Here is a 57,671-nt window from a genome sequence, read left to right as displayed (position 1 = left end):
CAGCAATAACAGACCAGATGAATCATTTTGAACATGTTATTGCAGCAAATACAACACATCCCCAACTTGTTGAGTTGGCAGAAGAGCTTGCAAAAATTACAAAAAAACAACATGTTTTCTTTGCCAGTGATGGCTCTAGTGCAGTTGAGATAGCAATGAAATTGGCAATTCATGCAAGTCAAATTAAAGGCTTTACAGAGAAGAATCAATTTATCGCTCTTAAAAATGGATATCATGGAGAAACATTAGGTGCAATGAGTATTAGTGATTTAGGGCTTTATAAATCACCCTATACTTCATTTGGTCTAACGTGTCATTTTATTCAAAATATTCCTTATATTTCTGGCAAAGAAGATCTTTTATGGAATAATAGTGATTCGTATTGGCCTGCCGTAGAAAAGGAATTGGAAGCGGTTAGCGACAAAGTCTGCGCCATTATTGTTGAACCGTTGATTCAAGGCGCAGGAGGAATGTTGTGTTATAGCCCCGACTTCCTTAAAAAACTCTCATCCTGGGCTAAAAGCAAAGATATTTATCTTATTGCTGATGAAATAATGACAGGGATGGGCCGTACAGGCGAATGGCTGGCCTCAAACCATGCAGGTGTAGAACCGGATCTGATTTGTCTATCCAAGGGATTAACTTCGGGATCCATTCCTTTAAGCTGTATCATGATTGACAGCTCTATTTTTGAGCTTTTTTACGCTGATTATGCCAGTGGTAAATCCTTTCTTCATTCACACACCTATAGCGGCAACGCACTCGCCGTAAGCGCAGCATTGGCAACCATTCGGGTAATGCATGAAGAAAAAATACTGATGCATGCGCAAAACCTTGGGGAATACATGTTAACTACTTTGACTGAAATAGCGCAAATTTCAGGCAAATTAAGCAATATACGTGGAGTTGGGGCAGTTGTCGCAGCGGATCTTGAAGAAATAGGACATGATCGTATAGGGAATAAAGTTTACCAACAGGCATTAAATCATGGTGCATTAATAAGACCAATTGGCAACACGCTTTACTGGCTACCTCCATTAAATACAAGTCATGAAGTAATTGGGAAATTAGCAGAAATCACACTACACTCTATAAAGGGAGCCTATGTAATACCATAATTATGCGAAAAGTATGCAGAAACCTGACATTTTTTGTCTACAAACGATTCAAATTATTCTGGATATTTTTCACCATTTTTTTGCTTGCAGTCTTTTCATATGTCAATTGGCATAATAACGTCACCAATTCTCTTACCTTAGTTACAGAAGAAAGCAATAAACTATCACAAAAGGTCGATCACTTTATAAATGATATATTTCAAAGCTCATATCAAATTCCATCTGATCAAAAGAATAAGCTATTGTGTTCAGTCGATTTTATTCCTTATTTACAACACATCGTTATCAATCATCCACAAATCTCTGGATTAGCCATACGTAATCTAAAACATCAAATTATATGCTCCACCTTACCTTACAATCAGACCTTTCTCCTAAGTCGTAATCTACATCAGATGATTATTGGGCCATTAACAACACCTATGTTTAATCATCCAATTTATGCAATACAAAAAAAGATTGGTGATTATCAGGTAGAAGTAGTTATTATGTCCTCGATGCTGGAAAATATATTGAAAACGCCAGATAGTGTTTCACGCACTGTAACCCTCTATGATGTCAATACGAAAAAAGAACTGATTCAAGTAGGAAAAGTAAACAACGCATCGTGGATAAGTCATTTATCATCTGACTCATCTTTCGCATCAGAAAGAGTATTTGCCACAGCCAAATTATCAAGTCTTAATGGAGTTTTACTCATAGTATCTGAACCCAAGCAAGTAATGATGAATAGTCTATGGTTTAATCAAATCTTGCTCGCTCTCGATGTTTTGGTATTTTCAATTTTTTTATACTTTGTCATTAAGAATATTTTTACTCAACATTATTCTTTGCATGGAGCAATAAAACAAGCGCTTCGCGGCAAACAATTTTACCCTGTTTACCAACCATTATTTGATGCAGAATGCGGAACCTATTCAGGAGCTGAAGTCCTATTAAGATGGCAGGATAATTATGATGAAATTATAATGCCTGATCTGTTCATAGAAGAAGCTGAACATTCAGGGTTAATTGTCCCGATAACATTACAAATTATTGAAATAGCATTTAAAGAAGCTAAAAACATCTTAAAAAATCAACCTACGTTCTATTTATCTTTTAATATTTGTGCCCTACATTTTACTGATAGTCATTTTTTTCCCAAGTTTTATAAACTTGTACAGCACTATTCTATTTCACCCAAACAAATATTATTGGAAATAACAGAGCGTTATTTACTTGATATGAATAATAAAATTTACATCAACAGGATGCATGAGCTTAGAAAAACCGGTTATTCATTGGCTATAGACGATTATGGAACAGGACATTCAAGCATCAGCTATCTACAATATTATCCTTTTAATTATCTTAAAATCGACAAATTATTTATACATGCTATTGGTACTAAGGCCATCGCAGAAACATTAAACGATGCAATAATTCATTTAGCAAAAAAAATTAATTTAATTATTATTGCAGAAGGTGTAGAAACCAAAGAGCAACACGACTATTTATTACAAAACGACGTTCGATTCCTTCAAGGTTGGTTTTTTTCAAAGGCCTTGCATGTGGAACAATTAATTGAACTGCTTCAGGGGGAGAAAAATGAATAAGAACATAGGATGGTATTTTTTGCTGCTTTTAGGAATCTCAGTATCAAGTTTTGCTGAACCATTAGATACAGAAGGTAATTATTGGCAATGTTTCGCTCATGATGCGACTCATGCCAAATGGTCTTCACAAAGTCCTTATCAAAAAATTGCTTTAAATCTTTCTTATGCTGAATGTAAAAAAAACAGCAAGGCGCCAGCTACCTGTAGAACAACTAAGATGAGCTGTATACGATTCATTAACGGTATCAATGTCATGCCCATGTGGCGATGTACCGCTTTTGACCGGGAAGCATTATCATGGCGAAGTAATCTTTATCCAAATCGCGAAGATGCTGCATTGGCTGCTCTAGCATTCTGCAAACATAGAAGTCCAGTGCCTTATACTTGTTATATGAATGTAGTAACATGTATTAATCACAATGAGATATAAAATATGGTTTATTGTGTTGGAATAACAGGTGATATAGCGAGTGGGAAAACTACTGTTGCTGAACTTTTTTCGAAATTCGGTATGGAAGTAATTTATGCTGATAAAATTTCGAGAGAACTAACCCAAAAGAACAAAGACGCATACACAAAAATTCTTGAGCATTATGGTCGTAATATTCTTAAAGAAGATGACGAATTGGATCGTAGTAAATTAAGAGAAATCATTTTTTCTAACCATAAAGAGCGGTATTGGCTTGAACAACTATTACATCCTCTCATACGACAAGAAATTAAAAAGCGGGTTGATGAGTGCACCACACCTTATTGTCTCATAGAAATCCCCCTGCTTATCACAAAACAAACTTATCCTTATATTAAGCGAACGTTGCTTGTTTGTGCGCCCAAAGAAACACAAATATCACGGCTAATGCGACGAGATCAATCCAGTAAAGAACAAGCTCAGGCTATTTTATCAACTCAACCCGATTCGGATAAACGTTTGGAAAATGCAGATGATATTATTATTAATAATATAGGGTTCGAAGAGTTAACTAAAAGAGTACACGATTTACATTATAAATATCTTCAGGAATCTAAAAAGGAACAATAAATATTTTACCGTCGCATACGAGTTAATGAGAAGTCTAAACGAGTCTCAATCGCTGAGGTAAAATATATAGAGTATAACGAATGCAAGGGACTCAATGCTCAATGAAATTAATTACTTTAAATTTATGGGGTGGACACATAAGAAACCCCCTTTTAAAATTTATCAATGAACATCGTGATGTTGATATATTTTGCCTACAAGAAGTGTATTACAACGCTCACCGCAAAATAACTGAGGAAGATAGAGAACTTAGTTTAAATATTTTTGCCGATCTACAACGACTTCTTCCTAATCATTTTGCTATTTTTAAGCCTGCTGTTGAAAATGTATATGGCGTTGCGATGTTATTAAAAAATAATATTGATATTCTAGGAGAGGGAGATATCAATATTCATCAAAAACAACATTATCCTGGAATAGGATTAAACCATCCTAGAAACTTGCAATGGGTTGAATGCGAAATCAATAAAAAAATTTATTCCATTCTTAATGTACATGGTCTCTGGAATGGGCAAGGAAAAAAGGATACTCCTGAGCGAATCAATCAGTCATACCGCATCCGTCATTTTATGGATACCATCAATACGCCTAAAATTTTATGTGGCGATTTTAACTTAAGACCAGACACTGAAAGCATGCACATAATTGAGCAAGGAATGAGCAACCTGATTACGATGAACAATATTAAATCGACAAGAACTCGTTATTATAAAAAGGCCGAGAAATATGCGGACTACATTCTGACCTCACCAGACATTGTAGTGAATCAGTTCATTGTCATGAATGATGAAGTTTCTGATCATGCTCCATTGTTTCTTGATTTTAATTAAGATTAGTTGCTTTATATGCCGGAGTTACTCCTCACCAAGATTACAGATAACGAGGGGTAAATAGACTTGTTATGAAAATAAAAGAATAGTCTACCCCTTGCTTATACCTTCAAATATAAAGCTATTTTATAAGCCATAAGTACTTTATTTTTCCTTAACTGCTTAAGCTATACTTTAAAAAATACTTTATAGTCTTTGAGAGTATGAAATGAAAATTTCAGTAATTTTCGCTAATGTTGAATATACTGACCTACCTTTTAGTCACTTATATCAACTGGATAGGGTTGGTATTTCAAATATCATCATTTTACTTAATGAAGATGAGTTTGAGAAAGCACATACAACCCGATTCAGGGTATTTGATCATACACTGCCGCAAACAGTTATAGAGCATTATCAATCTCAAAGCGATCGGCTACAAATCGACATTATAAACACTGGGAGGGCTACTACAGAGGAAGAAAAATTAGATTTTTATTTGAAGCATGCAGAAGGCCAATATAAGCTCAATCTTTTTCTTTGTAAGGGCGCGATCTATGCTGTAAATGAAGAAATAAGCGCTAAACCACTAATAAGAGAAACTACTGAATATATACATATTCCTTTTTTTAAAAGTACGAAACGAAAAAAAGTCCCATTGTTTCAAAGTCCTTGCTCCTCAGATCAAACGATTGAACTATTGCAACACGAATTAAACACTTGCTTTTGTTATCAAATGTCACCTTTTGATGTGATGCATTATCAATGGCTATTCAATATTTTTGTTGAATTAATCAATCTTAAAATTAAATTACATGAGGGAAATAATGCTGAATTCTTATCTCAGTTAAATAAAATCATTAATAATTTTAATAAAACAATACTCCATTTCGAAAAAGCAGAAACGGCATTCGAGAAAACTAATAAAAAAGCATATAATACATTCGATAAACCCGATCTCATCCTTCGATTACGACATGAGAAACATGTGAAAAGGAAAGAAAGCCTCGAGGACAACTTTCCTAAACTAGTAACTAAACTAGTCAAGCTCTATGAAAAGTTAGCATCGCTAGAAAATCTCAATCTATTAAAAGAGAAAGATGAAATTATTGGTGAAGATTTTATTCAGCCTATCGAAACCAAACAATTTACTAAGTAACTTGTATCACCCAATAGTTCTATTAAAATCCAGTACCTAATCTATTTTTTGCTTTATGCTCAAGATCTGGAGAACTAGGTCAATAAGTAATTTTTTACCATGGCAATTACTGCATGATTCGCTTCAGGGAAATGTTCAGGATTTAATTCGTCCTGGTAAACCCATTTCATAGCCAACTGCCCTTCCAAACATGAAGGCATTCCAGAAAATTGATTAACAATAAATATAATTAATTTTACCGTTTTATCAGGATATTGATGGTGAACTTCACCGAGTAACTGGTATTGATTAACCTCTAAGCCTACTTCTTCTTTTACTTCTCGGATTAATGCGGATGATGATAACTCATCTGCTTCTAACTTACCGCCGGGAAACTCCCAACATCCTCCATGAGGTACATGAAAAGGACGTTGGGTTATTAGAATTCGTTGCTGCTCATCAATAATGACCGCTACGGCAACGGTGATGCTCACGCCAGACTTCCATGGCAAGATTTATATTTTTTACCTGAACCACATGGGCAAGGATCATTTCGACCCACTTTCTTTTCTTGTCGCTTGTATGTTTGCGGCTGAGCTTCATCTTCATTTTCATCGGCATAATTGCCATGTTGTAAGCTCATCTTACTGACCTGTTCAGCACGTCGTTGTTCTTCAACCGCATTAACGTCTTCTTCAGTTTGAATTTCAACTGAAGAAATTAAACGAACTACATCATACTTTAAATTATCAAGCATGGTTGTAAACAGAGTGAATGCTTCTTTTTTATACTCTTGTTTTGGATCTTTTTGCGCATAACCACGTAAATGAATACCTTGACGCAATTGATCCATTACGGCCAAATGTTCACGCCATTGATTATCCAAGGTTTGTAAAATCACAGACTTTTCAAACTGTGACATCGTTGCTCTTCCAGCTTGTTTTACTTTTTCATCGTATTTACGTGTAGCCAGCTCAAGAATTTTTTCTCTAATTTGTTCTGGTTGGATATGATGATCTTCTTCAATCCACTCAAGTACTGGTGCTTTGAGCTTAAATTCATCCATTAGGACATCACTTAAAGCTTTGGGTTCCCATTGATCTTCCAAGCTTTGTGGAGGAATATAAGTATCGACAAGATTAGAGATAACTTCCTCTCTCATCGTGTTGATCATCTCTTCAGTATCCGTCATTTCCATGATTGAGGCACGTTGCGTATAAATGACTTGTCTTTGATCATTAGCCACATTGTCATAATCTAACAGTTGCTTTCTGACATCAAAATGGTGTCCTTCTAGCTTACGTTGAGCATTCTCAATTGCTTTGGTAACCAAGCTATGCTCAATAGGTTCACCCGGTTTCATGCCTAAACGACGCATCATCGATGCAACACGCTCTGAAGCAAATATACGCATCAAATTGTCTTCCAGTGACAGGTAGAAACGGCTACTTCCGACATCACCCTGACGTCCTGAACGACCTCGCAACTGATTATCAATCCGTCGCGACTCATGACGCTCTGAACCTATAATTCTTAGTCCGCCTGCTGCAAGTACTTCATCATGGCGCTTTTGCCACTCTTTTTTTACAGCATCTATTTCTTCGGGACTTGCCGTTTCAGGTAATTGCGCCAAATCAGCAGATAAACTTCCACCCAGCACAATATCTGTTCCCCGACCAGCCATATTGGTAGCAATAGTTACGGCACCAGGTCGCCCCGCTTCGGCAATAATTTGTGCTTCTTTTTCATGGAACTTAGCATTAAGTACTTGATGCTTAATATTTTCTTTTTTAAGGAGCTGACTTAAAAATTCTGAAGCTTCTATCGAAACAGTACCGACAAGAACAGGTTGTTTGCGCACGATACACCCACGAATATCTTCTATAACAGCCTGAAATTTATCTTTTTGAGTTAAATAAACCAAATCAGACTCATCTTTACGTACCATAGGTTTATTTGTTGGAATGACAACCACATCAAGATTATAAATTTGCTGTAATTCATATGCTTCGGTATCTGCTGTTCCAGTCATTCCTGATAATTTATTATACATACGGAAAAAATTCTGGAATGTAATTGATGCCAGGGTTTGATTTTCATTTTGAATAGAGGCCCCCTCTTTAGCCTCAACAGCCTGATGCAATCCCTCAGACCATCTTCGACCAGGCATAGTTCGACCAGTATGCTCATCAACTATAATCACCTGTCCGTCTTTAACGATATAATCCACATCACGATGAAACATAGCATGGGCTTTTAATGCTGCATTGACATGGTGCATTAACATAATGTTACTGGCATGATATAGGCTCTCACCATGATCCAAAAGTTTTGCTTTAACCAGTAACTCTTCTATATGTTGATGGCCTGCGTCAGTAAGATGTGCCTGTTTTTGTTTTTCATCAACAGTATAATCTCCTTCTCCACCCTCTTCTTCTTGTTTTTTCAAATGGGGGATCAAGGTATTAATTTTGATATAAAGTTCTGAACTGTCTTCAGCCGCCCCTGAAATAATCAACGGGGTACGCGCTTCATCGATGAGAATTGAATCCACCTCATCCACTATGGCAAAATTTAGTTCTCTTTGTACTTTGTCTTCTAGACTAAAAGCCATATTATCGCGCAAATAGTCAAAGCCATACTCATTGTTTGTTCCATATACAATATCACAACGATAAGCTTCTTGTTTCGCAGGATGTGGCATATCAGGGAAAATCACACCTACAGTTAATCCCAAAAACTCGAATATAGGCTTCATCCATTGACTATCCCGTTTAGCAAGATAATCATTCACAGTAACAACATGGACACCGCGCCCAGTAATTGCATTTAAATATGCAGGCAAAGTTGCAACTAATGTTTTACCTTCCCCTGTTCGCATTTCAGCAATATTACCTTCATGCAGCACCATGCCACCGATTAACTGCACATCAAAATGACGTAAGCCTAAAGTGCGTACGGATACCTCTCTTACTGTAGCAAAAGCCTCTGCTAACATCTCATCAAGGCTTTCTCCCTCTGCAAAACGTGCTTTAAAATGCTGGGTTTTTGCGGCTAATTCAGCATCAGTGAGTGCTTGCATTTGTGGCTCAAATGCATTAATTGCCATTACTGCCTTTTCCATTCGCCGCAATGTACGCTCATTTCGGCTTCCAAACATTTTCTTAATCAACGTATTCAGCATGGCCTAAATAATCCTCTGGAGATATCAAATAACAAATTGGTTAATGTACTAAAATTTGGGGAAAAATACTATGAATACCTTCTAATTTAAGTGAATCTTCATGGTTTAACTCAGTGAAAGGAAGAGTTGCTGACAAAACAGACAACTAAAATATTATTTTCCGCAATTTTCTCTCATAGTATACAATATTTTAGTCTCTAAATGACGCATAGATTCAGAATATATCCTACCGTGAAAATCACAGTACCAGAAAAAAGCACTCTAAGCGTCAGATACCATAACAATCACACAAACTAAACAATTAAAAAAACATAACCATATCTTCTGCAAATAAAAATAACAATTTGTTTTTATTAATAATTATGATAAAAGCCTGACTTTGAATTTAACAGGAGATAATAATGGTACAAATAGTTTTTTTTACTGACCCAGGAAAAGATGGGGATGACTTGCTTGCTACAGTCCATGTAATCATGCAAGCTAAAGTTGCAGGTATTATAGATCCTCTTACACCAATTAAACTAATCACTACCGACGAAATTCCTTGCAATAAATACGGGGTGCAGGATCCCCAGGGCAAATACGGTTTGCGTGCTTTATATTTACAAATGCACATTGAACAATTGCAGAAACAACTCAACTTCCCCAAAGGTTATTTACCCGAAGTAATTGCTGGTCCAGTTACAAGTTATTACAGTTATAACGAACAACTAAAAAAATATTATCATGAGCCATCACAAAGCGATGCCTTCTATCCTACTGATGAAGTAATTAAGTATTATGCACAATCTGAAGTATTTCCACACATAAACTCCCTTTTAAGCACTGCCGAACAACCCGATGCGTGGTTACAACAAATTGGGCAAGCAAGTCCTGAAGACACAACTTTAGTTAATATCGCATCATTTAATGCAGTTAGCGATTTTCTAGCACAAATGGCACCAGAAGAGCAGAAAAAGTATACCCTTATCAATTTGGGTTATAATAAACCTTACTCTCAAAATGATTATCAAACTTCGGATCTTCCCTACAATGCACGTAGCACTGACACGAACAAGGCTGCTCTTGCAGTAGCAGCACTAACCCATGACAATGCATTTCATGTGGTTTCAAAAACAACTCGCGTACTCCCTAACTACAGTAAAATAACATCGATAAAAGGGACAGCAGACATTATGTCTCGCGCCTACCCTGTATTAACCGGACAATATGCCCCTACGCTACTCTCTGCGATGGGCGAGTTTATAAAAAGTTCTAAATACAAAGGATTTTGGCCTCATGATGTTGTGGCTTCACTTTTGGCATTAATTGGAATAATCAACTGGAAAGAGTCCATTGGAACTGAAGTGACTAAAGAAATGCTGTTTAAGGAGACAGCTCAAATACCTGCTCATGATCTCCGCCTACGCATGGTCAATAATACTGGAGTTTTAATTGATTCTACCGTTCCTGTAGACCCAGAGAAAAAAGATATTGCGATTGAAAGTGATGGAAACTTTATTTATGGTAAAGAAATAGATCCCATATTCTTTACTTCGCTATTGCATCTCATTGCTGTGGGCTGTGTCAAAGAAAAAGAACCCTTAGTTAATTGCTATAAAAAAATTATTGAATTAAAAGCTGATTTACATCACTTAAAACAACAAGGTAAAACAGATCCAGAAAAAGAGAAGCAAGTTAATTCGCTGTGGATAAAGGCGAACTTATTAGAACTGCAACAACAGCTCAAACTTCAGGCTCAGGCTAACCTAGATGAAGCAAATAAATATTTTCTTAGCGCTGAATCATTAGAAGCTGAGAATAAAAATGCATTAGGTGAAAATCTCCTGCAATGGGTTAGGGAAATCGAAGCATTCCTACAACTTATTGAAAATAATGATTTGCCAGAATCAATGATTCAAGAAATCAATAATGCATTCCAACAGCCTACAACAGAGAAAAAATATACAGCCTTAACAGGCCTCTTCGTTAATATGCTAAGACCCAGATTGATGCCAACTGAGAGTGCATGCAATTTACTGCAGCAAAATGGCAAATTGGGATTTGAATTTAAACGAACTGGTAATAGCGTTCTATACTTTTCTTTAGCCACCCGAAACCATTTGATCGCTGCTTTTCCAAACGGTATTTTGGGCATGTCTGCAAAATATAAAGAGCTACTGCGCCTAGAAGGTCATTCTGAAACTAATAAAACAGCGTTTTATTTGCATTTAGCACTTCATGATGCAGGAAAAGGCGATTACATAAAAAGTGCAGTTCATCGTGATAACAAAGGGAATTATTTAATTCGTCTCCCATCAGGAAACTATTTTAAGTGTACTGACAACCAACTCATTTCACCCGCTGATGCAGAACAATTCGAGCGAGCAAAAGAATATGTTGATCATGACATTGCTCTAGAACTTTATGGTTTTGCTGGTTCTCAAGAAAATAATTGTACTGCTACAGAATATTTATTATGGGGTGGTACCGCACCTAAAGAAGAACAAAAAAATAAAGAATCATTTATTCTCTGTGATGAATTATTCAATTTATGCAATGAAATGAACATAGCCCAAATTGTTCAGGGCGAAATTCCTTTTGCAGGAATTAAAAAAGGATTAGATTTATTTTTTGCTGCGTACAAAAAAAATCCAAAACTTGCTGAACTGGTTTTTGTACATCATTGTTATGACATTTTTGGCGCGAAACCCTCTGATACAATGGTTAGTGCTGCTGGAAGTTCGCCTGAAATTCATTTAAAAATCAATCTACTTTATAAAACATTAGTTAGCGTAGCTCAAAAACAAGAGCCAGGTAAAGATCCCGCTGAAGACGCCTATACTCTATATCGCAAAAAATTAGCGAAATCCATCCCTGATATTCTGAGATCAGAGCCTTCATTACACGATTTAGCAATAACACGTATTGCGCAAATGTTGCGTTGTCATTTATTTAAAACGGTACAAAATCCAAACAATAAAAAAATTACAATTCGTGACGCAGGACAATACGAAGCAAGGACTCGTTTATTTGTAGAAAGTATTGATGCTGCATTCCATCAGTTACCTAAAAGAGAACAACAAAAATTAGTACAACTTCTCAATAATACAGGAACTGGAAAGACTCCGGCGGTGATGGTCAAGTATGGTCCCAAACTTTTACTGACAGCAACTACTGGCGCTGAATATGCTAAAGCGGATCCAACCAATAAAACTCAAATTGCTCAATGTCTAACACCGATGTTGAAACTGTATTTGAGGCTGTACGAATACCAACAAACTCGCTCTAGCAGATATAGTGACATAGATGTCGATGATTTAGCAAAGATCATGGAACAAGTTTTTACCTGGTACAAAGATGCGAGCAAGAAAGAGAAAGATCATTTTGCCGATTTGCTTTTTGATTTACAAGTAAAAGGACAGGCCAATGCATTTTTAACTCAGCTCGGAGATATCAAATCTAAATCTGCTTTAGAACAAATGCAAAAGATTCAAGAATGTATCAAATCAATGGGTTATCGTTGGATTGAAACTGAAAATGAGCCTGCATTGTTAAACGATAGCTTTTTGGAGTATGAAACAAGACTGCGTACGACCCCCATTCATACTATCTATTCTGATTTGCAAAAATCTGATCTAGATAAAAATAAAAAAAATACCTTTAGGAAAGAATTTCTACTCTATCAATTAAATAACTTATCTCAAGTTTCGGAATGGCAGCTGAAAACAAAAAATGCCAATGGAACAATTGATAGCTTCAAGATTCATCACGACTCAATTTTTGCCCCAGAGTCGCCTAACGAGGCTGTGAATAAAGCATTATTAGAAGTACTTAAGTACCTCATAATAGATACACAGTGGGATATTGGTTATTTTGGTGGAGAAAAAGTTAAATCAACTATAGGTGCTCCCAATCTCATTCCTAAAGGTATGCATGCGGTCCTTAAAGAGATTGAAGATGCGCAAAAAGGATTGGTGACATTTTCAGAAACCGTAGAAAAAGTCGCTGGGATGATCGAGGTCTCTGCTAAAAAGAATAATCACGGCTTTTTCAATAAACGAGGAGAAACGACGCAAATTTTCTATGACAAAGCACAAAAGTTGCTAAGTGAAGATGCAGAGGAAAGTTTGCACCAAAAGTTTGTTAATCTGTAAACTCAAAAGGAGAAACGTCATCCCGAGCGTAGCGAAGGATCTCCAAATCAGGAGATCCTTCGTTGCATTACTGTGGCGTCAATAAACTCATAAATCTGTGTTTTGGTCTACCTTGAACCGGATTCATTTTTATATTATAGGAGCTGTCTTGCATCATAGTTCAAGAGAGCTGACGTTTTGCTCTTGTGAGAGGAGATAATTGTGTTCAAATCGTTCTATAGCTTGCAACGTGTTTTTTTCTAATAATTTAGCCGTTCTGATAATTTCCTGTTTTATATCTATTAATGAGCTGATACTTGTCTCATTTTCAATTTTTAAAAGAGATGATGAGAGGTGATTTAATTCACTTATGGGTGTGTGTAAGCTAATTCCCAAAATGCGTTTTTTTAGTTCGCGATACTCATTGTCTATTGTTCTAATCTCTTGTAACAAATGAAAATATTGTTCAAAAAATTTAAGCTTTAACATGCTGTGTTTGAGGAATAACATGTGGTCCTGATACATTTCTGGTGCGAAACGATGCATAGCATCTAATTTACCAGGTGCTACTGCAAATAGACCGTTATAAGTGCATCGGAATAAAAGTGTCATGTCGCATTCGAGTTCTTTAAAAACAGCCTGATATACCTGATCAATTGGCCCACAAAATGCGGGGTCATCAGAATTTAAAGAGATCATTTCATCTTTAAATAAAGTTTGAAATTGAGTATGAGATTTTAAATTGGGTATCGATTTTGGGAAAAATGCAACGTCACTTAAAGGGCATAGTTCAAGTGTCATGCCGTCAAATTTAAGTGCTTTTTCGAGTTCGGGATAATTGGCAACATTTCTTCCATGGGCAAATCGGTCAAGATATTGTTTTGCAATTTCCAAGGTATGTTTCTGTGCCTCAGGCTCGATATGGGCGGTGATAAAATACCAAGGATTACCCTTTTGCTGTCTATAACGATTGATCTCATCGAAAAAATTAAAAAAATCCTCTAGAGGGAACCCATCTTCTGCACCTGCAAGGCCTATTGTTGTCACCATCGGATTGGGATATTGTTGAATAGTACCCCATATGCTCTGAAAATCTTCTGGATCTATGTGTCGCTCTTGATAATAGCGTAATCTTAATGTGGTGACATCACCAAACTCTTTGATCCCTCGTGCGATGCCACGATTATAGGCCTGGTTAAATTCAACAAAAGTTATATGTTCTTTACATTGAATCCAGGATATTCCTGGCAAAGCGAAGATGACATGATGATCATAACAATATTTATAAAATGCATAAGTGAGATCTTCAATATCTTGTGGCGTTTTCAACAGATTCGAAATACGTCGAAAGTCTTTGATAAATTGATCGAGATCATCCGAACCCGTAAATTTCCATTGCTGGGTTTGTTCATCGATCAAATCATATGGAAAAGGGATATTATTACGCTCCGCTATAGTTTTAGCTAATTCAATATCAATCAAAAAGCCAGCCTCAGCGTGAACATGTAAATCTGTTTTAGGCATTTTTTGAATAAGCAAGGTATTTATATCAATATCTTCATCACATAAAGTCTGTAAATGGTGTAAATCTTCCAAACTCAGCGATGGGAGTGAAATTGAAAAGTCAGAGCTGGCTTCCTTAAAAAATCGATCTTGCATATAACCCTCTTTATAATATGATCCGACCTGCTTGTCAGGATATGCTACACAGTAACTTATTATTTTTACAAAATATAGGGGGCAGATCTTGATTTTTGCCTTTATCCATAAAGGACAGCCAGTCAGGGTAATAAACTCCTTAGCGTAACGAAACGGTTAACGATTAGAGAAATAAATTTCAATTCATCAAACCGCTGCAAGCAATTCAATATTCTGAAGATACTCGCCTAGCTCTTGAAACAAAGTTAAATTTTTATCCTGCAAAATCAGCATTAACTTTTTTTTCCACTGACTGGCGCCAGGTAAACCAAAAGCAAGGTTGAATATAGGTTTTATTAGTAAACTAAGTGATACACCTTTGCTGTATTGATCCAGCAAATAATCCAAATAATAGTTAAATACCTGACTGCGTGTTCTCACGGAAGTTTCAGGATAAAGCGTTTGATGAATTGTAGCTATTTGAAAAGGATTGTCACATGCTAAACGTCCAAGCATCACTCCTTCAACATGTTGAAGATGTTCTTTAATTTCCCCTATATTCAAAATATTGCCATTGATCACTATCGGAATTTCAGGAATTTCCTTTTTAAGGCGATAAACATACTCGTAATTAACCGGTGGAATTGTTCGATTTTGTTTTGGATTTAAACCGTTTAACCAAGCTTTACGTGCATGAACAATAATCTTTTGTGCCCCAGCCTCAACTAATTGATGTACAAAATCACTGAAAAATTCATAACTGTCTTGATGATCAATTCCTATTCTAGTTTTGGCTGTAACAGGAATACTCACCGCTTGTCGCATGGCATGAATACAATCAACAACCTGTTTTGGTTCTTTCATCAAACAGGCACCAAAACGTCCTGCTTGGACTTTATCACTAGGGCAACCAAGATTGATATTCACTTCATCATATCCTTCTTGCTCAGCACGTTGAGTGCATTGCGCTAACGCATCAGGCTCCGATCCACCAAGTTGAAGTGCGATGGGATGTTCTTTTGCACTAAATTGCAAAGAACGCACAGGATTGTTTTGTATCGCCCCAGTAGTTTGCATTTCAGTATACAAAAGCGCATGAGGAGCCAAAAAACGCATAAAAACTCGAAAATGACTGTAGGTCCAATCGATCATCGGAGCAATTGACAAAGGAGAAAGCAGAATATTCGTCACTATTATTGTTCGGTTAAAAAGTACTGATTATAACTGAAACTAAAATTTTTTGTGCAAAAAAATAACCGTATTGCTGCAGATGCCGAGGTAACACCCTCCCCTCCATCCCGAGCATAGTGGGGTGTTACGGGGAGATAAGCACTCATTCTATTTTTGATTTACCGCATTCATCGCTTGAATAAGTAATTGTAAGCGTGTACGTCCTTGGTAAAAATTAATATCGAGCTTATAAGCCGCATGGATGTATTTAACTCTGTGGTTTGGCCAAGATTTTAGATCAATGTTAAATGCGATCGCGTCCACCTGTTGATCACCTTGTGTTGTTGCCAAAGTCATTTTCAAATGATTTTTTCCCACCAGTCGTTGCTCAAGCACTTCAAAAACATTATCAAAAACAGGTTCAGCAAATTGCTGTCCCCAAGGACCCGCTTGCTGGATCAATTGAGCGATCTCAATATTAAACTCTTCAGGCTGCAATGGCCCATCAGTAAGCACTTCCCCTTCACATTGAGATAAATCAATATGCTTACTCACTTCAGAAATTAGTGCTTCACTAAATGGTTTAAACGAGTTTGGATGAATACTCAGACCTGCAGCCATAGCATGGCCACCAAATTTACTGATGAGCCCTGGATAATCCTTATCAATTGCTGCCAATACATCTCGGATATTTAAATCCGGAACGGACCGTGCAGATCCTTTTAATTCATTTTCACTGACTTCCGCAAAAGCAATAACAGGACGATGATATCGCTCTTTGACTCGTCCTGCTAAAATTCCAATAACCCCCTGGTGCCAGGTTTTATCAAAAAGACATAACGCAATGGGTAAATGATTACTTGTATATTCTGTACTTAAAGCAAGTTTTTCCAATGCAAGCATCGCTTGCTCTTTCATTTCAGTTTCAATTAACTTTCTTTCTTCATTTAACTCATCGAGTTGTTGACAATAGTTTCTAGCTTGTTGCTGATCTGTAGTAATTAAGCATTCTATGCCTAAAGCCATATCGTCCAATCTTCCTGCAGCATTGAGTCTTGGTGCAATAGCAAAACCTAAATCGGACTCTCTTAGTCGCGCGCACTCACGTCCAGACACTTCAATCAAAGCCCTAATTCCTACACGACATTGTCCTTGACGTATTCTGGAAAGACCTTGATTAACCATAATGCGGTTATTCTGATCCAGCCCAACTACGTCAGCTACAGTTCCTAATGCAACTAAATCCAAAAAACTGGCCATATTAGGTTCGGTGATATTCCTTTCATGGAACCAATTGGCATTCACCAAATGTCTACGCAAGGCCAGCATGACGTAAAAAATAACCCCTACGCCAGCAATCGATTTACTGGGAAATTTACAATCCGGCTGATTTGGGTTCACAATAGCACAGGCAGCAGGAAGAGTATCTGCAGGCAAATGATGATCGGTAATCAAAACATCGATACCTAACTGGTTTGCTTTTTCCACACCCTCAACACTAGCAATACCGTTATCTACGGTAATAATGAGATCAGGCTTCCATTTACTGGCAACCTCAACGATTTGAGGTGTTAAACCATAGCCAAACTCAAACCGATTAGGAACCAAATAATCAACAAATTGAGCCCCCATAGCGCGTAAAGCAGTAACAGCAAGTGCGGTTGAAGTTGCGCCATCGGCATCAAAATCACCAATGATTAAAATTCTATGCTGTTCACGTAATGCGCTCTCTAAACGTACACAAGCCTCATTTATTCCTTTAAAGCTGTCAAAAGGCAGTAATGTTTGGAGTTGTTTATCCAATTGGCAAGATTCTTTGATCCCCCTGTTTGCAAATATTCGCCTTAGCACATCAGGCACATTAGGCAAATCGAGTATATGTGATGGTCTGGGGCGTTGTTTAATTAGCATGAATTATTTTTCTCCATAAACGAGCATACCACCTGCCGCTACTCATCAAATAAGCAGTATTATTCCAATACAAATGAACCGGCATTTTGTTTAACTCTTCTTGATGTTGCTTACTTAGTATTGAAAACTCAGAGAGTAATAAAATTTGAAAGTCCTTGAGCTTTATTTCTGGGCTATAAACAGTAACCTGAGTACTACATAATGTCGCGAATGAAAAAAGATGCGTGTCAACACAAATATCAAGTGTTTTTTTCTCATTAAGCTTTGCATTCCCCCAAACCCATAATCCATTAATTAAAGACTGATTAGGTTTAGAGGCGAACAGCATTTGGCTTTCAGTGATGAATTTCTGCCAATGCATCGAGTTATCAAGTTGAATTAATTCCGGCATTAAGGATTGGTGCAATAAATGATGGGGAGGTTTTGCATTTAAAGAATATTTTTTATTCGTATTAAGCAACCATGTTTCCGCATCATGATAATAAAGTACGGTCTCGTCTTCTGCCAAATACTGTGAAAATAAGTCAAACCATGATCTCGACTCACTCTCTTCCAACTGTAAATCTCTAGCCGAGGCAACGATCATCGCGTCATTATGGGTTGCTTCCCAGTGAACTGGTGTCACTATGAACCACTCACCTTCTAAATTATGATATCGTCTTAATAAATCAGCATAAGGTGGATTAGTAGGTTCATAGCCAAGACTCAACAAAAAATTGAGTAACACATTCCCTTCTGAGTGTAGTGGACTCATTTTTTCTGGAATAGAATTACAGTCTGAATCAATTACAACATGCATGTTTCTTCGGCCTTAATCAATCCATCTCTACGAAACAATGCCTTTAAGTTTCGTAATGCTTGTCGCATACGATCTTTATTTTCTATTAAACCAAAACGAACATGATTATCACCTTGTTGGCCAAAGCCTATCCCTGGGGATACAGCGACATGAGCTTCTTTAAGTAAGTATTTACTGAATTCAAGTGAACCCATGTGCTGATAATGGGTTGGGATAGGTGCCCAGACGAACATAGTTGCTCTGGGTCGAGTCACTTCCCAGCCAATCTCATTTAAACCATCGCAAAGAATGTTACGTCGTTTTTCATATAGTGCCCTGATTTCATGCACACACTCATCAGGACCATCTAGTGCGGCAATAGCAGCAACTTGAATTGGTGTAAACGTACCGTAATCCAAATAAGATTTAATTCGAGTAAGCGCAGCAACGAGTTCCTCATTTCCACAAGCAAAACCAACGCGCCAACCTGGCATATTATATGACTTAGACATCGAATAAGTTTCGATGGCAACATCAGTAGCGCCGGGTACTTGAAGTATTGATGGAGCTTTATATCCATCAAATACAATGTCAGCATAAGCTAAATCATGAATCACCCAAATTTTATGCTTTTTTGCCAGATCAATTACTTGCTCAAAAAAAGGATAATCCACACAATGCGTACTTGGATTAGCAGGGAAATTAATGACTAACGCTTTAGGCTTGGGCAAGCTTCGATTAATTGTATCCTCTATTGACGCTAAAAACTGAGTTTCATTAATCAGAGGAATTTGTTTGACATTAGCACCAGCAATAATAAATCCATAAGTATGGATAGGATAAGCTGGATCAGGGACCAGTATGGTATCTCCAGGCCCACTTATCGCTAATGCCAAATGTGCTAACCCCTCTTTTGAACCAATAGTAGCTAATATTTGTGTTTCACTATTTAACTGTACATCATAGTTACGTTGATACCAGGAGGCCATAGCCCGTCTTAACCTTGGTATTCCTTTGGACATAGAATACCGATGAGTATCTGGCCTTTGTACTGCCTCAATCAACTTATTTACAATATGAGGAGGTGTGGGTTGATCTGGATTTCCCATACCGAAATCAATAATGTCTTCTCCACGCGCCCGCGCTTCAGTTTTTAATTGCGTTAACGTATTAAAAACATAGGGTGGCAAACGATTTATGCGCGGAAATTGACTCATAATAGTGACCTCTGTAGTATACTTGTAGCTATCTATAATTCATTTAAACATTCTAAACCATGAACATCAATTTAGAGTCAGCAGAACTACACGCAGTACAAGCTTATAGTGATAACAAAATTCAGATTAATTCCATTGTTTATGAACGCAGTTTAATAATTTCTAAAACAGAAATCATTAGTGATCTCTCAATTAAAACCATTGAAGAAATTGATGCACACTATATGAACTTATTAACGCAATTTAAACCGGAAATTATCATCATTGGTCATGAACATACCGGAAAACTCCTGCCTCTGTCAATTCTGAATCAACTGACCCAACAGCAAATAGGTATAGAATGCATGTCTGTGGGTGCAGCATGTCGTACTTATAATGTATTATTGAGTGAGCACCGTGCTGTTGTTGCAGGATTTATTTTTGAATAGAAATATAGATGTAGCCTGGGTGCAGTGCAGCAGTTATACGAAATTCCTCTCTCCCACTTGTGGGAGAGAGGTTGGGGTGAGGAGTTCCCTCATCCGCCCATACGGGTACCTTCTCCCCGAGGGGAGAAGGGAAACACAATGGCTGCGCTGCACCCAGGTTCCAGTTTATCAGGCAGCCACTTAAAGCTGTCTTCGTGCCTCAAGCACATTTGGGATTTGCTCTAATTTTGTTAATAGGCGAGACAGGCTGTTTAGACCATCAACATCTACAGTTAATGTAATATATGCCATGTTTTCTTGTTTGTTACTTTGAGTTTGTAACGCATAAACATGTGCTTTTTCATTGGCGAGTAATGATGTGACATCTTTTAAAAGCTCAGAACGATCAAATGCCTTGATTAAAATATCCACTACATAGTTTTCACGCGTAGCACTGCCCCAAGTAACTTGCAAGAAACGTTGCTTTTGGTGTTCACTCGCATGGATAATGTTAGGACAATCTGGTCTATGTACTGACACACCTCTTCCTACAGTGATGTAGCCAATAACTGGATCACCTGGCACGGGTTGGCAACATCGAGCCATAAAAGTTAATAAATTACCTACCCCTTCAATCCGAAGATCGCTCCCAGTAACTTCTGGTTTGGCCTGTGGTTTAACAAATCGCTCAAGATTGAGTTCTGAAGTAGCTGGTGGAGCAAGTTTACTAATGATTTGTCCTATCTTAATATCACCACGTCCAAGATTTGCATACAGATCATCAAGCTTTTTGAAATGCAGTGCCGCCGTCACTTCATTCAGTTTATCGGATTTTATTCCTAAAGATTTTAATTCTTTATCTAATAACTCACGTCCATCCTGGATGTTTCGATCATAATCTTGCATTTTAAACCAATGCAATACTTTGGCTTTAGCTCGAGATGTTTTGAGATAGTTTAAGTGTGGATTGATCCAATCACGAGATGGCTTGATTTCTTTTCCAGCCAAAACCTCTACCTTATCTCCTGTTTTCAGTTGATAAGTCAATGGAACGATATGGCCATTGATACGAGCCCCACGACAGCGATGTCCTAAATCACTGTGTACGTGGTATGCAAAATCTAAAGGAGTAACGCCTTGGGGTAGATCAAGAACATCACCATCAGGAGTAAAAACATAAACTCTATCTTCGAGAAACTCTGTGGTTGTACTCTCGGGAACCCCCTTATTACTTGCCATTTCTCGATGCCAGGCCAATACATCGCGTAACCATTCAATTTTACGTTCATGGCTTTGTTTCTGTTTAAAACCACCCTCTTTATATTTCCAATGTGCGGCAACACCCATTTCTGCCAAATCATGCATAAGAAATGTTCTTATTTGGACTTCAAAAACTCGACCTTCAGGTCCTTTAACTGCTGTATGCAACGATTGATAGCCATTTGCTTTAGGGTTAATAATATAATCATCGAACTCAGCAGGAATTTGCTTCCAAAGTGTATGCACCATACCTAAGACCTCATAACATTGAGGTTGGGTATCTACGAGGACACGTACCGCTGTAGCATCATAAATTTCATCAAGCGACACATTCTTGCGCGTCATTTTTTTATAAATACTATGGATATGTTTTGATCTACCGTAAACAGCAAAATGATCTATTCCGCTTGCTTTAATTTGTTCATTAAGCTGGGCAACAATAGTATTAACAAAGTTGTCGCGCTCCAGGCGTTTGGCTTTCAGACCCTTGGCAATCGCTTTATAATCCTCAGGATGTAAATGGCGAAAAGCCAAGTCTTCCATTTCCCATTTGATCGCCCCTATTCCCAGCCTGTTGGCTAAAGGTGCATAAATTTCCATTGCCTCGGTAGCTAATTGTTTGCGTAACTCTTCAGATAAATGAGTGGCGGTTCTTAAAACACACAAACGTTCAGCAAGCTTGATTAATACAGCCCGCACATCATCTACCATAGCCAATAACATTTTGCGAATGTTATCAATTTGTTGCTTATTTTGTGGGTATTTATTTAATCCTTGAAAACTGTGCATCGCGCTCATGCGCTCAATACCTTTCACCAGCTTCGCAATATTAGGACCCAACTGCTCAGACACGTCATCAATAGACAGATCAGCATAATGCACATTTTCAAAAATAATTGCAGCAGCCAGCGTTTCTGGATCAACTTCAAGATCAGCAAGCAAATCCGCCATAATCAATCCTTGTTGCAAACAAGAATGACCTGTTTCTGTAGCATGTTCTTGGCCTGCAAGCTGACTGAGAGTGCATGCGCTACGAATGAGTTCAAGATTTTCCAAATAGCCTTTTGCGCCTAATTGATGAAGCCATAAATCAACATCAATGCTTCCATCTTCGCACAATGGAACGGTATCTTTTACTCTAACCATGAGTTTTATCCTTTTTCAAATAACGCTATCGACTCGACATGGGCAGTATGAGGAAACATATCCATTACTCCTGCTGTTATCAGTGTATAGCCTTTTTGATTGACTAATATATCAGTATCTCGTGCTAATGTTACGGGATTACACGATACATAAACAATACGCTCTGGATTTAATGCATCAATTTGTTTCACAATTTCAAGCGCACCTGATCGAGGAGGGTCAATTAATACTTTACTGCAGGGCTGTTGAACCAGTTTCTTTACTTCATTAATATCATCCAAATTTGCAGCATAAAAATCTACATTTGGGATATGGTTTAATTTGGCATTCATATATGCTCTTTCAACCATAGTCTTACTGCCTTCAACACCGAGAACTTTGGCACAAAATTTAGCCATTGGAAGTGAAAAATTTCCCAACCCACAAAATAAGTCTAGCACTATATCTGTACTTTTTAAGTCCATAAGTTGTATTGCTTGCGATACCATGGAACGATTTAACGCAGAATTCACTTGCGTAAAATCTGTGGGGTGAAAGGAATAGGTAATATCATAGTCCGGTAATGTGTAAGTTAAATACTCACTGGATTTGGGTGGATAAAAACAATAAACGCTGTCGGGGCCACCAGGTTGAAGAAAAATTTTATATTGATAGTCTTCAGCAAATTTTTGAATTTTTAACTCATCTTCACAATTTAGAGTGGTTAAATTCCGAAAAATCAGCGCAACCTCCTCATCCCCCGCAGCAACTTCAATTTGCGCAATACAATTTTTATCTTGCATCGAATCGATCAATTGTCTTAACGGAATGATATCAGCATCAAGTTTGGCATTTAAAACGGGGCATTGGGTAATCTCTGTAATATACCGAGGATTATTACGTTCCCTAAACCCAACCATTGAAGTCTGTTTCTTCTCAACAAATCGTACACTTAATCGTGCTTTATTTCTGTAATTCCAATAATTTGACACTAGAGGTGATAACACAGTTTGCGGTTTAGTATGCCCGTATCGTAATAACAAATCCAATAATTGCTCTTGTTTAAAATGAATTTGTTCTTCTTCGCTCATATGTTGTAATGAACAACCTCCACACATTGAATAATGCGGGCACTTAGGTTCCACCCGTAAGGGAGAGGGTTTAAGAACCTTAAGTAAAAGGCCTTCATCAAAATCTTTTTTTATGCGTTTATACTGGAACTCAATGAATTCACCTGGCAATGCACCTTGAATAAAAGTTGCCTTACCTTGAATACGCGCAACGCCTTTTCCATCATGGCTTAAATTATCGATTTGAGCAGTTTGCGGGGTGGGATTCTGTTTGGGTTTTGCTCTTCTCATGAAAGTATTCTCAACATATAAATCTTTTAATTAACTGAAAAACCATGCAATTGTGAAAATAATTGCATGGTTTAAAACGGTAAAGAGTACCACATGCAATTTATATTTGTCATGGTTATTTGTTATGACAAAATCCATGATGTTCAAATAAATATCATTGCATGTCCAGCTTAAATTCAAGTAATACCTATTATATGAACCCTCTCATATTCTGCTTTAATTGCAATAGATAATGTTTACTATTTCACGATTGAGTTATTTTAGAACATCTTTAAAATGAGCTTATTTATCAAGTAATTCATAGTCCTATTCACAGTGTTATCCACAGTTTCTGTGGATAACAAGTACATCAATACATTTTTATAAAAATAACAATACCGCGGTACATAAAGGGTTTATGAATTTTTTTAGTAAAAGAATGAAATAAAAAGCAACTTTTTAAAAAAAGTTATTCACAGGAAGAGAAATTTAAGATTGTACTGAGTGGGTCGTACATAATAGCTAAATAAAAATTTAAAAAACAGTCTTGACAGTGAATTTTTATATGTTTTTTATTAGAATGTTAATTTTGAATGGTTAATATTTTTTTCAATACAATTGCATCTTCAATGTTATTATCTTCTATGTAATAGCCCGGTTTAATTTCTACTTGTTCAAAGCCCATACTCTGATAAAGAGATAACGCTGCTTTATTGCTAGGTCGCACTTCAAGAATGACATAATCAATATGCTGTGATTCAGTTAAAGAAAAAAGCACTTTTTGGAGAAATTGGCGTCCATAACCTTTTGATTGAAATGTTTTGGCAATACAAAAATTTAAAATATGACAGCATTTGTTACTGTGTCTAGAAATAATATAACCACCAATCAGCAGTTTACTTCCTTCATCAACTTCGCATAAGCGACAATCATATCCTACACGAACGCAATCCCTTAAAATCTCTCTACTCCAAGGAGCAATATGAGTATTTTTTTCAATTAAATAAACTGCATCAACATCTGATTCAGTCATGCGCCGAATGTTGAATGCCATCCCTGTTTGCTCCCAAATAATTTTTTGTCTGAAACTAAGGAGAAAACTCCCAATTACCTTACTGAATATTTGCTATTCCTGCAAAAGCCGAAAATTAACTACTACTTTGACAACAAAAAACTACGAAAACTGCCCCATCCCTGCACCTATTAATTTAATGCGAAACATCCCTTCTCCCATAGGGGAGAAGGTGCCCGTCAGGGCGGATGGGGGGAGTACAAGCATTTTCTGTCAAATATTATTCAGTACTTTTTTTCTTTTTTGGCAAATAAAGATCTGTTATCGTACCTTCAAATGCCTCTGCAGCTTGAGCAATAGTTTCCGAAAGTGTCGGATGTGGGTGTATTGTCAGGGCAATATCTTCAACATCACAACACATTTCAATAGCCAATGATGTTTCAGCGATTAAATCACCGGCATTAATTCCAACAATTCCTGCACCCAATATTCGGTTGGTATCAGGACAAAATAACAATTTCGTCATTCCTTCTTCACGTCCCATACTGAGAGCACGGCCACTGGCAGCCCAAGGGAAGGTAGCTTTTTCATAGCGAATCCCTTTTTCTTTTGCTTCTTTTTCAGTTAAACCTGTCCAAGCAATCTCGGGATCAGTATAGGCAACACTCGCAATACATTTGGGATCAAAATAATGTTTTTTTCCAGCGATAACTTCTGCAGCAACTTTACCTTCGGGAATAGCTTTGTGCGCAAGCATAGGTTGACCAACCACATCGCCGATAGCAAAAATATGCGACACATTGGTTCTTTGTTGATTGTCCACCTTGATAAAGCCTCGCTCGTCCACTTTTACCCCAGCTTTTTCTGCATCAATTGCACCACCGTTTGGTTTTCTTCCAACTGAAACAAGAACTTGTTGGAAGCATAGCGGTTTGTCTGTTGCATGCTCGCCTTCCATAGAAACATAAATACCATCCTTTTTGGCTTCAACTGCGGTTACTTTGGTTTTCAAAAGGAATTTGACGCCTTTCTTTTGCATACGTTTTTGCAAAACAGTAACGAGATCCAAATCAGCACCTGGAATAAGTTGATCCATAAATTCAACTACAGTTACATCAACTCCAAGGGATGAATAAACTGTGGCCATTTCCAGTCCAATAATTCCTCCACCTAAAACCAATAAATTGCCTTTAATATCAGCAAGTTCTAACGCACCTGTTGAACTAAAAATACGTTTGTCTTCAGGAATAAAAGGTAAATTAATGGATTCAGAACCTACAGCAATGATAGCGTTTTCAAACTCTACTTCGACAGAGCCATCTTTAGTAGCCACAGTGATTTGGTGGGAGCCCGAAAACTTCCCTACCCCAGTAATTACTTCCACTTTACGCTGTTTTGATAAGGCTTTTAGACCACCTGTCAATTTGGAAATAACAGAGTTTTTCCATGCAACAATTTTTTTATTATCCAGTTTGGGTTTGCCAAAGCTTACACCTTGCTCAGACATTTCATGAGCTTCATCAACAACTTTTGCAATGTGCAACAATGCTTTAGAAGGGATACAGCCCACATTTAAACAAACCCCACCTAGTGAATCATAACGTTCAACTAAAACTACTTTTTTTCCTAAGTCCGCTGCTCTAAATGCTGCTGTGTATCCACCAGGTCCACTTCCTAACACAACGACATCAGTTTTAATTTTATTAGCCATTACAAGCCTCTTTTAATTAGATATTATAAAAAACTACAGTAAAATTCGTCTTATATCACTTAAGCAATCACAAATAAAACGAGTAAAACGCGCTGCTTCAGCACCATCAATCACTCGATGATCGTACGATAAAGATAAAGGCAACATTAACCTTGGTTGAAATGTGCCATTTTCGTAGACAGGTTTTATTTCAGAACGAGACAACCCAAGGATCGCTACTTCGGGGCTATTCACTATTGGTGTAAAAGATGTACCACCGATACCGCCTAGGCTGGAAATAGTAAAGCAGCCGCCAGCCATATCTGCTGGCATCAATCCTTTATCTCGAGCCTTTGAGCTTAAACGCGTCATTTCAGTTGCAATATCAGCAACGCTCAACCTATCCACATTTTTAATTACCGGCACTACCAAACCATTTGGCGTCTCGACAGCAATTCCTATATTGCAATATTTTTTATAAACAAGATTAGCACCGGTAGCATCTAAAGATGCGTTAAATTGTGGGAACGCTTTTAAAGCTTTGCTCACTACGGCACAGACAAATGCAAGTAATGTAAGTTTATAACCCTTTTCTTTTGCATTCTCTGCTTCAGATTTTCTAAATGCTTCTACATCGGTAATGTCAGCTGAATCAAATTGTGTTACATGAGGTATTGTAATCCATGAGCGATGCACATTAACCCCAGTCAGTCTTTTAATTTTATTAAGTGGTTTCGTTTCAATTTCACCAAACTGACTAAAATCAATTACTGGATTAGATGGCATGCCTAAAGAACTCGAACTGGGTTGCTCACTGAGACGTGCTTTTACAAAAGCCTGGACGTCTTCTTTCGTAATACGCTCTTTACGACCAGTTCCTGCAACTTCAGATAAGTTTACCCCAAGCTCTCGAGCCATACGTCTTACAGCAGGACCGGCAGCGAGTATTCTTGTTGACTCTACGGTGCTGGCAGAAATAGGTTTTGATGAAACATCTTCTTGTTTATGATCCTCTGCGGCTGATTTCAAGGATTCAGAAGCACTTACTTGCACTGATTCGCTAGGGGTTGGTTCAGGTTTTTCTCCTTCAGAATCATTTTCTACAGTAGCTAAAAGAATCACATCTCCTTCAGATACTTTATCACCAACTTTTACACTGAGTTTCGTGATTTTCCCAGCCACTGGAGAAGGGATATCCATGCTGGCTTTATCTGACTCTAAGGTAATAAGTGGTGTATCAACTTCAATCTGATCCCCAACGTGCACCATAATCTCAATCACGTCAACTTGGGTTGCGCCACCAATATCGGGTATCTTGATTTCTTTTACACTTTCTGATTTTTTTTCCTGCACAATTTGAGGTTTATCCACCTCTTTATTTGGCGTTTCATTTTGCGGGGCTCGTGGTGCACTTTCTTTTTCAGTTTGTGATTTACTTTCAACTGTTGCCAAAAGAATCACGTCTCCTTCAGAGACCTTATCCCCCACTTTCATTTTCAGTTTAGTGATTTTTCCGGCAACCGGAGAAGGAATCTCCATGCTGGCTTTATCTGATTCCAAAGTAATAAGTGGTGTATCAACTTCGATCTGCTCACCAACCTGAACCATTATTTCAATCACATCAACTTGAGTAGCCCCACCAATATCAGGAATCTTAACTTCTATTTCGTTTGACATGTCTTTCCTCAAAGGTTGCCGATTAATTCAAGCAACGATCTTCAGGAAGCAGACCTAAAATAGTTATCCGCTTCCTTAATCTCAGGGCTTGAATTATCAAGGCCTCTATCTATTTCAATTCTAATGATTAACCGGATTCAATTTATCAGGATTAATGTTATAGCGCTTCATTGCATCAACTACTTTGGATTTATCAATGCTTCCTTCAGCAACTAAAGCGTTTAATGCTGCCAAAACTATAAATTTAGCATCCACTTCAAAGAAATGACGTAAACGTTGACGTGTATCACTTCTTCCATAACCATCTGTACCTAATGTTACAAAATAATTTGGAACAAAAGGTCTAATTTGATCCGCATAAAGTCTCATATAATCCGTTGCAGCAATCACTGGCCCGGTTCTACCTTCTAATTGTGTTGTAACATAGCTTTTTAATGCCTTTGCCTCAGGATGCATTGCATTATATCGCTCCGCAGCTAATCCATCTCTTCTTAACTCATTAAAGCTTGTCACGCTCCAAATATCTGAGGTCACAGAATAATCTTCTTTTAGCATCTTTGCAGCTTCAATTACTTCACGCAATATAGTGCCACTTCCCATTAGTTGCACATGCTGTTTGGATTTTTTCTTATTATCCTGAAGTAAATACATTCCTTTTATAATACCCTCTTCAACTCCTTCAGGCATGTCCGGATGCATATAGTTTTCATTCATCACTGTAATGTAATAAAAAACATTTTCTTGCTTTTCATACATACGGTGTAACCCGTTTTGAATGATCACAGCAAGCTCATAAGCAAAGGTAGGATCATAAGAAACACAATTAGGAATTGTTGATGCATATAAATGACTATGCCCGTCTTGATGTTGCAATCCCTCTCCCGCCAGAGTTGTTCTTCCAGCGGTTCCACCGAGCAGAAATCCTCTGGCTTGCATATCACCTGCAGCCCATGCTAAATCGCCAATGCGCTGAAATCCAAACATAGAATAATAGATATAAAATGGAATCATGGCCAATTTATTGGAACTGTATGAAGTTGCCGCAGCAATCCAAGAACAAAAAGCACCTGCCTCATTAATTCCTTCTTCTAGGATTTGTCCATCTTTAGCCTCACGATAAAACATTACCTGTTCGTGATCTACTGGGGTATAAAGTTGTCCAACTGGAGAATAAATACCAATTTGTCGAAACAACCCTTCCATACCAAACGTTCTGCACTCATCAGGAACAATTGGAACAATACGCGAACTTATCTCTTTATTTTTTAGTAATACAGAAAGTATTCGTACAAAAGCCATTGTTGTTGATATTTCTCTATCCCCTAATCCTTTTGTAACGGATGAAAAATCTTCTAAGGGAGGAGTTTTAAGTGGCTCTACTTCTGTAGAACGTGATGGCAAATACCCACCTAAAGCTTCCCGTTGCTTTTTGATGTATTTAATCTCTGGGCTATCATCCGCAGGTTTATAAAAAGGAATGTCAGCAATTTGCTCATCACTGATAGGAATACTGAATCGATCTCTAAACGCTTTTAATTGATCAACAGTCATCTTTTTTTGCTGGTGGGTGATATTTTGTCCTTCACCAGCAGCTCCCATTCCATAGCCTTTAATTGTCTTTGCTAAAATAACAGTTGGTGAACCTTTATGCTCCACAGCTTTGGCATAGGCCGCATAAACTTTTTGCGAATCATGTCCACCGCGATTTAATCTCCAAATTTCTTCATCCGTGTAATTTTCAACCATTTTCTTTAATTCAGGATATTGATTAAAGAAATGTTGTCTTACATAGGCCCCATCATTTGCCTTGTAGGCTTGGTAATCACCATCAACACATTCTTCCATGCGTTTTTGCAACCAGCCATCCTTATCACGCTCAAACAATGGATCCCAACGGCCACCCCAAATGACTTTAATGACATTCCAACCTGCTCCACGGAATAAACCCTCGAGTTCTTGGATAATTTTGCCATTGCCGCGCACAGGGCCATCAAGTCTCTGTAAGTTGCAATTCACAACAAAAATAAGATTATCAAGTTTTTCTCGAGCAGCAATGCTTAAAGCGCCTACTGACTCTACCTCATCCATTTCACCATCACCGAGGAAAGCCCACACCTTTCTGTCTTCAGTGTTAATGAGGCCTCTGTTCTCCAAATATTTTAAAAAGCGTGCTTGATAAATAGCTTGTAATGGCCCCAATCCCATAGAGACAGTAGGAAACTGCCAAAACTCGCTCATCAACCAAGGATGCGGATATGATGATAAACCATCAACTTCTACTTCTTGTCTGAAATTACTTAATTGCTCTTCTGTCAAACGTCCCTCAAGGAAGGCTCGTGCATAAATTCCAGGAGAAGAGTGTCCCTGAATATAAATTAAATCACCACCATGCTCGCCATTGGGTCCTTTAAAAAAATAATTAAATCCAGTTTCGTATAAAGTAGATGATGAAGCATAGGAGGCAATATGTCCTCCAAGCTCAGGAGCGTACTTTCCAGCACGTAAAACCATTGCCACAGCATTCCAGCGAATTAATGCACTAATGCGTTTGCCAATCCCTTCATCGGGAGGAATTTGCTTTTCTTCATAGGGTTTAATGGTATTTTTGTAGGGGGTATTAATTGAACTCGTTAAGTTAACCCCTTCTGAATTTGCTCTATTAAGAAGCTGCTTCAAAAGAAAAGCACCTCGTTCAGGGCCATCATTGACTAATACAGCTTGCAGGGCATCCAGCCATTCACGCGTTTCTATAGGATCCAAATCTAATTTAGTTTCATTTGCCATGAAAGTGTTCCCCGAAATCTATTAAACACAATAAGGTATAGCGTGTAATTTTTTTGGAATTACACCAGTGCAACCTTTCTTACACATTGCCAAATCAAATAAGCAATCGCATGTCACTTTGCGGCATTGTAGTGGATCGCGGTAAGAATTCAACTCGCGCATCACCTTTTTGCCTTCAACTTTTCGTTCATGCACGTATTTAGCAAAATTTTTCTCTGCCGTTCTTTCAGCCCTATAAGAACAAGTTGGGCAGTTATCAACACAATTTTGTCTGCAAAATTCAAAATGTTGCATGCACGTCATATTGCATCGTTGTTCTTCTTGGGCTTTAAGTGCGCTTTGTTTTAATCCCTGGCAACCCCCAAGTCCTAATATTATAGTGCAACAAACTAAACGCAAAAAAGAATTCATATAGAGAGCATCCGAATAAATAATCATGCAGGTTGAGCCATAAGCCCAACTCCAATCTCAATTTATAAATTAAAAAACTAAAGCCAAGGAATTAAGGTAAATAGCGCAATAAAAACCAACATGACTATAATTGCATGTTCCACTAAACCTTCGGCTTCAGGCATAGGAACTTCTTCGGCTTCATTTGTTCTTACTGCTAATAATCCACACTCACGTAGCATATTACTATTCAAATCAGGTTTGGCAAAAAAGTATTTGGTGAACGAGGAAAAACCGCGTTGAAAATTTCCCACAAGTAAAAAAAGCAAAGCGGTTAATCGCGCAGGAATCCATTCAAGCAAATCAGTAATTTCATTTGCTTGCTCACTAACAGAATTAAGATCACGGCATAATGTGATCAGACGGTAAGCCAAAGCACCTACAGGTCCGGCAATAATATACCAAAATACCAGAGAAAATAATTGCCGGTTAACTAAGATAAAATAGTCCCCCAAAATCTCTTGATTACTTTTAGTATCTGATTGAGTTACTGGGTAAAAGACATTCTGTGGGCCAAGGCAATAAAAGAAAATGAACAAACTTAAAAGAAGTCCCATCAATCCAAAAACAATATGGTGCAGTAACAAATATATGATTAATACAAGCAATACGACAGGTATTACTATTAAGGCTAACAATATCCAGGGATTAGTAAACATGCTGTGTTTGTCGGCAAATGTTTTTATTTTTTGATAATAGTCGGCAAACCAATAGAATCGTTGATAGGACATACTGTGAATTAAAAAACGTTCACTAAGTAAGCACAATAAGATAACAAGTAATTTCATTATTTAATCCTTACGCATTTTATCAGAGAATGCTATGGGGGTTGGGTATTTCAAAACAACAAAGTATGATGAAACAATAAAAGTTAAAATAGTAGTTGCTTGAATTAAATTTGATGCCTTATCCGAAATAAGGTTGGTGCTTAGAGCAATACTGGCGACAAGTAATGAAAACTCGCTCGCTTGCCCCAATCGGATACCAACTTCCTTCGCAACTTGTTTTTTTTCACCCGACTTACCAAGAAGTAAATAAAATAATATCGGTTTAAATAGTAAAACCAAACCTGATAAAATAAGTGCGGGAATAATGACTTGATGTGCCAGTCCAAAATTAAATGTTGCCCCGATTGAAAAGAAAAACATAACCAGGAAAAAGTCTCTTAAGGGTTTTAAACTCTCTGCAATATAAAGAGAAATAGGACTTGCTGCTAAAGCCACACCAGCAATAAATGCACCAATATCTTCTGAAAGACCTATTGCTTGCGCAAGAACAGACAAGCCAAGACACCATCCAATTGACAAAAGAAATACATATTCTTGAGTTCTATCGAAACGAGCCAGTAATCGGATCAAAACATACCGCTCAATGGCAAATGCAAACAGCCATAGTGCAGGTAAATCAATTCCTACTAGAATGATATCATCGATGGATAAACCGTTTGTTTGTTTCGCACCATTGATTAGGATCAGTACAATAATTGCGATAACGTCTTGCATTAATAATACACTGATCATGACCTCACCAGTATGCTGATGGTGTAAGATGGTTGTTGGTAATAATTTCAAGCCAATAATGGTACTTGAAAACATCATTGATCCACCTAAAATCCATGATTCATTTACAGTTAAACCGAAAAGCCTACCCACCCAATAACCCATTACTGCAAAAAGAATTGAACTAATTAGAGCAATCCATGTTACTTTCTTAAGCATGTGTATCAGGTTTTGTGGCTGCAAATGCAATCCAAGTAAAAATAATAGAAAAACAATTCCAACATCACCAATCTGCTTAACAATAGTTACATCGGATACCAGACTTAAGCCCCAAGGGCCAAACACGGCACCAAGAAGAATATAAGCAACCAACAGGGACTGTTTGGTATAAAGAACCAATGTTGATAGAAATGCAGCGCCTGCGAAGATTAAGAAAATTGTATAAAACACACTGCCATCATGCATTGATTGAATACCTCAATATTAAAAAATATCAACCTAAGAAAATTTTAGCTTGATGATGTCGCAAGAATAAGAAAATGAACACAAAAAACGAGTTAATACACGCTTCATCAATGCTACAATTTTGTTACCATAGCAATTCTAATGTCCTGAAAATTCGACGCCATAATTTTATCTATTAATCCGCGAATTAGCTATCAATAATTCAATCTTAATTAAATCAAAACAGAAAAAGATCCTGTAATACCATTAAGAACCAATTTATGCTTTAAACTATCCGCCATAATTTTTGACCCAAATGGCCCTACTCTAACAATATAATGCTGTTTAAAATGTTCAATATAAACGGGAGAAGGAGTAAGGTGGGATAATTTTTCTTTTAAACGCTTTGCCAAGATTTCGGTCGAAAAAGCACCTGCTTGCAGATAATAATGCGCTTGTCCTGCAGGTCCCATTAACGTTTCAATTTCAACTGGAGCTGTTCCTTTAGGAAATACCCCAAGTTTTAACGCTGCAGCGTATGACAAATCGATGATCCTATCTGAGTGAAAAGGACCTCGATCATTTACTTTAACAACAGCTTCTTTTCCATTATTTAAATTTTTAACTTTTACATAAGTAGGTAAAGGTAAGGTCTTATGGGCAGCAGACATGACGTACATATCGTAAGGCTCGCCGCTTGACGTTCTTTGCTTGTGAAACTTTGTTCCATACCAGGAAGCAATCCCTCGTGTTTTATAACCCGTAGAGCTTCTCATCACCTGGTATGAGCGTCCATCAACAGAATATTCAGTCGGGTTGCCGTATCGGCTCAGTGGTTCTTTGGTTGGCACGGGCTCCTTGAAAGTGACTGCTTTCTTTTTAGAGGGAGCCCCGTCTTTTAATTGGGTGTAACGATTTGTTTTATTTTTATAGCGATTATATATGGAATTATTCGTTTTTTTACTTGCTTGTCGTGTAGACTGTTTCGCCCCTGCTGAGGCAGAATCAAGAGACTGATTTGTAGTTTGACATCCTGTTAACAGAATGAGCACAGCAATAAGTATCTTTCGCATTTTTTCCATTATTTATTATTATTTTCTGGCTAATATACCGAAATATCACTTAATTTCGAAGACTTATTTTAATTTGAAAAAAATTTCATTATTTTTCATCTGTTATTTTGTTGCCATCAAAAGGCTGTGATAATATATTCTCATTTTTGTAATCGGACTCGTAAACAACATGACAAGAACCACGTCTATTCTATTAACCACATTGTTTATCATTACCTTATTTGTACAATCAACCAATTCAATTGCTGATGAAGGTTCATTACCTACAAAACCTACCGCTGATTTGGAAAGACCCTCTCCAACAGTGAATGATAAACCCTTAGTAACCCCTGCTCCTCCAATTCTTAATGCAAAAGCATACATATTGATTGATGTGAACAGCGGTAAAATCATTGCTGAAAAAAACAGCGAAGAGCGTTTACCTCCTGCAAGCCTAACAAAAATGATGACTTTATATGTCATTTCCAATGCATTGCATCATGACCAAATTCACCTCACTGACAGTGTGCGTGTAAGTCGTGATGCCTGGAAAATAGGTGGCTCTCGCATGTTCATCAAAGAAGGACAACAAGTCCCAGTGGAAGACTTGCTTAAGGGAATTATTGTTGACTCTGGTAATGATGCCTGCGTAGCAATGGCAGAACACGTGGGAGGAACTGAGAACTCATTCACTGATCTTATGAATCAGCAAGCTCAAAACCTTGGAATGAAAAACAGCCATTTCACTGACAGTACTGGTTTGCCCGATCCTAATTTGTATACAACAGCGAAGGATTTAGCGATTCTTGGTAGAGCATTGATTATCGATTTTCCACAATATTATGATTGGTATAAGCAAAAATGGTTTACCTACAATGGTATTCGTCAACCCAACAGAAATCGCTTATTATGGCGCGACAATCAAGTCGACGGTATTAAGACTGGTCATACGAATGATGCAGGGTTTTGTCTCGTCTCTTCTGCAAAACGTGACAACATGCGTTTATTGGCAGTAGTCCTTGGAGAACCAAGCGACTCTTCCCGTGCTGATGATAGTGAAAAATTACTAAATTATGGTTTTAGATTTTTTGAAACCCATCAACTTTACAAATCAGGACAATCAATAACCGAGCTTCCTCTTTATAAAGGAAAAGTAGATAAAGTTACTGTAGGATTAACTGAAGATCAATTTATCACCATTCCTACTGGCCAATATCAACGATTAAACATTTCAACTAAAGTTCCATCTTATCTTGAGGCTCCGATTAAAAAAGGTGATAAAATAGGTGACTTAGTGGTTCAATTTGATAATAACGTCGTCTCGACCCGACCTCTTTATGCTTTACAAGATGTTGAATCAGGCGGTTTTTATACTCGAACCAAAGACTCGATACGTTTAGCCTTCAAACGTTGGTTTGGCTCCTAGGATTTATAGGATTGAGGATGAAAAAAACGACTTTAATTGAATTTCCCTGTTATTTTCCTATAAAAATAATAGGGAATAATTCGCCCGTTTTTTTTGAGGAAATTAAACACATTACTATCACTCACTTTCCTAACATTGAAGATGAGGCATTGACTCATAAGATGAGCAAGGACTCCAATTACTTGGCAATAACAGTCACTGTTTATGCTGAAAATCAAGAGATGCTTGATGCGTTTTATAGAGCCGTTACCCAGCATCCCGAAGTAAAAATGGTTCTATAATGAAAATACGACAGCTAGGTATTAAAGATTACAATGATGTTTGGCTGCTAATGAAAGAATTTACTCAAAAACGTGAAGCAGAAACACACGATGAGCTTTGGCTCCTAGAGCATTTCCCTGTCTATACCCAAGGACAGGCAGGCAAACCCGAGCACATACTCAATCCTCAGTCCATACCCATAGTGCAGTCTGATCGAGGAGGACAGGTAACCTATCATGGACCTGGCCAGCTAGTTGCCTATGTACTAATGGATATCAGGAGAAAAAATTTAGGGATCAGATCATTAGTGAGTAAATTAGAACAAATTTTAATCTCTGTTCTGGCAAAATATCAAATAGAAGGCTCTATTCGTTGTGGTGCACCAGGAGTATATGTCAAAGAACAAAAAATTGCTTCAATAGGATTAAGAGTAAAAAATGGCTGTACCTATCATGGAATTGCGCTCAATGTTGATATGGATTTAAACCCTTTTTCAGGAATAAATCCTTGTGGATTTGCAAAAATGGAAATGACTCAAATAAGCCATTTCGTTCCTGATGTTCAAATCTCTCAAGTTAATCAGCATTTCGTGCAATATTTTCTAGAACAATTTTATCCCTGAATACAATATGAATTTGTTCGTTGACTATGTACAACCGCTTACAGAATGGTTGCAACACAACCCGCGTTGGTCTTTATTCATTACCTTTCTAATTTCTTTAACAGAATCCCTGGCAATAGTGGGCAGCATCGTCCCAGGGAGTGTCACTATGACCGCTATAGGGATCCTCGCTGGCTCTGGGATTATGCGTATTGATTTGACTTTATTGGCAGCTATTTTAGGTGCTGTTGCTGGCGATAGCCTAAGTTATACCTTGGGTTATTATTACAGTGATCGCTTAACTGAAATATGGCCATTTAGTAAATATCCAAAATGGATAGAATATGGTAAGGAATTCTTTAGAACACATGGTGGAAAAAGTGTATTAATTGGTCGCTTTGTTGGTCCTTTGCGATCAATTATTCCTGTCATCGCTGGAATATTGCATATGAAGCAATGGCGTTTTTTTGTAGCTAATGTCTTATCTGCAATTGGCTGGTCTTTATTATACGTAATGCCTGGTGTCGCAATCGGAGCAGCAAGTCACGAATTATCAGCAGAAAGCGCGACACGTTTATTTATCCTAATACTTGTTTTACTTGCAGGGCTCTGGGTGATTAGTTTAGTTATAAAGCGACTAATTCGGTTGTTAAATACTTTTTTAATGGCTTATTTACATGATTTTTGGCTCAGGCTTAAAAACAACTCGCTATGGGTATATGTATATAATGCATTTACACCAAAAAGTGAAACAAACCATTATCCTACAGCCGCTCTTGTCCTAATAGCCGTAGTTTGTATGCTCTTTTTTTTAATTATTCTTGGATTAACAGTTACAACACAATACCTAACTTATGTTAATTTGCCTATCTATTTATTTTTACAAAGTTTTAATACATTGTCCTTAAAAGTATTTTTTATCTTTTGCACCCAATTAACCTCTACAATAACGATAATTAGCGTTTTTATTATTTGTTGTTGCTGGTTCATTTTCTATAAGAATAGAACAGCGATTATTTATTTATGCAGCCTGATTTTTATAAGTAGTGTGGTAGCGCTATTACTAAACTCACTTATTCATAGTCCTAGACCATCAGGACTCTTAGTGACTCTTCCTGGATTCTCTTTTCCCGCAACTAACCTTTTGATTGCAACTGCATTATACGGATTTATTTTATTTTACATTAATAGAACCTTTACCCTATTTGCGAATATACTGAAATCAATTCTATTTGTAATTTTGGGTTTTAGTGGATTAGGCTCTCTCTATTTAGGGGATTATTGGTTCACCGACGTGTTAACATCCTATTTTTTAGGTACATCAATTTGTTTAATTCACTGCTTGGTTTATAGAAAATCTAATATACCTCTCAAGAAAGCAAGCCATTCATTGTTGATGCTCTCGCTGCTTTTAATAGGCATTCTTTTAGCTTCGGTCACATCGACCTACGTTAATTTTAAAACGCTATCTTATAACCATACGCCCAACTATAAAAAATTCACTCTCAGTGAAGTAACATGGTGGGAGCAAGAAAAACCTATTCTTCCAATGTATCAATACAGTAGAATTGGTAAAAGGATCAGTTTATTGAACGTTCAATTCGCAGGTAATCTAGAATCATTGCAAAATACTTTAGATAAGAATGGGTGGAAGTTACAAACAGACTCATTTTTTACGAACTTACTTATGCGCATGAATAAGCAACCAAACAGTATTAAACTCCCATTATTTACTCAATTATATGAAAATAAAGCGCCCTTGCTCGTCATGACCTATACCGACGAAGAGACTAAGTTAACACTGGAGTTAAGAATTTGGGAGTCTAATTATAATTTACTTGAATCGAACCAGCCCTTATGGATAGGCAGCATTCATCCATCCAACCGTGCTAACAAGCAGATGAGTAACCAAGGTTATTTTCCTCAATTACTCAATCCATCAAAATATTTGTTTAAAAAGAATCACTCCTTTGCGGTCAAACAAATCAAATTACCGGATACTATGATTAAAACAACAATCTATCCAACAGAGCCCTACTTAACCCTTATTAAAGAAGAACATCAAGTCCTTAGCAAATAAAACCAAGTATAAATAAGATACCGTAGATGCCCAATGAATTACCTGATTTTAATGTAATCTAAAATCACTGGTTTTGCTTCTCGATTTCTTCATATACCTGCGTGGTGTCTTTATAGCGCTGCCTATATTTTATAAAGAAAAATGGTTTATCATGACATGAATACTAGCTGATAAGAATTAGAAACTCCTACGCTTAATAATAAGAACTAAGGGTAGAAATCCCCTATCAGATAAATCAAATTGAAAAAAGATCTTAGTGGCCCTCCTCAAGCGACAATCAAAAACTTCTTTCATACATTTCATTCTCTATACATATGTAAAAATTACTGTTATAACTATATAGTTTTAAATTAAATACCATTTAATTTTGAGAGTATGGCTCAATGTATACACTGGGAAAATTAATCCAAGCTTTTTTTCCATTAATTGCTCTAGTACTCTTTATTATTGGAATTAAAAGAAACGCCATTTATTATATAATTTCATCTCTTTGGCTTAGCCTAATTGCGGTGTTAATTCATTTCCAATTTTCAGGGAATCAAATTTTTGGAACCTATTTTAACTATTTTAATGCAGGCATTTATTCATTTAATTTCCTTATCTTGCTCCTTGCATTACTCCAAGTCATTTCACATTTAAGTGCTAATGGTCCCGCATTGAAATACACATACGCCTTTATAAGTTCACTTATGGTGGTGGGAGCGTTAATTGTAATTAGTAATCTTTGGATTAATGCTTTTTTTATAGAAAATAAGTTGGAAGGCACTCCCATAATGCAAGTAGCTCTGTTTGAAAAACCAGATTATTGTGCCAATAAGTATGTTTTTTACAAAATTGATCAAGACAGCAACGTCACATACCTCTGTCCAAATTATTATGGTTTGTTACCTTCAATTGGACACTTAGCGACAAGTCCAGATTTTATTACAACACAATTGTCATTACCTGTTAAAAAACAATTACTTTTGAAGCAAAAAAATAAGAGTTAATGTATTAATAAATTATTACAAAGGGTTACGTAGTCCTGATTCGGTCTGGAGGTTAAATTGTTCTTTGGGTTAATCTTTGATAATATGCCAATAATTCAGCACTTTAATATTAATATGAAACGGTTATTATCTCTTACCATATTCATTCTTAGTTTCAATTGTCATGCAATGGCCCCCAAGCTTAATTGGGACCAAGCGGTTGACAAAGCAATAAAACGCTATGGTTTACGAGTTGAACCCAGGCTTAAATCTTATTTCTCCAAAGCAAAAGTAAGTTATCCTCCCAGTGAGATCGCCTTACTCGCTTTTAAATCAGAAAGAAAAGTAGAGCTATGGGCCAAAAATACTAATCAAAAATGGAAACATATACACGACTATCCTTTAACTGGTTTCAGTGGGCGGTTAGGACCTAAGTTACGTGAAAATGACAAACAAATTCCTGAAGGGGTTTACAGACTGGTTAACTTCAACCCTTTTAGTAGTATGCATTTATCCATGATGATTAATTATCCCAATAATTTTGATAAGCAAAAAGGTTATCAAGATGGGAGAAGAAATTTAGGTAATAATATTTTTATTCATGGTAAAAATTTATCCGTTGGTTGTCTGGCTGTAGGCGATCTGGCTATAGATCAGCTTTTTATTTTGGCACGTCGTGTTGGTCTAGATAACATTCAAGTAATTATTGCACCAAATGATTTGCGTAAAGGTAAGCCATCAACTTCTACATTTGCTCAACCCAGATGGCTTCCTGAATTATATAAACAAATTGCAGACTCACTAAAACCCTTTAACAAAAAAAGCTATACAGTTTAAGAGCTAGTGCAAAATCAAATGTAGGTTGGGCCAAGGACCAACCTACAAATATGAGAATAGATTTAGGCTGTTTCATAGCCCGAATTAGCACAGTGTAATCAGGGAATTACAGTTCATTCACCCGTAAACTTCAAGCTTTTTTCAATTATTCCTTTGGTAAAGAAGCCAAAAACTCAGTGACCTCTTTCGGGGATAACTCATAACACTGTCCCCGTGACAAGTACCTTGGCATAGTTAATAGGCCGTAGCGAATACGTATTAATCGGCTAACTTCGACACCTTGCGATTCCCACAGGCGGCGGACTTCCCGATTACGCCCCTCATTTAAAGTCACGTGATACCAAGAGTTAGCACCCTCACCGCCTCGAAATTCTAAACGAGTAAATTTAGCGACTCCATCTTCCAGTTCAACTCCCTTTTGAAGCTTATTTAATGCTTCAGGACTCACCTGACCATGCACTCTCACTGCGTATTCCCTTTCTAAACCATATTTTGGGTGCATTAACTGATTGGCTAACTCACCATTATTTGTAAAGATAAGTAACCCAGAAGTGTTCAAATCCAAACGTCCTACTTGCACCCAACGACCTTGTCTTAAGTTTGGTAAATGATCAAAAACTGTTTTTTCAAATTTAGGATCATGGCGGCTAGAAATTTCTCCAACAGGTTTATGGTAAAGAAGAATGCGTACATTTTGTCTTACCTTAAGTGGATTGGGAATTAATTTTCCTTTTACTGTGATCTTATCTTCAGCACTTGCTGAGTCCCCTAATTTAACAGGTTTTCCATTCACTTGTACCCAGCCATTCTCTATCCATCGCTCCATTTCTCGTCGCGAGCCAAGACCTGCTTGGCTTAGTATTTTTTGTAACCTTTCGCTGCTCATTCGGTAATATACTCTTCGTTAGGATTGTGTAAGGTTAATGCTTCCATAACCTCGGGTAAGGTTGGAAGTTCATTTAAATATTTTAAATTAAAATAATTTAAAAATTCTCTCGTCGTTGTATATACAGCAGGTTTACCTGCTACATTTTTATAACCAGAAATACGAATCCATTCTCTTTCCAGCAGTGTTTTCATTATTTGACTGCTTACTGCTACTCCACGCAACTCTTCTATATCTGCTCGAGTAACGGGTTGCTTATAAGCAATAATGGCTAAAGTTTCAAGTAAAGCACGCGAGTATTTAGGGGGTTTCTCAATTTGCATTCGCGCAATCCAGTTACTGTATTCTTTTTTTGTTTGAATAATAAAACCTGTTGCGAGTTGTACCAGATCAAAAGATCGAGATACATACTCCTCCTTTAGGTCATTGATAATAACACTTAAATACTCTTTAGTCGGTCTTTGCCACTCATCGAAGACCTCTAACATTCTATCAAGAGATACGGGTTCATTACTGCTTAAGAGTAATGCTTCCACTATGTTTTTTAATTCCTTTTCATCCATTTTATGCTGCCTGTAAATGTATTGGTGAAAATGGTTCATTTTGCGTAATCACAATCAGTGATTGTCGTGCTAACTCTAAAATAGCCAACAAAGAGACAACTAATCCAATTCGACCTTCTTTAATAGAAAATAATTGATTAAATTCCAAGAGCTTGTGTTCCTGTAGCTGCATTAAAATATGGCTCATACGCTCACGAACTGATAACACCTCACGAGAGACCTGGTGATGGCTTATTTGTTCTTCTCTTTTCAATAATGATTTCATTGCATCAATTAAATCCTCGAGTGTAACTTCAGGGTGCACGATTATCCTCTCAAGTTCTGAAGGTACTACTTGAATCATAAAGTGATCACGCTCTTGTCGAGGGAGTGCATCAAGCAGCTCTGCTGCAATTTTTATTTGTTCATAGGCTTGTAGTTTTCTTACTAGTGCCATTCGAGGGTCCTCTTCCTCTTCATCACTCGTGGGTGGCGCTGGTAGTAACAGCCGAGACTTAATTTCTGCAAGCATTGCAGCCATCAACAAATAATCAGCCGCTAACTCCAATCTTCTACATTCCATTAATTGAATGTAATGCAAATATTGTTTGGTAATACTCATAATAGGAATATCTAAGATATCAAGATTCTGTTTGCGAATAAGATATAAAAGCAAATCGAGTGGGCCACTAAATGAATCCAGCAGTACTTCAAGCGCATCTGGAGGAATAAATAAATCATCCGGAAGCTCTGTAAGCTCCTTACCATCAACTATTGCTTTTACTTCCGGATTGCTTGATATTTCAATATCCATGCTAACAACTCATTCTTATTTAGCTTGTCAGTACACGTTCAAAGATCGACATAATCAACAATAGAATGGGTGAACCTGGACCTACTGTCATTATTCTAAAAATTTATGTCATTCCCACACAAAGACAAACGGGAATCTACTCCTAAAATAGCCTTGTGCCGCCCGAAAAAGAAACTCCCTCCTTCGGGAACGACAGTTTCTATTTAATAACAGTGAAGCCTGGGGCATTATGATAACGCTTAAGGACACCCATACAGCAGAGATCAATAATCGAGTCCCATGACTTCTCGGACCGTACTCAAATTTTTACTAGCCACTTCTTGCGCTGCCTCACTCCCCTCAGAAACAATTCGTTTCACGGAGCTCAAATCAGACTCATATTCTGAAATTGCTTCCTGGATAGGCTGTAACTCTTTATTAATCGCGTCCACAACAGGTCTTTTACATTCAATACAACCAATCCCTGCAGAACGACATCCATTTTGTACCCAATCTTTCACTTCATTATTCGAGTAAATTTTATGAAATTGCCAAACTGGGCATTTCTCTGGCTCGCCAGGGTCTGTTCGTTTGACTCGTGCTGGGTCAGTTGGCATCGTCAATACCTTTTTTTCGACTTGTGCCGGCGGCTCTCTTAACATAATTGTATTGTGGTAAGACTTAGACATCTTTTGTCCATCAAGCCCAGGCATCTTGGCTGTTTCAGTCAGTAATGGATGTGGTTCTGGTAGAATAATTTTACCACTTCCCTCTAAATAGCCTAATAAACGCTCTTTATCGCCAATAGATAAATTAGACTGGTCTTCTAAAAGAGCCTGTGCTGTTTTAATCGCTTCGTGATTCCCATGCTCCTGAAATTGTCGACGTAATTCACTATAATATTTGCCGTTCTTTTTCCCCATTTTTTTAATTGCTTCAGCTGCAAGCTCTTCGAAATTAGGCTCCTTACCATAGATATGATTAAATCTACGCGCAATTTCTCTGGTCAGCTCAATATGAGATACCTGATCTTCGCCAACTGGAACATAATCGGCATGATAAATTAGAACATCAGCACTTTGTAATAAGGGATAGCCTAAAAAACCGTAAGTGGATAAATCCTTTTCTTTTATTTTTTCTTGCTGATCTTTAAAGCTGGGCACCCTTTCAAGCCAGCCCAAAGGTGTAATCATGGATAAGAGTAAATGAAGCTCTGCATGTTCTGGCACCCATGATTGAATAAATATTCGTGATAATCCTGGATTTACCCCGCAAGCCAGCCAATCAATAATCATATCCCATAAATGGTTTTCGATAAAACCGGGTTCGTCATATTGTGTTGTTAAGCCATGCCAATCGGCCGCAAAAAAGAAGCAATCATATTGATGTTGTAATTTAATCCAATTTTTTATTACACCATGGTAGTGCCCAAGATGTAATCTTCCGCTGACTCGCATTCCAGAAACAACTCGTTTATTGGAACTAAATAGTGCTGACATCAATATCCTCTTTTTTTAAATATTATTATCTAAAGGGCTCAGGATCACCTTTACCCTCCCTTATTATCACTGGATAATCACCAGTTAAATCAACCACCGTTGTGGGTTCATGCCCACAATTACCACCATCAATAACCAAATCGATTTGATTTCCCAAAAGATCTCGAATCGCCTCAGGTTCACTTAATGGAGCTTTGGCACCAGGAAGAATTAATGTAGTGCTCATTAAAGGAGCATCAAGACAATCCAACAGTGCCAGTGTAATCATGTTATTAGGCACCCGTAATCCCAATGTTTTTCTTTTTGGATGCAACATTAAACGAGGAACCTCATGTGTTGCATTAAGAATAAAAGTATAGGATCCCGGTGTGAATGCTTTCAATAATCGAAATATTGGATTTGATACTCGCGCATACGTGCCAAGTTGCGATAGATCACGGCATACAAGAGTCATATTATGATTCTTATCCAATTGACGTAATTTTCTAATGCGCTCGAGCGCGGCCTTGTTCCCCAAACTACAACCTAATGCGTAGCCTGAATCTGTGGGATATACAATTAAACCACCTTCCTCAATAATATTTACCGCCTTTCTCAACAAACGAGCTTGCGGATTATCAGGATGTAATGCAAAAAACTGACTCATAAAGTCCCCTGTTATATGTTCCATTCATGCCAAATAGGCGTACAGTTTGCTGGTAGTTGTTTTTGACCACCAAGGTTAACACGTGAAGTGCGATCACTATGATAGTCTGAACCAGAAGAACCTAATAAATGAAAACGAAGACATGTTGCAGCCATTTCATTAACTTCAGTTACTGTCATTTCCCCCGAGACGACTTCTATTCCTACTCCACCTGCTTCTTTAAACTCATTAATTAACTCATGCAATTTAGAACGCGTCAATCCATATTTAAGAGGGTGAGCAATGACTGCCTGGCCACCAGCAGCGATAATGCCCTGCACTGCCTCTTGAAGGCTAATCCAGGGAGTAGGCACAAACGCACACTTACCTCTTCCTAAAAAACGTTTAAATGCAGCAGCTAGATCCTTAACCATTCCTTCATTCACGAGAAGCTGTGCAAAATGAGGTCTACCTACTCGTTCATGACCAGCCAAATTACACGCTTTTAAGTAGGCATCCGAAATACCGAGTGAGTCCAAAGCACTAGCAATTTGTTGCGCGCGATCTACTCTACTTTGATTTTGCCGCTCAATCAGTTCCAGAAAATCTGCAGTATGATTTATTTGATAACCAAGGATGTGTAATTCATGCTTTTTCCATCGAACACTAAATTCTATGCCATTAATTATTTTAATGGATGTCGCAGCGGTTGCCTCAAGTAACTCTGAATAACCTGCAACAGTATCGTGATCGGTGAGTGACAAACACCTAATCTTTTGATTTTGCGCTTTTTGTATTAGTTCTTTTGGACTTAAAATTCCATCAGAAAAACTGCTATGACAATGAAGATCGATCATGAATTCGTGTTATATCAAAAAGAATGATTGTAGCATAAATCTTGCAGGAGATGTGCTTTCTGCACTATTCTTGCATACCTATATTTTTCAAGGTCAAAAAGTATTAAAAATACTATACTCATAATATATATTACTTTATTGAGGAAAACCAAAAAATAATGATTCATAATGTTCATCACGTTAAATTATGCCGAAAATCGATTGCTGCGCGAAATAACAAACAAGCTGATTTTCTCGATTCAATTGATCGATCTGACATAACTTTTGCTGTAGGTCCTGCTGGAACTGGGAAGACTTATTTGGCTGTATCTAAGGCCATACAATGCTTTGAAAAAGGTGAAGTACAAAGATTGATTTTTGTTAGACCCGCAGTTGAAGCAGGTGAAAAATTAGGTTTCCTACCAGGAGACTTGGTGGAAAAAGTATTGCCCTATTTAAGACCCATTTATGATGCTTTATACGAAATGATAGGTTTTAAAGAAACACAAAAATTAATTCAAACTGATATAATCGAAGTTTTACCTCTGGCATTTATGCGCGGACGAACTTTAAATGAATCATTTATTATTCTTGATGAGGCACAAAATACGACCATTATGCAAATGAAAATGTTTTTAACTCGCATAGGTTTTGGTTCAAAAGCGGTGGTAACTGGAGATATGACCCAAGTAGATTTACCCAAGGGTATTGATTCCGGACTTGCCCATGCAGTAGGATTATTCAAAAAAATACCGGAAATTAGTATTCATATGTTCACGAGTCGGGAAGTAGTACGACATCCTTTAGTATCTAAAATTGTTGACTGCTATGATAATGCATCAACAGGAAAAAAATAATGAGTTATTATATTGATATTCAAAATGCAACTGATGAATCCTTACCTGTTAGTGAAGACGAATTAACACGTCTAGCACACCTGGCTTTGAGGGATAATCAAAAAGATGCTGAACTGACCATTCGTCTCGTTACACCAGAAGAGATGATCTACTTAAATCACACATACAGAAAACAAAATAAAACAACAAATGTACTGTCATTTCCCAGTGCTTTGCCTCCTGAAATACAACTTGAATGCCCTCTCTTAGGTGATGTTGTTATTTGCCCGCAGGTATTAGTAGAAGAAAGTAAACAGCTTAATAAAACTTTGGAAGCCCATTGGGCATTGATTTTGATTCATGGAATATTGCATTTATTGGGCTATGATCACATTAAGGATGATGAAGCAACTATAATGCAAGCTATTGAAATTAAATTGTTAGCGGAACTGGGGTTTCCTAATCCTTACGACGCAGAGGGTATTGAACTTGAATAAAGAGGAAGATAATAGTACGTGGTTTGCTCGCTTTAAACAGTTTTTACAAGGAGAACCACAAAACCAAGAGGAACTTGTTAGTTTATTAAGGGACGCTCAAATTCGCTCTCTTATTAGTGCAGAAACTTTGGCAATGCTCGAAGGCGCTATTTCATTTTCCAAAATGCGCGTACGAGATATTATGCTGCCTAAAAATCAAATGGTTTGTATTAAGCAAAACGATGAGTTCTGCGATATTATAAAAACTGTAACTCAAACCGGCCATTCAAGGTTCCCAGTTATTGCTGCAGATGCAGATGAAATCATTGGGATACTCCATGCAAAAGATTTACTACGCTATCAATCGTCTAATCTGGATACCTTTGATTTGTTAGATATTTGTCGCTTGGCGGCTTTTGTTCCTGAAAGCCGACGTCTCGATAGTCTGCTCAGTGAGTTTCGTAGTAATAAAAATCACATGGCTATTGTTGTGGATGAATACGGCGAAGTTTCAGGATTTGTAACCATTGAGGATATTATTGAACAAATAATCGGCGATATTGAAGATGAGTTTGATATTGATGAAGATGCTTACCTTAAAGTACATGAAGATGGGCACTATATTGTCAAAGCCCATATGCCTATTGAAGAATTCAATGAACAACTGAATGCAGATTTTAGTGATGAATTTTATGATACAATTGGTGGTATTGTAATGAATAGTTTTGGCCATTTACCTTCACGAGGGGAAACCATTACAATTGATTCTTTTGAGTTTAGAATTATAAATGCAGATGCCAGAAGAATTAAGTTAATGGAATGTATTGATAAACGTAAGGCATAATGAAGTATGAATGGTAATATTCTCATAATTGATGATGATACAGAGCTGACCGATTTATTGTCCCAATATTTGGTGCCTGAGGGTTTTAACGCTGTATGTGTCCATGATGGTGAAAGTGGCGTAAAAAAGGCCTTAAATCAAACTTTTGATGCCATTATTCTCGATGTGATGCTGCCTAAATTAAATGGTTTTGAGGTATTAAAAGCAATTCGAGAACATTTGGAAACCCCTGTCCTCATGTTAACTGCTCGGGGGGATGATATCGATCGTATCGTAGGTCTTGAAATTGGCGCCGATGATTACTTACCGAAACCCTGTAATCCACGTGAATTGGTAGCTCGTTTGCGTGCTATCTTAAGACGTACTCAAAAAATTCCCACTTCAAGACCGATCATTGAACAACATAATATTGTTGTTGATTGTTCCAAACGCCATGTAACTATGGGCGGAAGTTATCTTGAATTAACCAATGCCGAATTTAATATTTTAGAAATGCTTATTAAGTCACCAGGACAAGCATTCTCAAAAGAAGAGCTTACTGAATATGCTCTTGGGCGAAAATACACCGCTTATGATCGCAGCATTGATGTTCATATTAGTAACCTAAGAAACAAGTTAGGAGATAATCCTCAAGGCGAACCCATAGTTAAGACGGTTCGTGGCTTTGGATATATGTTTAATGCGTAGTTTATATTGGAAAATTTTTATTTCATTTTGGCTTGCCACCATACTTATTATTTTCACTACCGCATGGGTCATCAGCCATATTGTACAAAAGTCATCATTACCCGCCCAAGAACAACTCTTTATGGACAGCTATGCGAATGCAGCTGTTGCTACTTATGAATCTGGCAGGCAAGCTGCTTTATTAAAATGGCTGAATAAAATAGGCATTTCTCGTCATATGTCCATTTATTTATTGTCCAGTACTGGTGAAATTATTGGAACACAGGTAGCGCCAGAAAATGTCAAAAAAGTTGCTGAAAATCTGCTTCAAGATCAATTAAGTGAAGGTATTTTAAAGTCAGGAAAGCTCATAGTCAGTCATGAAATTTTATCCACTTCAGGAAAATTCTATCGTCTTGCAGCGGTGAGTGAAAAACCTATCTATCATTTTGTTGGTGTACCTTGGGCAGGTCTAGCTATTCGTCTTATCTTAGCAACATTTATCAGCGGACTAATATGCTATTTATTATCACGATACTTAACTCAGCCATTGCGTTCTTTAGGCATGGCAGCTAAATCAATCGCAACGGGAAAATTAAATACGCGTGTCGGGCATTTAAGAGGCCATCATAACGATGAAATTGCTCAGTTAAGTAAAGAGTTTGATCGAATGGCAGAGCAACTGGAGCGATTGATAAATTCAAAAGAACGATTGCTGCAAGATATTTCTCATGAATTACGCTCCCCTCTTGCCCGACTACAAATTGCCATTGAATTGGGGCGCAATAAAACACAACATTTGGCAGATACCGAATTTAACCGTATGGAGCTTGAATGTTCTCGTCTAAATGCTTTGATTACAGAAGTTTTAGACTTTGCTCGTTTAGAAAAATCAACAACTGAACTTAATTTAACTGAAAGCAATCTTTCGGAGCTTCTGTTTCATATCATCGAAGATGCCAATTATGAGGTTGGTGAGGATACACCCAGAGTCCAAGCAGGAGTAATTGAGCCTTGCCACTTATTAATCGATGAACGTTTGATTCACAGAGCAATAGAAAATGTGGTTCGCAATGCATTGCATTATTCACCGGCTGCAGAACAGGTTACTGTGTCATTAAAATATGATGAAACAAAAGAACACGTATGCATCGACATTAGTGATAAAGGACCTGGTGTTCCTGAAGATCAGTTAGAGAGAATATTTAATCCTTTTTATCGTGTAGATACATCGAGAGCAAAAAAAACTGGGGGATATGGTTTAGGCTTGGCTATAGCCTCTCGTGCGATTCAAATGCATCATGGCAAAATTATGGCTCTAAACAATTCGGGGGGAGGATTGCTTGTACGAATTATTCTTAATTCAAATTTAACGAGTGTAGTTCGAATCGAAAACCCTGAATTAGACTCTCTTATGACCATGTAGGACATCAATGATAACTCTTCTTAGTGTCTGAAAACGAACTATTTTTTTCTGTTTAATTAAGGTACAATGCACAGGGTTATAGAATCTCCAGGACTATTTTTAGAATGACCGTAGCTCAGAAATTAGATAAAGCAAGTGGTATTTTATTCTTCGCTGGCTTTTTGCTTTCAAAGCTCCAATATCTACCTTTCCCAATTGTGTCAGCAATTTTCAGATTCGTTTCGCTGGGGATCTATTTATTTGCATATCTTTCTTGGCTTACAGCTTGCCTTCTTCATCCAGATCATAAAGAACACTACCAAAAATGGTATGGTTTTGCCCAAATAAAAGAACAATTTTTTTATTCATCATTCATAGGGTTTGGTGCGACAATCCTCAGTATTGCTGCAGTTTTTCTGCCAGCTCTATTCCCTCCAGCCGCTTGGCTCTTTTTTTTGGGTAATCTGGTATGGGCCGTTGGCGAATATCATAAATTAAGAAATCCCCTGGATAAGAATTCCTCTTATTCTCGACAAAGTGCTTATTTTGGTTATGCTTCAACATCAGCTGTTATCTCATTAGTAACCGCTATCGCAGCCACTCTTACATTTATATTTCCCCCTATGGCAATACCCATTACTATTTTTTCGCTGATCGTTTGCGTAGGGCTGGGTGCCTTAGCATTTGAGTTCTGGCTAAACTCCTCTTTTGGGGATCATAAACCAGCCCCAGTACCTGGTAGCTATGTGCAAATGGGCGATACACTTGGTCCGTCCTCCTCTCTGGAACATGCTGATACGCCAGAACCAGGCTGTTGGAGCAGCCTGTTTTCTAGTCCAAATGATAAACATAATAAATCATTTTCAAATCCCATTGAATTAATTGATGCAGTGAAACATGAAGAAATTGGAGGAGGACATAGTCTTAGTACCAATAGTCTTTTATAATTGAATAAATAGTATCTATTTTATTGAGACTTATTATGGATCCCAAAATTACCACAATGATTTCAAATGCATATCAAGCACTTGCTCATTCTTACTCACCCTACTCCAAATTTAGCGTAGCCTGTTGTATTTGTACGGATAAAGATAATCTATATACAGGCGTTAATGTGGAAAATAGCTCTTATGGTTTAGCAGTATGTGCAGAAACTTCAGCAATCTCAGCGATGGTTTCTGCCGGGGAACAGCATATTAAAAGTATGGTGGTACTTGCAGGAACCAATGCATTGTGTTCACCCTGTGGTGCGTGCAGACAAAGGATTTATGAGTTTGCAACACCAGATACCGTAGTCCATCTGTGCAATAAAGATTCGATATTGCATAGCTTAAAAATTGATGAACTCCTGCCGCTGGCTTTTAAATTTGATTTTAACTCTTAACATAATAGGAAAATTTGTATGACCGATACTGCAACCAAGCAGAACTATGCTCATTTAGCAGCAAACCATATCAAAAAACTGTATCCTTCATTTAAGCCAACTGTTGCTGTGGTTTTGGGATCAGGATTAGGTAAATTTGCTGATGAATTAAAAGATTCAATACGTATCAATTATGATGAATTACCTGGATTTCCAAAAATTACCGTGCAAGGACATGGCGGTAATCTAATCCTTGGCTATTGGAACAACGTAGGTGTTGTCTGTCTGCAAGGGCGAGCGCATACATATGAAGGTATAGAAAACTATGAGACGGTTAAGACCTACGTTCGTACTTTGAAACTTCTAGGATGCAGCTATTTTATTGCAACCAATGCATCAGGGTCACTAAGAGAAGATGTTGGGCCCGGGAAACTAATGCTCATTTCTGACCATATAAATTTGCAACCAAGCAACCCTTTAATAGGCCCTAATGATGATGAGTTTGGTCCAAGATTTTATCCTTTAGACAATGCCTATGATAAACAGATGCGTTTAGATTTATTATCAATTGCAGAAAAAAATTCAATCAAACTCACTGAAGGAGTTTATATCTCTGTTTTAGGCCCACACTATGAAACAGCCGCAGAAATTAAAGCATTTAAAATTTGGGGAGCAGATGCAGTAGGAATGTCTACCGTTCCAGAAGTTTTAGTAGCTAACCACTGCTCTATGCATGTGGCAGTAATTGCCATGATAACTAATTACGCGACTGGCCTTTCAAAAACAGCTCATAGTCATGAATCAGTAGTTGCAATGGCAGAAAGTGCTGCTGAGGAGCTAAATCTTATCCTAAAACAATACATTGCGAGTCTAAAGTGACGTTAGAGACCCATTTTAACGAGGTCATACATGTTTTGCTTGGCAGTTATCCTCATCGAAGGATAACAGCCAAACAACTGATCCATACCCTCGATCTCACTCTATTAGATGAGCAGGCAACCGATGACTCATTATCTCAATTAAAACAGAATGCCAATCTGAATCATGTTGCTGCACTATGTATTTACTCACAACATTTAGAACAGTGTTCCTCGCAAAATACCATACCCTTGGCAACAGTGATCAACTTTCCTCATGGAAAGGATGAGTTAGATTTCTCAATTGCTTCGATAGAACAAGCGGTACAATTAGGCGCAACTGAAATTGATTATGTCTTTCCCTATCATTTGTATCTACAAGGACAGAAACATAAAGCATTGGCCCAATGTCATGCTGTGTCAAACTCATGCAAACAACACAATCTTGTTTTAAAAATTATTTTGGAAACGGGTGCTTTTCCTGACATGCAAAGCATTTACAATGCAAGTAAAGAGCTCATTGCATCAGGTTGCGATTTCCTTAAAACATCAACAGGTAAAATACCTTTAGGTGCATCTTTATCTGCGGTATTTGCGATTTTAAGTGCGATTAGAGATGCAAAAGCAGACTGTGGTGTTAAAGTGTCTGGGGGTGTTAAAAAAACCCAAGATGCATACAATTATGCAACGCTCTCAGAACTAATAATCGACAAACCAATTAACAAAAGCTGGTTTCGCATCGGAGCTAGTAGTTTATTAGATGAACTGTTAAAAATAATTTAATTCTCGGTTATACTTCGTGCGGCCAAACATTAAATTGATGATATGACTCGGTGTTATTTCGGTCATGTTCCTAACTGGAGTTTAAGCCCTATGAATAAAAAAAACTTATTTAAATCTGTTTTAATACTACTTTTTGGCTTTATTTTAATAAGCTGCAACAAAGCATTGCCTCCCGGTGAGTATGATACAAATGAAGTTGGCAAAGTTAAAAAAGTAATTCCTGGAACAATTATTTCTAAACGTCCAGTGAACTTACATCGAAACATGAATAATATGACTAAAAATACAAACAATGGTTTTGTAGATAATGGTTATAGTCAAACACGCGGTGTTGAGTACGTTATTAAATTAAACTCTGGCGGAATTATTTCTGTCGTTCAGTCCGAAGATCTCAGACTTAAAACAAAACAAAAAATTCTTGTTATTTATGGAAAACACACACGTGTTGTCGCAGATAATGGAAGTGAGACGTTTTAATAGCGACAACTTTTGGATGAATCAATCCTGTGATGCTAATCTAGCCTGGTTGTAAGCAGCCGGGCTTTTGTTAAGTCCTAAAAAGATGGCTTAAGACTGTCGATGTATTCATAAATTAACCTACTGTTACGTATTGCATTTGAATTCAATTGTCCCGATTCAGCGACCTCCTCTTAAATCTATAATCACCTATATCGCAACTGCCAACCACATCCATGCCCCATAGTACCCGCTTACGATAAAAGCTTTAAAACAATCCTGAGGCTCTCTTTTCTTGATAAGCTTTTGTTGGTAAAGCAAGATAAAACCGGCGATACACCAAATAATATAAAAAAATAAATTCCTTTGATTGACCAATCCCCAATAGAGCCATAAGCCATGAAATAAACTTTGTAACATGCCAATAATTAATCGATCATAATCAGCAAACAAAATGGCAGTAGATTTTACCCCAATTCGTAAATCATCTGCTTTATCGGCCATAGCATACATGGTGTCATAAACAAGGATCCAACAAAAATTGATTAAAAACAATAAGAAACACTCAATAGTTAACGTGAAACCTGAGGCAACATAAGCCATAGGTATTCCCATAGAAAATGCAAAACCAAGAATCAGTTGTGGAGCATCTAAAAAACGTTTGCAAAATGGATAGAGTAAAGAAACAAATAATGCGATTAATCCAAGATAAAAACAATTTCGAGGTAACTGAATTAATATCAACAATGCGGCTAAAAGCAATACGATTAATAAAAGAAAAGCCTCGGGTAAAGTCACTTCTCCAGCAGTTAATGGTCTTAATTTAGTGCGCGCGACATGCTTATCGATATTTCGATCGGCAATATCATTGATGACACAGCCTGCTGCTCGCATAAGAACTGTTCCGCTAAGAAAAAGGATAAACAGTCTAAATGATGGCGCCCCTTTGTTTGCTAGCCACAAAGCCCATGCAGTGGGATACCATAGCAATAAAATTCCCACAGGTTTATCAAAGCGCATTAATCGCCAATACGCATTCCATTTCATGGATTCAAACTCTCAAGTTCAGGTAACATAATTTCAACTAAATAAAATGACTCCTTTTGTTGAAATGAAAACTCTGCGAGACGGACCCAAAGTACACCATGAACTGAATCCAAAGTTCGTTTAACCCAATAATACTCTAAACATTGTTGATCGACGGGATAACTAATCCATTGCACACGACACACTTTCTCTTCATCAAAAATTAAGTTTCTTATGGATTCATTTTTTAGACGTCCAAAAAAATCAGGATCGAGGTCATAACATTTTTTAGGAATAATACTTCGGGCATACCAATAAGCGACACCATGACTTCTCATAATGATGTCACGCTGAAAAACCATTTCATCTTCAATGTGTAGAAAATTTTTATTCCACCAATCTGTATTTATCCAATCTTGGGAAATAAGTTCAATTTTTGCCTCACCCTTTATTTGCTGCAATTTATCAGTTAATGAAGCTTGATGATTGAGCCACTCTGTAAGAGGATCGGAGCATTTTGCACTTATTGTAAAAATCGATTGGGTATTAATAGCCATGGATGGTATTACTTAAAACAAAATATTATCAGTAAGATCTTACAAAATTAACGCTCTAGCGACAAGCTATTGCTGACTCTTATTCTTCCTAGTCGATTTAAAATCACAGTGACTTGCTCATGTGTCACTTTATTAATTAAGGTAAAATGGCCATTGCTCATCGCCTGACCAAGAACAGTTGAAAACGTGATCTTATTTGTTGAACCAGCGCCCTCCCAATTCAAACTCCAGCGTGGATGATTCCATTGCCATTGATAAATCATTTTGGCTTGATTGGTTTGTTTCTCTAAAAAACTCAAAACCATACCATTTGACCAATTGGATGAACTATCTATGGGAGTAAGATATACTGGATTACCAAGAATAATCGCCTGAATCTTGGCATATTGAATTGCTGTTCGTAGTTCATCAATTATTGTTTGTTGCTCATTTTTATTCATGAAATAAGTATATGAAGCTATTCCTAATAGTGATAATCCTATAAATAATGCCATCGTTATCACTAACTCAAGAAGTGTAAAACCTTTTCTATTCATAAAAATAAATGCTTCTCCATATCTATTCCTGATGCGAATGGAAGTAAATAAAATATCATGTATTGCAACATATTACATACTAAAAGAAAACGCCTCATCAGAGTCATCCTCTGCTTCATAATAAACACCTGAAACTACGGTTTGCAAAGGCTCACTTTTTCTGCTCATCGAACGAAGTAAGCGAGTATTAATTTGAGAATCTTTGTTCCATATACGCAACATACGTAAACATTGGGGAAAAGATAAATCCCAACGTGCAAAATACTCGTCTTTATCCATGTTTTTATTCCCATTCAACAAATCAAGCACCTGACTCAATGCATCATAAACCTCTTTAGCCGGATTTTTTTTAAGTTCTTTTAATAACTTAATCACAATATGAAGAATTAAATGAGTTTCATTTCGAATTTTTGCAAAATGCTCTAAACAAGCAAAAGGATCTTTCAACAAAAATGAATGGCGAGCGTAATCAAAGATTTTTTTGTCCGTACTGTCTTTTAATAAAGACTGCGATAACTTTAAAAATACAGGATATACCGCAAGTAAAATTTTGTGATTCTCCATTCTAACTGTAGAAGAAAGGGTGTGGTGTATTTCATTACCAAAAAATGTTAATGGACGATCTTCATGTGAAGGGCTATGTAATGAAGAAGATCCCGAATTGAAATAAAGAGCCTTTAATTCTTGAGCCTGTTTTAACAAATCAACGCGATTAGGAGCAGTAGATTCTTCAAGAAGTTGATACACTCTATCAAACCATTGTCTATCTCCTCTATAACAACAATAAGAGAGCAATTCACCTAAAGAGCTGAACGTCTCATACATGAACTCCTCATTATCATACTCATCAAATTCATTTTTGTGATAACGCATATTTAAGTAGTTTATTGTCTCTTTGTAACCTGACTCAATCATTTTTTTTCTGGTTTTCTCTCCCACTGTAAATGATGAGGTAGATACATTATCTACATTGATCACAATGGATTGGCATGCATATTTTCTTAATTTTAAACGGTCTTTTTCCCACCCACTGGCAGGATCACTCACCCCAGTTAGCAATCGATAAATCCAGTTTAACACTATATTTTCTCTATAAACCCTATCCATCACCCGATCTATTGCCTTTCTCTCGGGTCCATCATCGAACTTGACAGCGAGTACTTTTAAATTATTACCATATTCGGATTCGAGTAATGTTGTATGATCATCCACAAAAGCTTCCGTAGGAAAATTATTCAATACACCACCATCATTATGTGGATCTCCATCAATATCGGTCGACCGGTAAACTATAGGAAAGCTTGCTGATGTTTTAACTGCTTCACTTACTTCAAAATTAGGTGAGCGTAAAAATGAAAAATAGCGCGTTTCCCCCTTACGTTTATTCGTAGCCGTTACCACCAACTCTTTTCCTATACCACATCCAGGACATTTTTTTCTTATCTCTTCTAAAGTTGCGAAAGTAATTTTTCCCTCTGGATATGGAATTCGATATTTAGCAACGATTTCATTTAATTTATAGGCAATTGCATAATCAAGAGCTGTTTTTAGCGAATGAGCCTCTGAAATTCCATTAATATTAATATCAAAATGAACTAAATGTTCATGTTTAAAATGTTTAAATAATTCTTCAATTTCAGCCGCTGAATAGCCTAAATAACACATTAAAGCCATAATCGCGCCCGCAGAACTACCCGCAAACTTTTCAGGATATATTCTGGCTTCATTTAGCGCCTTCCAGACCCCAATATGTGCAAAAATTTTTGCACCACCGCCACAAAGAACAATATTTTCAATATTAGGTTTTCTTTCTCTGACTAAAATCTCATGAGATTTTAAAAATCGGTATATTTCTATTTTTTTTGATTCATATAAGGGAACTATTTGTTTTTCTTTAATGGATTTGCTTTTAACTTTTTCTTCACCCAACCATGGAAATAACCAAATCCAAATTCGAATATACCAAGGTTTCATGGACATAAATCGCTGCATTTTTCGATAATCATACATTTTATCGAGACGTTCCTGCGGATCAGACACTTCTATAGATTGAGGATGCG

At 37.2% G+C, this 57,671-nt stretch carries 51 protein-coding genes (2 of these 51 only partly in view); 24 read left to right on the top strand and 27 right to left on the bottom strand.

Annotated elements, in window-relative coordinates:
• The 6 genes from bioA to ACF8MK_RS13630 form a co-directional block, all read left to right on the top strand.
• Positions 1–1,118: the 3' portion of an adenosylmethionine--8-amino-7-oxononanoate transaminase gene (gene bioA, locus ACF8MK_RS13655; protein WP_392538969.1), read on the top strand. 205 nt of this gene lie to the left of the window's left edge; only the last 1,118 of its 1,323 coding nucleotides appear in the window; its start codon lies beyond the left edge, outside the window; its stop codon occupies positions 1,116–1,118.
• Between the two features lie 242 nt (positions 1,119–1,360).
• Positions 1,361–2,713 carry an EAL domain-containing protein gene (locus tag ACF8MK_RS13650; protein ID WP_392537109.1) on the top strand — a complete coding sequence of 451 codons (1,353 nt, stop codon included), beginning with the start codon at positions 1,361–1,363 and terminating at the stop codon, positions 2,711–2,713.
• On the top strand, positions 2,706–3,143 hold the full coding sequence (locus ACF8MK_RS13645; protein WP_392537108.1) for a hypothetical protein: 438 nt from the start codon (positions 2,706–2,708) through the stop codon (positions 3,141–3,143). Before ACF8MK_RS13650 ends, ACF8MK_RS13645 begins: the two co-directional genes overlap by 8 nt.
• Positions 3,144–3,146: 3 nt before the next feature.
• Positions 3,147–3,752 carry a dephospho-CoA kinase gene (coaE, locus tag ACF8MK_RS13640; protein ID WP_392537107.1) on the top strand — a complete coding sequence of 202 codons (606 nt, stop codon included), beginning with the start codon at positions 3,147–3,149 and terminating at the stop codon, positions 3,750–3,752.
• 101 nt (positions 3,753–3,853) lie between these two features.
• The gene (locus tag ACF8MK_RS13635; protein ID WP_392537106.1) at positions 3,854–4,582 is read left to right on the top strand and encodes an endonuclease/exonuclease/phosphatase family protein; all 729 of its coding nucleotides are present in this window, start codon (positions 3,854–3,856) and stop codon (positions 4,580–4,582) included.
• Positions 4,583–4,790: 208 nt separating this feature from the next.
• On the top strand, positions 4,791–5,720 hold the full coding sequence (locus ACF8MK_RS13630; protein WP_392537105.1) for a hypothetical protein: 930 nt from the start codon (positions 4,791–4,793) through the stop codon (positions 5,718–5,720).
• 74 nt (positions 5,721–5,794) lie between these two features.
• On the opposite strand, the gene mutT is transcribed toward ACF8MK_RS13630, so the two are convergent.
• The gene (gene mutT / locus ACF8MK_RS13625) at positions 5,795–6,193 is read right to left on the bottom strand and encodes an 8-oxo-dGTP diphosphatase MutT (protein ID WP_392537104.1); all 399 of its coding nucleotides are present in this window, start codon (positions 6,191–6,193) and stop codon (positions 5,795–5,797) included.
• Entirely contained in the window at positions 6,190–8,883 is a 2,694-nt protein-coding gene (secA, locus tag ACF8MK_RS13620; RefSeq protein ID WP_392537103.1) for a preprotein translocase subunit SecA, read from the bottom strand. Before secA ends, mutT begins: the two co-directional genes overlap by 4 nt.
• Before the next feature lie 401 nt (positions 8,884–9,284).
• Between secA and ACF8MK_RS13615 the strand changes: the two genes are divergently transcribed.
• Complete coding sequence (locus ACF8MK_RS13615) at positions 9,285–13,019, top strand: hypothetical protein (protein ID WP_392537102.1); 3,735 nt, start codon at positions 9,285–9,287, stop codon at positions 13,017–13,019.
• Positions 13,020–13,172: 153 nt separating this feature from the next.
• On the opposite strand, the gene ACF8MK_RS13610 is transcribed toward ACF8MK_RS13615, so the two are convergent.
• From ACF8MK_RS13610 to alaC, 5 genes are all read right to left on the bottom strand, one after another.
• Entirely contained in the window at positions 13,173–14,657 is a 1,485-nt protein-coding gene (locus ACF8MK_RS13610) for a hypothetical protein (RefSeq protein WP_392537101.1), read from the bottom strand.
• A 186-nt stretch (positions 14,658–14,843) separates the two neighbouring features.
• Positions 14,844–15,827 (bottom strand): tRNA dihydrouridine(20/20a) synthase DusA, encoded by a 984-nt coding sequence (dusA, locus tag ACF8MK_RS13605; protein ID WP_392537100.1) that lies wholly within the window; start codon positions 15,825–15,827, stop codon positions 14,844–14,846.
• 147 nt (positions 15,828–15,974) lie between these two features.
• A complete protein-coding gene (recJ, locus tag ACF8MK_RS13600) occupies positions 15,975–17,717 on the bottom strand; it encodes a single-stranded-DNA-specific exonuclease RecJ (protein WP_392537099.1) in 1,743 nt (580 codons plus the stop codon).
• On the bottom strand, positions 17,707–18,516 hold the full coding sequence (locus tag ACF8MK_RS13595; RefSeq protein WP_392537098.1) for a hypothetical protein: 810 nt from the start codon (positions 18,514–18,516) through the stop codon (positions 17,707–17,709). Before ACF8MK_RS13595 ends, recJ begins: the two co-directional genes overlap by 11 nt.
• Positions 18,504–19,712 (bottom strand): alanine transaminase, encoded by a 1,209-nt coding sequence (gene alaC / locus ACF8MK_RS13590; protein WP_392537097.1) that lies wholly within the window; start codon positions 19,710–19,712, stop codon positions 18,504–18,506. Before alaC ends, ACF8MK_RS13595 begins: the two co-directional genes overlap by 13 nt.
• A 59-nt stretch (positions 19,713–19,771) precedes the next feature.
• Between alaC and ACF8MK_RS13585 the strand changes: the two genes are divergently transcribed.
• A complete protein-coding gene (locus ACF8MK_RS13585) occupies positions 19,772–20,140 on the top strand; it encodes an Mth938-like domain-containing protein (protein ID WP_265704151.1) in 369 nt (122 codons plus the stop codon).
• A 180-nt stretch (positions 20,141–20,320) separates the two neighbouring features.
• Here the strand turns inward: ACF8MK_RS13585 and relA are convergent, their stop codons facing one another.
• The 10 genes from relA to ACF8MK_RS13535 all read right to left on the bottom strand — a co-directional run bounded on the left by relA (position 20,321) and on the right by ACF8MK_RS13535 (position 34,473).
• Positions 20,321–22,525 (bottom strand): GTP diphosphokinase, encoded by a 2,205-nt coding sequence (gene relA, locus ACF8MK_RS13580; protein ID WP_265704150.1) that lies wholly within the window; start codon positions 22,523–22,525, stop codon positions 20,321–20,323.
• A 5-nt stretch (positions 22,526–22,530) separates the two neighbouring features.
• Positions 22,531–23,865 (bottom strand): 23S rRNA (uracil(1939)-C(5))-methyltransferase RlmD, encoded by a 1,335-nt coding sequence (rlmD, locus tag ACF8MK_RS13575; RefSeq protein WP_392537096.1) that lies wholly within the window; start codon positions 23,863–23,865, stop codon positions 22,531–22,533.
• Positions 23,866–24,427: 562 nt separating this feature from the next.
• A complete protein-coding gene (gene rimI / locus ACF8MK_RS13570) occupies positions 24,428–24,898 on the bottom strand; it encodes a ribosomal protein S18-alanine N-acetyltransferase (protein WP_392537095.1) in 471 nt (156 codons plus the stop codon).
• A gap of 238 nt (positions 24,899–25,136) precedes the next feature.
• Positions 25,137–26,567: a dihydrolipoyl dehydrogenase gene (gene lpdA / locus ACF8MK_RS13565; protein WP_392537094.1), complete on the bottom strand. Its 1,431-nt coding sequence runs from the start codon at positions 26,565–26,567 to the stop codon at positions 25,137–25,139.
• Between the two features lie 33 nt (positions 26,568–26,600).
• A complete protein-coding gene (gene aceF, locus ACF8MK_RS13560; RefSeq protein WP_392537093.1) occupies positions 26,601–28,223 on the bottom strand; it encodes a dihydrolipoyllysine-residue acetyltransferase in 1,623 nt (540 codons plus the stop codon).
• Between the two features lie 120 nt (positions 28,224–28,343).
• On the bottom strand, positions 28,344–31,007 hold the full coding sequence (gene aceE / locus ACF8MK_RS13555) for a pyruvate dehydrogenase (acetyl-transferring), homodimeric type (protein ID WP_392537092.1): 2,664 nt from the start codon (positions 31,005–31,007) through the stop codon (positions 28,344–28,346).
• A 21-nt stretch (positions 31,008–31,028) separates the two neighbouring features.
• Positions 31,029–31,418, bottom strand: a complete 390-nt coding sequence (locus ACF8MK_RS13550; protein ID WP_392537091.1) for an acyltransferase — start codon at positions 31,416–31,418, stop codon at positions 31,029–31,031.
• A gap of 77 nt (positions 31,419–31,495) precedes the next feature.
• A complete protein-coding gene (locus ACF8MK_RS13545) occupies positions 31,496–32,245 on the bottom strand; it encodes a hypothetical protein (RefSeq protein ID WP_392537090.1) in 750 nt (249 codons plus the stop codon).
• A gap of 3 nt (positions 32,246–32,248) precedes the next feature.
• Positions 32,249–33,421, bottom strand: a complete 1,173-nt coding sequence (locus ACF8MK_RS13540; protein ID WP_392537089.1) for a cation:proton antiporter — start codon at positions 33,419–33,421, stop codon at positions 32,249–32,251.
• 212 nt (positions 33,422–33,633) lie between these two features.
• Positions 33,634–34,473, bottom strand: coding sequence for a septal ring lytic transglycosylase RlpA family protein (locus ACF8MK_RS13535; RefSeq protein ID WP_392537088.1), 840 nt, complete (start codon positions 34,471–34,473; stop codon positions 33,634–33,636).
• A gap of 169 nt (positions 34,474–34,642) precedes the next feature.
• On the opposite strand from ACF8MK_RS13535, the gene ACF8MK_RS13530 reads away from it, so the two are divergent.
• The 6 genes from ACF8MK_RS13530 (at position 34,643) to ACF8MK_RS13505 (ending at position 40,625) form a co-directional block, all read left to right on the top strand.
• The gene (locus ACF8MK_RS13530) at positions 34,643–35,878 is read left to right on the top strand and encodes a D-alanyl-D-alanine carboxypeptidase family protein (RefSeq protein WP_265704141.1); all 1,236 of its coding nucleotides are present in this window, start codon (positions 34,643–34,645) and stop codon (positions 35,876–35,878) included.
• Positions 35,879–35,895: 17 nt separating this feature from the next.
• Positions 35,896–36,159: a YbeD family protein gene (locus ACF8MK_RS13525; RefSeq protein WP_028380440.1), complete on the top strand. Its 264-nt coding sequence runs from the start codon at positions 35,896–35,898 to the stop codon at positions 36,157–36,159.
• Positions 36,159–36,761 (top strand): lipoyl(octanoyl) transferase LipB, encoded by a 603-nt coding sequence (gene lipB, locus ACF8MK_RS13520; protein ID WP_392537087.1) that lies wholly within the window; start codon positions 36,159–36,161, stop codon positions 36,759–36,761. The genes ACF8MK_RS13525 and lipB overlap by 1 nt, the downstream gene beginning before the upstream one ends.
• Positions 36,762–36,768: 7 nt before the next feature.
• The gene (locus ACF8MK_RS13515; protein WP_392537086.1) at positions 36,769–38,820 is read left to right on the top strand and encodes a VTT domain-containing protein; all 2,052 of its coding nucleotides are present in this window, start codon (positions 36,769–36,771) and stop codon (positions 38,818–38,820) included.
• A gap of 383 nt (positions 38,821–39,203) precedes the next feature.
• Positions 39,204–39,809, top strand: a complete 606-nt coding sequence (locus tag ACF8MK_RS13510) for a type I secretion system protein LssZ (protein WP_392537085.1) — start codon at positions 39,204–39,206, stop codon at positions 39,807–39,809.
• A 168-nt stretch (positions 39,810–39,977) separates the two neighbouring features.
• Complete coding sequence (locus ACF8MK_RS13505) at positions 39,978–40,625, top strand: murein L,D-transpeptidase family protein (RefSeq protein ID WP_392537084.1); 648 nt, start codon at positions 39,978–39,980, stop codon at positions 40,623–40,625.
• A 145-nt stretch (positions 40,626–40,770) separates the two neighbouring features.
• Here ACF8MK_RS13505 and rluB read toward each other — a convergent pair whose 3' ends face one another.
• The 6 genes from rluB to ACF8MK_RS13475 all read right to left on the bottom strand — a co-directional run bounded on the left by rluB (position 40,771) and on the right by ACF8MK_RS13475 (position 45,827).
• A complete protein-coding gene (gene rluB / locus ACF8MK_RS13500; RefSeq protein ID WP_392537083.1) occupies positions 40,771–41,511 on the bottom strand; it encodes a 23S rRNA pseudouridine(2605) synthase RluB in 741 nt (246 codons plus the stop codon).
• Complete coding sequence (gene scpB / locus ACF8MK_RS13495) at positions 41,508–42,074, bottom strand: SMC-Scp complex subunit ScpB (protein WP_265704136.1); 567 nt, start codon at positions 42,072–42,074, stop codon at positions 41,508–41,510. The genes rluB and scpB overlap by 4 nt, the downstream gene beginning before the upstream one ends.
• A 1-nt stretch (position 42,075) precedes the next feature.
• Positions 42,076–42,867: a segregation and condensation protein A gene (locus ACF8MK_RS13490; protein WP_392537082.1), complete on the bottom strand. Its 792-nt coding sequence runs from the start codon at positions 42,865–42,867 to the stop codon at positions 42,076–42,078.
• 263 nt (positions 42,868–43,130) lie between these two features.
• Positions 43,131–44,345, bottom strand: coding sequence for a tryptophan--tRNA ligase (locus ACF8MK_RS13485; protein WP_392537081.1), 1,215 nt, complete (start codon positions 44,343–44,345; stop codon positions 43,131–43,133).
• Between the two features lie 25 nt (positions 44,346–44,370).
• The gene (locus ACF8MK_RS13480; protein ID WP_265704133.1) at positions 44,371–44,991 is read right to left on the bottom strand and encodes an L-threonylcarbamoyladenylate synthase; all 621 of its coding nucleotides are present in this window, start codon (positions 44,989–44,991) and stop codon (positions 44,371–44,373) included.
• 11 nt (positions 44,992–45,002) lie between these two features.
• Positions 45,003–45,827: a PHP domain-containing protein gene (locus tag ACF8MK_RS13475; RefSeq protein WP_392537080.1), complete on the bottom strand. Its 825-nt coding sequence runs from the start codon at positions 45,825–45,827 to the stop codon at positions 45,003–45,005.
• Between the two features lie 158 nt (positions 45,828–45,985).
• Between ACF8MK_RS13475 and ACF8MK_RS13470 the strand changes: the two genes are divergently transcribed.
• The 10 genes from ACF8MK_RS13470 to ACF8MK_RS13425 all read left to right on the top strand — a co-directional run bounded on the left by ACF8MK_RS13470 (position 45,986) and on the right by ACF8MK_RS13425 (position 53,513).
• The gene (locus tag ACF8MK_RS13470; protein ID WP_081776853.1) at positions 45,986–46,663 is read left to right on the top strand and encodes a PhoH family protein; all 678 of its coding nucleotides are present in this window, start codon (positions 45,986–45,988) and stop codon (positions 46,661–46,663) included.
• Positions 46,663–47,139 carry an rRNA maturation RNase YbeY gene (gene ybeY / locus ACF8MK_RS13465; protein WP_265704131.1) on the top strand — a complete coding sequence of 159 codons (477 nt, stop codon included), beginning with the start codon at positions 46,663–46,665 and terminating at the stop codon, positions 47,137–47,139. The genes ACF8MK_RS13470 and ybeY overlap by 1 nt, the downstream gene beginning before the upstream one ends.
• A complete protein-coding gene (locus ACF8MK_RS13460) occupies positions 47,126–47,962 on the top strand; it encodes an HlyC/CorC family transporter (RefSeq protein WP_392537079.1) in 837 nt (278 codons plus the stop codon). The genes ybeY and ACF8MK_RS13460 overlap by 14 nt, the downstream gene beginning before the upstream one ends.
• Before the next feature lie 6 nt (positions 47,963–47,968).
• Positions 47,969–48,649 carry a two-component system response regulator CpxR gene (gene cpxR / locus ACF8MK_RS13455; protein WP_265704129.1) on the top strand — a complete coding sequence of 227 codons (681 nt, stop codon included), beginning with the start codon at positions 47,969–47,971 and terminating at the stop codon, positions 48,647–48,649.
• Entirely contained in the window at positions 48,642–50,054 is a 1,413-nt protein-coding gene (gene cpxA / locus ACF8MK_RS13450) for a two-component system sensor histidine kinase CpxA (protein WP_392537078.1), read from the top strand. Before cpxR ends, cpxA begins: the two co-directional genes overlap by 8 nt.
• Positions 50,055–50,158: 104 nt before the next feature.
• Positions 50,159–50,980 carry a hypothetical protein gene (locus ACF8MK_RS13445; protein ID WP_392537077.1) on the top strand — a complete coding sequence of 274 codons (822 nt, stop codon included), beginning with the start codon at positions 50,159–50,161 and terminating at the stop codon, positions 50,978–50,980.
• A 35-nt stretch (positions 50,981–51,015) separates the two neighbouring features.
• A complete protein-coding gene (gene cdd / locus ACF8MK_RS13440; RefSeq protein ID WP_265704126.1) occupies positions 51,016–51,417 on the top strand; it encodes a cytidine deaminase in 402 nt (133 codons plus the stop codon).
• Positions 51,418–51,435: 18 nt separating this feature from the next.
• Entirely contained in the window at positions 51,436–52,275 is an 840-nt protein-coding gene (locus tag ACF8MK_RS13435; RefSeq protein ID WP_392537076.1) for a purine-nucleoside phosphorylase, read from the top strand.
• Complete coding sequence (gene deoC, locus ACF8MK_RS13430; RefSeq protein ID WP_392537075.1) at positions 52,272–53,036, top strand: deoxyribose-phosphate aldolase; 765 nt, start codon at positions 52,272–52,274, stop codon at positions 53,034–53,036. Before ACF8MK_RS13435 ends, deoC begins: the two co-directional genes overlap by 4 nt.
• 90 nt (positions 53,037–53,126) lie before the next feature.
• On the top strand, positions 53,127–53,513 hold the full coding sequence (locus tag ACF8MK_RS13425) for a hypothetical protein (RefSeq protein ID WP_265704123.1): 387 nt from the start codon (positions 53,127–53,129) through the stop codon (positions 53,511–53,513).
• A 189-nt stretch (positions 53,514–53,702) separates the two neighbouring features.
• On the opposite strand, the gene ubiA is transcribed toward ACF8MK_RS13425, so the two are convergent.
• From ubiA to vpdC, 4 genes are all read right to left on the bottom strand, one after another.
• Positions 53,703–54,539 (bottom strand): 4-hydroxybenzoate octaprenyltransferase, encoded by an 837-nt coding sequence (gene ubiA / locus ACF8MK_RS13420; RefSeq protein ID WP_392537074.1) that lies wholly within the window; start codon positions 54,537–54,539, stop codon positions 53,703–53,705.
• On the bottom strand, positions 54,536–55,075 hold the full coding sequence (locus ACF8MK_RS13415) for a chorismate--pyruvate lyase family protein (RefSeq protein WP_392537073.1): 540 nt from the start codon (positions 55,073–55,075) through the stop codon (positions 54,536–54,538). The genes ubiA and ACF8MK_RS13415 overlap by 4 nt, the downstream gene beginning before the upstream one ends.
• Before the next feature lie 47 nt (positions 55,076–55,122).
• Positions 55,123–55,611, bottom strand: a complete 489-nt coding sequence (locus ACF8MK_RS13410; RefSeq protein WP_392537072.1) for a GspH/FimT family pseudopilin — start codon at positions 55,609–55,611, stop codon at positions 55,123–55,125.
• A 72-nt stretch (positions 55,612–55,683) separates the two neighbouring features.
• Positions 55,684–57,671, bottom strand: the 3' portion of a protein-coding gene (gene vpdC / locus ACF8MK_RS13405) for a Dot/Icm T4SS effector VpdC (RefSeq protein WP_392537071.1). 646 nt of this gene lie beyond the right edge of the window; the window shows 1,988 of its 2,634 coding nt (coding positions 647–2,634); its start codon lies beyond the right edge, outside the window; its stop codon occupies positions 55,684–55,686.

Source organism: Legionella sp. 227, from assembly GCF_043161935.1.
Lineage (GTDB): Bacteria > Pseudomonadota > Gammaproteobacteria > Legionellales > Legionellaceae > Legionella > Legionella sheltonii.
This window is presented reverse-complemented; position numbering and strand designations above follow the sequence as displayed.

Coding starts and splice junctions, on each gene's coding strand:
- ACF8MK_RS13615 (WP_392537102.1), top strand. CDS start 9,285: ATGGTACAAATAGTTTTTTTTACTGACCCAGGAAAAGATGGGGATGAC.
- ACF8MK_RS13425 (WP_265704123.1), top strand. CDS start 53,127: ATGAATAAAAAAAACTTATTTAAATCTGTTTTAATACTACTTTTTGGC.
- lipB (WP_392537087.1), top strand. CDS start 36,159: ATGAAAATACGACAGCTAGGTATTAAAGATTACAATGATGTTTGGCTG.
- ACF8MK_RS13610 (WP_392537101.1), bottom strand. CDS start 14,657: ATGCAAGATCGATTTTTTAAGGAAGCCAGCTCTGACTTTTCAATTTCA.
- scpB (WP_265704136.1), bottom strand. CDS start 42,074: ATGGATGAAAAGGAATTAAAAAACATAGTGGAAGCATTACTCTTAAGC.
- ACF8MK_RS13540 (WP_392537089.1), bottom strand. CDS start 33,421: ATGCATGATGGCAGTGTGTTTTATACAATTTTCTTAATCTTCGCAGGC.
- ACF8MK_RS13410 (WP_392537072.1), bottom strand. CDS start 55,611: ATGAATAGAAAAGGTTTTACACTTCTTGAGTTAGTGATAACGATGGCA.
- cpxA (WP_392537078.1), top strand. CDS start 48,642: ATGCGTAGTTTATATTGGAAAATTTTTATTTCATTTTGGCTTGCCACC.
- ubiA (WP_392537074.1), bottom strand. CDS start 54,539: ATGAAATGGAATGCGTATTGGCGATTAATGCGCTTTGATAAACCTGTG.
- ACF8MK_RS13485 (WP_392537081.1), bottom strand. CDS start 44,345: ATGTCAGCACTATTTAGTTCCAATAAACGAGTTGTTTCTGGAATGCGA.
- aceE (WP_392537092.1), bottom strand. CDS start 31,007: ATGGCAAATGAAACTAAATTAGATTTGGATCCTATAGAAACGCGTGAA.
- ACF8MK_RS13490 (WP_392537082.1), bottom strand. CDS start 42,867: ATGGATATTGAAATATCAAGCAATCCGGAAGTAAAAGCAATAGTTGAT.
- ACF8MK_RS13550 (WP_392537091.1), bottom strand. CDS start 31,418: ATGAATTCTTTTTTGCGTTTAGTTTGTTGCACTATAATATTAGGACTT.
- coaE (WP_392537107.1), top strand. CDS start 3,147: ATGGTTTATTGTGTTGGAATAACAGGTGATATAGCGAGTGGGAAAACT.
- ACF8MK_RS13530 (WP_265704141.1), top strand. CDS start 34,643: ATGACAAGAACCACGTCTATTCTATTAACCACATTGTTTATCATTACC.
- ACF8MK_RS13480 (WP_265704133.1), bottom strand. CDS start 44,991: ATGAGTCAGTTTTTTGCATTACATCCTGATAATCCGCAAGCTCGTTTG.
- alaC (WP_392537097.1), bottom strand. CDS start 19,712: ATGAGTCAATTTCCGCGCATAAATCGTTTGCCACCCTATGTTTTTAAT.
- lpdA (WP_392537094.1), bottom strand. CDS start 26,567: ATGGCTAATAAAATTAAAACTGATGTCGTTGTGTTAGGAAGTGGACCT.
- ACF8MK_RS13645 (WP_392537108.1), top strand. CDS start 2,706: ATGAATAAGAACATAGGATGGTATTTTTTGCTGCTTTTAGGAATCTCA.
- ybeY (WP_265704131.1), top strand. CDS start 46,663: ATGAGTTATTATATTGATATTCAAAATGCAACTGATGAATCCTTACCT.
- ACF8MK_RS13470 (WP_081776853.1), top strand. CDS start 45,986: ATGATTCATAATGTTCATCACGTTAAATTATGCCGAAAATCGATTGCT.
- rimI (WP_392537095.1), bottom strand. CDS start 24,898: ATGGCATTCAACATTCGGCGCATGACTGAATCAGATGTTGATGCAGTT.
- aceF (WP_392537093.1), bottom strand. CDS start 28,223: ATGTCAAACGAAATAGAAGTTAAGATTCCTGATATTGGTGGGGCTACT.
- ACF8MK_RS13595 (WP_392537098.1), bottom strand. CDS start 18,516: ATGCATGTTGTAATTGATTCAGACTGTAATTCTATTCCAGAAAAAATG.
- ACF8MK_RS13510 (WP_392537085.1), top strand. CDS start 39,204: ATGTATACACTGGGAAAATTAATCCAAGCTTTTTTTCCATTAATTGCT.
- ACF8MK_RS13535 (WP_392537088.1), bottom strand. CDS start 34,473: ATGCGAAAGATACTTATTGCTGTGCTCATTCTGTTAACAGGATGTCAA.
- relA (WP_265704150.1), bottom strand. CDS start 22,525: ATGGTTAGAGTAAAAGATACCGTTCCATTGTGCGAAGATGGAAGCATT.
- ACF8MK_RS13635 (WP_392537106.1), top strand. CDS start 3,854: ATGAAATTAATTACTTTAAATTTATGGGGTGGACACATAAGAAACCCC.
- ACF8MK_RS13585 (WP_265704151.1), top strand. CDS start 19,772: ATGAACATCAATTTAGAGTCAGCAGAACTACACGCAGTACAAGCTTAT.
- ACF8MK_RS13630 (WP_392537105.1), top strand. CDS start 4,791: ATGAAAATTTCAGTAATTTTCGCTAATGTTGAATATACTGACCTACCT.
- cdd (WP_265704126.1), top strand. CDS start 51,016: ATGGATCCCAAAATTACCACAATGATTTCAAATGCATATCAAGCACTT.
- ACF8MK_RS13445 (WP_392537077.1), top strand. CDS start 50,159: ATGACCGTAGCTCAGAAATTAGATAAAGCAAGTGGTATTTTATTCTTC.
- rluB (WP_392537083.1), bottom strand. CDS start 41,511: ATGAGCAGCGAAAGGTTACAAAAAATACTAAGCCAAGCAGGTCTTGGC.
- cpxR (WP_265704129.1), top strand. CDS start 47,969: ATGAATGGTAATATTCTCATAATTGATGATGATACAGAGCTGACCGAT.
- recJ (WP_392537099.1), bottom strand. CDS start 17,717: ATGCTAATTAAACAACGCCCCAGACCATCACATATACTCGATTTGCCT.
- ACF8MK_RS13475 (WP_392537080.1), bottom strand. CDS start 45,827: ATGATCGATCTTCATTGTCATAGCAGTTTTTCTGATGGAATTTTAAGT.
- rlmD (WP_392537096.1), bottom strand. CDS start 23,865: ATGAGAAGAGCAAAACCCAAACAGAATCCCACCCCGCAAACTGCTCAA.
- ACF8MK_RS13505 (WP_392537084.1), top strand. CDS start 39,978: ATGGCCCCCAAGCTTAATTGGGACCAAGCGGTTGACAAAGCAATAAAA.
- ACF8MK_RS13435 (WP_392537076.1), top strand. CDS start 51,436: ATGACCGATACTGCAACCAAGCAGAACTATGCTCATTTAGCAGCAAAC.
- ACF8MK_RS13525 (WP_028380440.1), top strand. CDS start 35,896: ATGAAAAAAACGACTTTAATTGAATTTCCCTGTTATTTTCCTATAAAA.
- ACF8MK_RS13515 (WP_392537086.1), top strand. CDS start 36,769: ATGAATTTGTTCGTTGACTATGTACAACCGCTTACAGAATGGTTGCAA.
- secA (WP_392537103.1), bottom strand. CDS start 8,883: ATGCTGAATACGTTGATTAAGAAAATGTTTGGAAGCCGAAATGAGCGT.
- ACF8MK_RS13415 (WP_392537073.1), bottom strand. CDS start 55,075: ATGGCTATTAATACCCAATCGATTTTTACAATAAGTGCAAAATGCTCC.
- ACF8MK_RS13545 (WP_392537090.1), bottom strand. CDS start 32,245: ATGAAATTACTTGTTATCTTATTGTGCTTACTTAGTGAACGTTTTTTA.